The organism is Tardiphaga sp. 768_D3_N2_1 (assembly GCF_052076105.1).
Lineage (GTDB): Bacteria > Pseudomonadota > Alphaproteobacteria > Rhizobiales > Xanthobacteraceae > Tardiphaga.
In genome coordinates this window covers 6,000,374-6,057,277 of sequence record NZ_CP197245.1, presented here as the reverse complement: position 1 = coordinate 6,057,277, position 56,904 = coordinate 6,000,374, and the positions used below count along the sequence as shown (strand labels likewise).

General features: G+C 61.9%; 55 protein-coding genes and 1 other RNA gene (2 of these 56 only partly in view). 36 read left to right on the top strand and 20 right to left on the bottom strand.

Annotation, left to right across the window (positions count from 1 at the left end):
- The 10 genes from yidC to AB8A27_RS28415 all read left to right on the top strand — a co-directional run.
- Positions 1–220, top strand: the 3' portion of a protein-coding gene (gene yidC / locus AB8A27_RS28460) for a membrane protein insertase YidC (protein ID WP_441244767.1). 1,640 nt of this gene lie to the left of the window's left edge; the window shows 220 of its 1,860 coding nt (coding positions 1,641–1,860); the start codon falls outside the window, past its left edge; the stop codon is at positions 218–220.
- Positions 221–279: 59 nt separating this feature from the next.
- On the top strand, positions 280–930 hold the full coding sequence (yihA, locus tag AB8A27_RS28455; protein WP_441244766.1) for a ribosome biogenesis GTP-binding protein YihA/YsxC: 651 nt from the start codon (positions 280–282) through the stop codon (positions 928–930).
- Positions 930–1,307, top strand: a complete 378-nt coding sequence (locus AB8A27_RS28450) for a DUF423 domain-containing protein (protein WP_441244765.1) — start codon at positions 930–932, stop codon at positions 1,305–1,307. Before yihA ends, AB8A27_RS28450 begins: the two co-directional genes overlap by 1 nt.
- A gap of 92 nt (positions 1,308–1,399) precedes the next feature.
- Positions 1,400–2,296: an acetylglutamate kinase gene (gene argB, locus AB8A27_RS28445; RefSeq protein ID WP_441244764.1), complete on the top strand. Its 897-nt coding sequence runs from the start codon at positions 1,400–1,402 to the stop codon at positions 2,294–2,296.
- 29 nt (positions 2,297–2,325) lie between these two features.
- Positions 2,326–3,414, top strand: a complete 1,089-nt coding sequence (locus AB8A27_RS28440; protein WP_441244763.1) for a DUF1036 domain-containing protein — start codon at positions 2,326–2,328, stop codon at positions 3,412–3,414.
- A 23-nt stretch (positions 3,415–3,437) separates the two neighbouring features.
- Positions 3,438–4,145 carry a pyrimidine 5'-nucleotidase gene (locus tag AB8A27_RS28435; protein WP_441244762.1) on the top strand — a complete coding sequence of 236 codons (708 nt, stop codon included), beginning with the start codon at positions 3,438–3,440 and terminating at the stop codon, positions 4,143–4,145.
- Between the two features lie 220 nt (positions 4,146–4,365).
- Complete coding sequence (dapD, locus tag AB8A27_RS28430; protein ID WP_441244761.1) at positions 4,366–5,211, top strand: 2,3,4,5-tetrahydropyridine-2,6-dicarboxylate N-succinyltransferase; 846 nt, start codon at positions 4,366–4,368, stop codon at positions 5,209–5,211.
- 167 nt (positions 5,212–5,378) lie between these two features.
- The gene (locus tag AB8A27_RS28425; protein WP_441244760.1) at positions 5,379–5,855 is read left to right on the top strand and encodes a DUF805 domain-containing protein; all 477 of its coding nucleotides are present in this window, start codon (positions 5,379–5,381) and stop codon (positions 5,853–5,855) included.
- A complete protein-coding gene (gene dapE, locus AB8A27_RS28420) occupies positions 5,855–7,012 on the top strand; it encodes a succinyl-diaminopimelate desuccinylase (RefSeq protein ID WP_441244759.1) in 1,158 nt (385 codons plus the stop codon). Before AB8A27_RS28425 ends, dapE begins: the two co-directional genes overlap by 1 nt.
- Entirely contained in the window at positions 7,009–7,569 is a 561-nt protein-coding gene (locus tag AB8A27_RS28415; protein ID WP_441244758.1) for a phosphorylase family protein, read from the top strand. Before dapE ends, AB8A27_RS28415 begins: the two co-directional genes overlap by 4 nt.
- Here the strand turns inward: AB8A27_RS28415 and truA are convergent.
- Genes truA through def form a run of 3 tightly spaced genes read right to left on the bottom strand, consistent with a single transcriptional unit; the run spans position 7,566 to position 9,798 of the window.
- Positions 7,566–8,306 carry a tRNA pseudouridine(38-40) synthase TruA gene (gene truA, locus AB8A27_RS28410; protein ID WP_441244757.1) on the bottom strand — a complete coding sequence of 247 codons (741 nt, stop codon included), beginning with the start codon at positions 8,304–8,306 and terminating at the stop codon, positions 7,566–7,568. The genes AB8A27_RS28415 and truA overlap by 4 nt on opposite strands.
- On the bottom strand, positions 8,306–9,238 hold the full coding sequence (fmt, locus tag AB8A27_RS28405) for a methionyl-tRNA formyltransferase (RefSeq protein ID WP_441244756.1): 933 nt from the start codon (positions 9,236–9,238) through the stop codon (positions 8,306–8,308). Before fmt ends, truA begins: the two co-directional genes overlap by 1 nt.
- Before the next feature lie 38 nt (positions 9,239–9,276).
- The gene (gene def, locus AB8A27_RS28400) at positions 9,277–9,798 is read right to left on the bottom strand and encodes a peptide deformylase (RefSeq protein ID WP_092139968.1); all 522 of its coding nucleotides are present in this window, start codon (positions 9,796–9,798) and stop codon (positions 9,277–9,279) included.
- 232 nt (positions 9,799–10,030) lie between these two features.
- Between def and AB8A27_RS28395 the strand changes: the two genes are divergently transcribed.
- Both AB8A27_RS28395 and AB8A27_RS28390 read left to right on the top strand, forming a co-directional pair.
- Complete coding sequence (locus tag AB8A27_RS28395) at positions 10,031–11,242, top strand: DNA recombination protein RmuC (protein ID WP_441244755.1); 1,212 nt, start codon at positions 10,031–10,033, stop codon at positions 11,240–11,242.
- 130 nt (positions 11,243–11,372) lie between these two features.
- On the top strand, positions 11,373–12,734 hold the full coding sequence (locus AB8A27_RS28390) for an AmpG family muropeptide MFS transporter (protein WP_441244754.1): 1,362 nt from the start codon (positions 11,373–11,375) through the stop codon (positions 12,732–12,734).
- Between the two features lie 11 nt (positions 12,735–12,745).
- On the opposite strand, the gene AB8A27_RS28385 is transcribed toward AB8A27_RS28390, so the two are convergent.
- The 5 genes from AB8A27_RS28385 to ffs form a co-directional block, all read right to left on the bottom strand.
- A complete protein-coding gene (locus tag AB8A27_RS28385; protein ID WP_441244753.1) occupies positions 12,746–13,192 on the bottom strand; it encodes a hypothetical protein in 447 nt (148 codons plus the stop codon).
- Between the two features lie 16 nt (positions 13,193–13,208).
- Positions 13,209–13,811 (bottom strand): recombination mediator RecR, encoded by a 603-nt coding sequence (gene recR, locus AB8A27_RS28380; RefSeq protein ID WP_441244752.1) that lies wholly within the window; start codon positions 13,809–13,811, stop codon positions 13,209–13,211.
- A 1-nt stretch (position 13,812) separates the two neighbouring features.
- On the bottom strand, positions 13,813–14,133 hold the full coding sequence (locus AB8A27_RS28375; protein ID WP_092139976.1) for a YbaB/EbfC family nucleoid-associated protein: 321 nt from the start codon (positions 14,131–14,133) through the stop codon (positions 13,813–13,815).
- 21 nt (positions 14,134–14,154) lie between these two features.
- Positions 14,155–16,041: a DNA polymerase III subunit gamma/tau gene (locus AB8A27_RS28370; RefSeq protein ID WP_441244751.1), complete on the bottom strand. Its 1,887-nt coding sequence runs from the start codon at positions 16,039–16,041 to the stop codon at positions 14,155–14,157.
- A gap of 169 nt (positions 16,042–16,210) precedes the next feature.
- Positions 16,211–16,307, bottom strand: an RNA gene (gene ffs / locus AB8A27_RS28365) — signal recognition particle sRNA small type.
- Positions 16,308–16,476: 169 nt separating this feature from the next.
- On the opposite strand from ffs, the gene AB8A27_RS28360 reads away from it, so the two are divergent.
- From AB8A27_RS28360 to AB8A27_RS28335, 6 genes are all read left to right on the top strand, one after another.
- Entirely contained in the window at positions 16,477–16,899 is a 423-nt protein-coding gene (locus AB8A27_RS28360; RefSeq protein ID WP_441244750.1) for an HIT domain-containing protein, read from the top strand.
- A 5-nt stretch (positions 16,900–16,904) separates the two neighbouring features.
- Positions 16,905–17,843, top strand: a complete 939-nt coding sequence (nudC, locus tag AB8A27_RS28355) for an NAD(+) diphosphatase (protein WP_441245064.1) — start codon at positions 16,905–16,907, stop codon at positions 17,841–17,843.
- A gap of 18 nt (positions 17,844–17,861) precedes the next feature.
- The gene (locus AB8A27_RS28350; protein ID WP_441244749.1) at positions 17,862–18,794 is read left to right on the top strand and encodes a sugar kinase; all 933 of its coding nucleotides are present in this window, start codon (positions 17,862–17,864) and stop codon (positions 18,792–18,794) included.
- A 78-nt stretch (positions 18,795–18,872) separates the two neighbouring features.
- Positions 18,873–19,382 (top strand): Lrp/AsnC family transcriptional regulator, encoded by a 510-nt coding sequence (locus AB8A27_RS28345; protein WP_441244748.1) that lies wholly within the window; start codon positions 18,873–18,875, stop codon positions 19,380–19,382.
- 274 nt (positions 19,383–19,656) lie between these two features.
- On the top strand, positions 19,657–20,694 hold the full coding sequence (locus AB8A27_RS28340) for a YeiH family protein (protein ID WP_441244747.1): 1,038 nt from the start codon (positions 19,657–19,659) through the stop codon (positions 20,692–20,694).
- Positions 20,695–20,704: 10 nt separating this feature from the next.
- The gene (locus AB8A27_RS28335) at positions 20,705–21,586 is read left to right on the top strand and encodes a LysR substrate-binding domain-containing protein (RefSeq protein WP_441244746.1); all 882 of its coding nucleotides are present in this window, start codon (positions 20,705–20,707) and stop codon (positions 21,584–21,586) included.
- A gap of 200 nt (positions 21,587–21,786) precedes the next feature.
- Here the strand turns inward: AB8A27_RS28335 and AB8A27_RS28330 are convergent, their stop codons facing one another.
- The 3 genes from AB8A27_RS28330 to hrpB form a co-directional block, all read right to left on the bottom strand.
- Positions 21,787–23,286, bottom strand: coding sequence for a phosphomannomutase/phosphoglucomutase (locus AB8A27_RS28330; RefSeq protein WP_441244745.1), 1,500 nt, complete (start codon positions 23,284–23,286; stop codon positions 21,787–21,789).
- A 144-nt stretch (positions 23,287–23,430) separates the two neighbouring features.
- The gene (locus AB8A27_RS28325) at positions 23,431–23,949 is read right to left on the bottom strand and encodes a TIGR02281 family clan AA aspartic protease (protein ID WP_441244744.1); all 519 of its coding nucleotides are present in this window, start codon (positions 23,947–23,949) and stop codon (positions 23,431–23,433) included.
- Between the two features lie 141 nt (positions 23,950–24,090).
- Positions 24,091–26,565 (bottom strand): ATP-dependent helicase HrpB, encoded by a 2,475-nt coding sequence (gene hrpB, locus AB8A27_RS28320; RefSeq protein WP_441244743.1) that lies wholly within the window; start codon positions 26,563–26,565, stop codon positions 24,091–24,093.
- A 202-nt stretch (positions 26,566–26,767) separates the two neighbouring features.
- Between hrpB and AB8A27_RS28315 the strand changes: the two genes are divergently transcribed.
- Positions 26,768–27,832, top strand: a complete 1,065-nt coding sequence (locus tag AB8A27_RS28315) for an acyltransferase family protein (RefSeq protein WP_441244742.1) — start codon at positions 26,768–26,770, stop codon at positions 27,830–27,832.
- 3 nt (positions 27,833–27,835) lie between these two features.
- On the opposite strand, the gene AB8A27_RS28310 is transcribed toward AB8A27_RS28315, so the two are convergent.
- Positions 27,836–28,441, bottom strand: a complete 606-nt coding sequence (locus AB8A27_RS28310) for a hypothetical protein (protein ID WP_441244741.1) — start codon at positions 28,439–28,441, stop codon at positions 27,836–27,838.
- Between the two features lie 139 nt (positions 28,442–28,580).
- On the opposite strand from AB8A27_RS28310, the gene polA reads away from it, so the two are divergent.
- A complete protein-coding gene (polA, locus tag AB8A27_RS28305) occupies positions 28,581–31,601 on the top strand; it encodes a DNA polymerase I (protein ID WP_441244740.1) in 3,021 nt (1,006 codons plus the stop codon).
- 118 nt (positions 31,602–31,719) lie between these two features.
- On the top strand, positions 31,720–32,355 hold the full coding sequence (locus tag AB8A27_RS28300; protein WP_441244739.1) for a LysE family translocator: 636 nt from the start codon (positions 31,720–31,722) through the stop codon (positions 32,353–32,355).
- Positions 32,356–32,450: 95 nt separating this feature from the next.
- Here the strand turns inward: AB8A27_RS28300 and AB8A27_RS28295 are convergent, their stop codons facing one another.
- Complete coding sequence (locus AB8A27_RS28295; RefSeq protein WP_441244738.1) at positions 32,451–33,077, bottom strand: glutathione S-transferase family protein; 627 nt, start codon at positions 33,075–33,077, stop codon at positions 32,451–32,453.
- Between the two features lie 175 nt (positions 33,078–33,252).
- Between AB8A27_RS28295 and pyrE the strand changes: the two genes are divergently transcribed.
- The 3 genes from pyrE (at position 33,253) to AB8A27_RS28280 (ending at position 36,216) form a co-directional block, all read left to right on the top strand.
- On the top strand, positions 33,253–33,816 hold the full coding sequence (gene pyrE, locus AB8A27_RS28290) for an orotate phosphoribosyltransferase (RefSeq protein ID WP_439065775.1): 564 nt from the start codon (positions 33,253–33,255) through the stop codon (positions 33,814–33,816).
- A gap of 113 nt (positions 33,817–33,929) precedes the next feature.
- Positions 33,930–35,294 carry a sodium:proton antiporter gene (locus tag AB8A27_RS28285; protein WP_441245063.1) on the top strand — a complete coding sequence of 455 codons (1,365 nt, stop codon included), beginning with the start codon at positions 33,930–33,932 and terminating at the stop codon, positions 35,292–35,294.
- Between the two features lie 100 nt (positions 35,295–35,394).
- Complete coding sequence (locus AB8A27_RS28280; RefSeq protein WP_441244737.1) at positions 35,395–36,216, top strand: DUF2865 domain-containing protein; 822 nt, start codon at positions 35,395–35,397, stop codon at positions 36,214–36,216.
- Position 36,217: 1 nt separating this feature from the next.
- Here AB8A27_RS28280 and AB8A27_RS28275 read toward each other — a convergent pair whose 3' ends face one another.
- On the bottom strand, positions 36,218–36,649 hold the full coding sequence (locus tag AB8A27_RS28275; RefSeq protein ID WP_441244736.1) for a hypothetical protein: 432 nt from the start codon (positions 36,647–36,649) through the stop codon (positions 36,218–36,220).
- 229 nt (positions 36,650–36,878) lie between these two features.
- Between AB8A27_RS28275 and AB8A27_RS28270 the strand changes: the two genes are divergently transcribed.
- The gene (locus AB8A27_RS28270) at positions 36,879–39,410 is read left to right on the top strand and encodes a glycogen/starch/alpha-glucan phosphorylase (RefSeq protein ID WP_441245062.1); all 2,532 of its coding nucleotides are present in this window, start codon (positions 36,879–36,881) and stop codon (positions 39,408–39,410) included.
- A 12-nt stretch (positions 39,411–39,422) separates the two neighbouring features.
- On the opposite strand, the gene AB8A27_RS28265 is transcribed toward AB8A27_RS28270, so the two are convergent.
- From AB8A27_RS28265 to AB8A27_RS28255, 3 genes are all read right to left on the bottom strand, one after another.
- Positions 39,423–39,860, bottom strand: coding sequence for an EamA family transporter (locus AB8A27_RS28265; protein ID WP_441244735.1), 438 nt, complete (start codon positions 39,858–39,860; stop codon positions 39,423–39,425).
- 183 nt (positions 39,861–40,043) lie between these two features.
- Positions 40,044–41,657, bottom strand: a complete 1,614-nt coding sequence (locus AB8A27_RS28260; RefSeq protein WP_441244734.1) for a phosphoenolpyruvate carboxykinase — start codon at positions 41,655–41,657, stop codon at positions 40,044–40,046.
- 183 nt (positions 41,658–41,840) lie between these two features.
- The gene (locus tag AB8A27_RS28255; protein ID WP_441244733.1) at positions 41,841–42,578 is read right to left on the bottom strand and encodes a HugZ family protein; all 738 of its coding nucleotides are present in this window, start codon (positions 42,576–42,578) and stop codon (positions 41,841–41,843) included.
- Positions 42,579–42,792: 214 nt separating this feature from the next.
- Between AB8A27_RS28255 and AB8A27_RS28250 the strand changes: the two genes are divergently transcribed.
- From AB8A27_RS28250 to AB8A27_RS28230, 5 genes are all read left to right on the top strand, one after another.
- Positions 42,793–43,494: a response regulator transcription factor gene (locus tag AB8A27_RS28250; protein ID WP_441244732.1), complete on the top strand. Its 702-nt coding sequence runs from the start codon at positions 42,793–42,795 to the stop codon at positions 43,492–43,494.
- A gap of 124 nt (positions 43,495–43,618) precedes the next feature.
- Positions 43,619–45,421: a sensor histidine kinase gene (locus tag AB8A27_RS28245; protein WP_092141780.1), complete on the top strand. Its 1,803-nt coding sequence runs from the start codon at positions 43,619–43,621 to the stop codon at positions 45,419–45,421.
- A 17-nt stretch (positions 45,422–45,438) separates the two neighbouring features.
- A complete protein-coding gene (locus tag AB8A27_RS28240; protein WP_441245061.1) occupies positions 45,439–45,942 on the top strand; it encodes an HPr kinase/phosphorylase in 504 nt (167 codons plus the stop codon).
- 131 nt (positions 45,943–46,073) lie between these two features.
- On the top strand, positions 46,074–46,475 hold the full coding sequence (locus AB8A27_RS28235) for a PTS sugar transporter subunit IIA (RefSeq protein WP_068733893.1): 402 nt from the start codon (positions 46,074–46,076) through the stop codon (positions 46,473–46,475).
- A complete protein-coding gene (locus AB8A27_RS28230; protein ID WP_441244731.1) occupies positions 46,472–46,774 on the top strand; it encodes an HPr family phosphocarrier protein in 303 nt (100 codons plus the stop codon). Before AB8A27_RS28235 ends, AB8A27_RS28230 begins: the two co-directional genes overlap by 4 nt.
- Before the next feature lie 33 nt (positions 46,775–46,807).
- Here the strand turns inward: AB8A27_RS28230 and AB8A27_RS28225 are convergent, their stop codons facing one another.
- Positions 46,808–48,439: a glycosyltransferase family 39 protein gene (locus AB8A27_RS28225; RefSeq protein WP_441244730.1), complete on the bottom strand. Its 1,632-nt coding sequence runs from the start codon at positions 48,437–48,439 to the stop codon at positions 46,808–46,810.
- A 125-nt stretch (positions 48,440–48,564) separates the two neighbouring features.
- Here AB8A27_RS28225 and lepA point away from each other — a divergent pair, with 125 nt between their 5' ends.
- From lepA to AB8A27_RS28205, 4 genes are all read left to right on the top strand, one after another.
- A complete protein-coding gene (lepA, locus tag AB8A27_RS28220; RefSeq protein WP_441244729.1) occupies positions 48,565–50,370 on the top strand; it encodes a translation elongation factor 4 in 1,806 nt (601 codons plus the stop codon).
- Positions 50,371–50,521: 151 nt separating this feature from the next.
- Positions 50,522–50,869, top strand: coding sequence for a DUF1801 domain-containing protein (locus AB8A27_RS28215; RefSeq protein ID WP_441244728.1), 348 nt, complete (start codon positions 50,522–50,524; stop codon positions 50,867–50,869).
- Between the two features lie 44 nt (positions 50,870–50,913).
- Positions 50,914–51,444 (top strand): hypothetical protein, encoded by a 531-nt coding sequence (locus tag AB8A27_RS28210; RefSeq protein ID WP_441244727.1) that lies wholly within the window; start codon positions 50,914–50,916, stop codon positions 51,442–51,444.
- A gap of 145 nt (positions 51,445–51,589) precedes the next feature.
- Complete coding sequence (locus AB8A27_RS28205) at positions 51,590–52,810, top strand: ABC transporter substrate-binding protein (protein ID WP_441244726.1); 1,221 nt, start codon at positions 51,590–51,592, stop codon at positions 52,808–52,810.
- A 136-nt stretch (positions 52,811–52,946) separates the two neighbouring features.
- On the opposite strand, the gene AB8A27_RS28200 is transcribed toward AB8A27_RS28205, so the two are convergent.
- On the bottom strand, positions 52,947–54,008 hold the full coding sequence (locus AB8A27_RS28200; RefSeq protein ID WP_441244725.1) for a class I SAM-dependent methyltransferase: 1,062 nt from the start codon (positions 54,006–54,008) through the stop codon (positions 52,947–52,949).
- Between the two features lie 123 nt (positions 54,009–54,131).
- A complete protein-coding gene (locus AB8A27_RS28195; protein WP_441244724.1) occupies positions 54,132–55,106 on the bottom strand; it encodes a LysR substrate-binding domain-containing protein in 975 nt (324 codons plus the stop codon).
- Between the two features lie 204 nt (positions 55,107–55,310).
- Between AB8A27_RS28195 and AB8A27_RS28190 the strand changes: the two genes are divergently transcribed.
- On the top strand, positions 55,311–55,697 hold the full coding sequence (locus AB8A27_RS28190) for a cupin (protein WP_115031494.1): 387 nt from the start codon (positions 55,311–55,313) through the stop codon (positions 55,695–55,697).
- Positions 55,698–55,785: 88 nt separating this feature from the next.
- On the top strand, positions 55,786–56,904 hold the 5' portion of the coding sequence (locus tag AB8A27_RS28185; RefSeq protein WP_441244723.1) for an FAD-dependent oxidoreductase. 105 nt of this gene lie beyond the right edge of the window; the window shows 1,119 of its 1,224 coding nt (coding positions 1–1,119); the start codon lies at positions 55,786–55,788; its stop codon lies off the right edge, out of view.

The window sequence follows — 56,904 nt, the reverse complement described above, 5'->3', positions numbered from 1 at the left end:
CCCGACGCCGCCGGATCCGACGCAGAAGATGATCTTCGACTGGATGCCGTTGATCTTCACCTTCATGCTGGCCGGCTTCCCGGCGGGTCTTGTGATCTACTGGGCCTGGAACAACCTGCTCTCGGTCATGCAGCAGGCCTACATCATGAACCGCAATGGCGTGAAGGTTGAACTGTTTGACAATATCAAGTCGACTTTCGTGAAGAAGAAGACCACCTGATCAAACCAATGAGCTGACGTCCCCGGCGCAAGCCGGGGCGCAGGCCGGAAAGACTTCGCATGACCACTGACACCGATGCGAAGCTGATCGAACAGGGCCGCCTGCTTTTCGCAGGCGAATGGAAGTTCATCTGGGCCTCGCCCTCGATCGAGACCCTGCCACCGATGGCAGGAATGGAAGTGGCCTTTGCCGGCCGCTCCAATGTTGGCAAATCCAGCCTGATCAACGCGCTGACCGGCCGCAACGCGCTGGCGCGGACCTCGCATACGCCCGGGCGCACCCAGGAACTGATCTTCTTCGAAGGTCCCGATGGCGCCAATTTCCGGCTCGTCGACATGCCCGGCTATGGCTATGCCTCGGCACCGAAGGTCAAGATCGCGTCCTGGACCAAGCTGATCTATAATTTTTTGCAGGGCCGCGCGAGCCTCGCCCGCGTCTATGTTCTGATCGACTCCCGGCATGGGCTGAAAGACGTCGATCTCGACGTGCTCAGGTCGCTCGATCGGTCCGCTGTCAGCTACCAGATCGTGCTGACCAAGGCCGATCAGGTGAAGAAGAGCGAACTCGAAAAAAACCTCGAACAGGTGCGCACCGAGTTGCGGACTCATCCCGCAGCCTTTCCCGAGGTGCTGGTCACATCGTCGCGCACCGGCGACGGCATGGCTGAATTGCGGGCCGCCATGGTCCGCCTGTTGAACGAGCGCAATTGATGTCCCGCTTTGGCCTGTTTCGCATCCTTGTCATCCTGGCCGGCGTGATGGGCGCCGATGGCGTCATTCTCGCCGCGGCCTCCGCGCACCAGCCCGATGCGACCCGGCTGGCCTCGGCCTCCTCGATGCTGCTGTTTCACGCGGCCGCTATTCTCGGCGCCGTCGCCCTGATCGAGCGCGGCGTCGCCCATCTGCAGATCGGCCTGACAGCCGCCTTCGGCTTTGTCATCGCAGCCGCGATCTTCGCCGGCGACCTGACCCTGCGTCAGTACGTCGGTCACGGCTTGTTCACAATGGCCGCACCGACCGGCGGCACCCTGCTGATCCTGAGCTGGCTGGGGCTGGCGGTATCCGCAGCTTGGCCGCGTAGCACCTGACGCCGGGCTACTGGACAGAGCAGCGATGCTTTGCGCAGCGCCGATCAATCGGCTAGAACGCGCCGCAGATTGCTCACCGTGAGATCCGCTTCATGACCGACGCGCCCATCATCAGTGCTCTCGACCAGGCCCGCATCCTGTCGGAGGCGCTGCCCCACATGCAGCAATATGACGAAGAGACGATCGTCATCAAATATGGCGGGCACGCCATGGGCGCCGAGGATACGGCCCGCGCCTTTGCCCGCGACATCGTTCTGCTCGAGCAGACCGCCATCAATCCGGTGGTCGTGCATGGCGGCGGCCCGCAGATCGCGCAGATGCTGACGCGTCTCGGCATCAAGTCGGAATTCGCCGCCGGATTGCGCATCACCGATGCCGCGACCATCGAGATCGTCGAGATGGTGCTGGCCGGCTCCATCAACAAGCAGATCGTCAGTTACATCAACGAAGCCGGCGGCAAGGCCGTCGGCCTCTGCGGCAAGGACGGCAACATGGTCACCGCGTCGAAGGCGACGCGCACCATGGTCGATCCGGATTCGAACATCGAGAAAGTGGTCGATCTCGGTTTTGTCGGCGAACCGGAAAAGGTCGACCTGACGTTGCTGAACCAGCTGATCGGCTATGAGCTGATCCCGGTGCTGGCGCCGCTCGCAGCAAGCAGGGACGGCAAGACCTTCAACGTCAATGCCGATACCTTTGCCGGTGCCGTTGCAGGCGCGCTGAAGGCCAAGCGCCTGTTGCTGCTGACCGACGTGCCGGGCGTGCTCGACAAGTCGAAGAAGCTGATCCCCGAACTGTCGATCAAGGATGCCCGCAAGCTGATCGCCGACGGCACCATTTCCGGCGGCATGATCCCGAAGGTCGAGACCTGCATCTATTCGCTCGAACAGGGTGTCGAAGGCGTCGTCATCATCGACGGCAAGACCCCGCACGCCGTGCTGCTCGAACTCTTCACCAATCAGGGCACGGGCACGCTGATCCACAAGTGATGGACAAAACGCGCACTGGAAGCTCCGTCATGCCCGGCCCTGTGCCGGGCATCCACGTTTTCTGGCAACGCGTGACCCAAGGCGCGGATGGCCGGGACAAGCCCGGCCATGACGTGGTGAGGCGCTCGCGCCTATCACTCCTGCTTGGCGCAGTCCTCCTCACCGCCTTCACCACCTCCGCTTCAGCCGATCTCAAACTCTGCAACCGCATGAGCTATGTCGTTGAAGCCGCCATCGGCATCGACGACAAGAGCGCCACCGCGACGCGCGGCTGGTTTCGCATCGATCCTGCGCAGTGTCGCGTTGTCGTACAGGGCACGCTGACCGCTGATCGTATCCTGCTACATGCCCGCGCGCTGAGCATCTATGGTGCATCCCCCGTGGCGCAGAATGGCACCGACAATCTGTGCATCGCGCCGGATAATTTCGTCATTGCTGCTGCCCGACAATGCCGTGCCGGACAGTCGCAAGTGCCGTTCACGATGATCAAGCCGACGCAGAGCGAAGACGGCAATATGGTCGCCTATCTCGCGGAAGACAGCGAATATGACGACGAGCAGGCCAAGCTGGCTGCCATTCAGCGCCTGCTGGTGATTGCTGGCTATGACGCCGCGCCGATCGACGGCGTGGACGGGCCGAAGACCCAGAGCGCGCTCTCGTCATTCCTCAAGAGTCGCAGTCTTGCAGCCGACGTGGTTTCGGCGCCGAACTTTTTTGAAACCATGATCGCCGCGGTGCAGGCCCCTTCCGCAACGGGCCTCACCTGGTGCAACGACACGTCCTACAAGGTGATGGCGTCTGTCGCGACCGATGACGGCAAGGGCGTTGTCAGCCGCGGCTGGTATCGCATCGAGCCCGGTAAATGCCTGCGGCCCGACGTGGTCGGCCAGCCCCGCCAGATCCTCAGTTTCGCCGAGGCTGTCGACGACAACGGCCGCGCCATCAAGCTCAACGACAAGCCCTTGAACTGGGGCGGCGTTCGCATGCTGTGCACGCGCGAGAGCAAATTCGAGATCCGCGACCACAACGACTGTACGACCCGCGGCCTCACCAGCGCCGGCTTCGCCATCGTCGACATGTCAGGCGGCGGCAAGACGCTACGCTTTGCGACGCCGTGACGACCGGACAACAGAGACCACCAATGACCCTGCCGACCAAATCGCCGCGCGCCTTCAGCCATGTCGAGACATGGGTGTTCGATCTCGACAACACGCTGTACCCGCACCACGTGAACCTGTGGCAGCAGGTCGATGGCAGGATCCGCGACTTCGTGGCGAACTTCCTCAGGATTTCGCCTGACGAAGCCTTCAGGGTTCAGAAGGATTATTACAAACGCTACGGCACCACCATGCGCGGCATGATGACCGAGCACGGCGTCCGTGCTGACGACTTTCTCGCTTTCGTCCACGAGATCGATCACTCGCCGCTGGAGCCCAATCCGGTGATGGGCGCCGCCATCGCGCAATTGCCCGGCCGCAAGCTGATCCTGACCAACGGCTCGGTGGCACATGCCGGCGCGGTGCTGGAACGTCTCGGTTTCGCTGACCAGTTTGAGGCGATCTTCGACATCATCGCCGCCGATCTGGAGCCGAAGCCCGCGCAACAGACCTATGACAAGTTCCTGCGGCTGCACGGCGTCGATCCCTCCAGGGCCGCCATGTTCGAGGACCTATCGCGCAACCTCGTGGTGCCACACAAACTGGGCATGACCACCGTGCTAATCGTGCCCGACGGCGCCAAGGAGGTCGTGCGCGAAGACTGGGAGCTGGAAGGCCGCGACGACGACCATGTCGACCACGTTACCGACGATCTGACGGGGTTTCTGGCAGCACTGAACAAGGGGCGGTGAACTCCTTCCTGTCGTCACCCGGCTTGACCGGGTGACCCAGTAAACACCGTCAGCAGTGCCAGAGCCGCCCGGCCGCAGTATACTGGATCACCCGCTTTCGCGGGTGATGACAGTCCGAGTTAGAGGCTCTGTTCTTGACTCCTCTCCCCCAAATCCCGACAAAAGCCTCCGAAATCATCATTTGCCTGCTATCGGCCCAAGAAAATCCAAGGATCCCGCGATGTCGCTGACCGCCCTCGAATCCATCATCAATGCCGCCTTCGAAGCGCGCGACACCGTCAATGCATCGACCAAGGGCGAAGTCCGCGAATCCGTCGATTACGCGCTCGACCTGCTCGACAAGGGCGAGGTCCGCGTCGCCACCCGCGCCGATGACGGCAAGTGGACGGTGAACCAGTGGCTGAAGAAGGCTGTGCTGCTGTCGTTCCGCCTCAACGACATGGCGCAGATCTCCGGTGGTCCCGGCGGCGCGGCCTGGTGGGACAAGGTGCCCTCGAAGTTCGAGGGATGGGGCGACAACAGCTTCCGCGACGCGGGCTTCCGCTCTGTACCGGGCGCGATCGTCCGCAAGTCGGCCTTCATCGCCAGGAACGTCGTGCTGATGCCGTCCTTCGTCAATCTCGGCGCCTATGTCGACGAGAGCACCATGATCGACACCTGGTCGACGGTCGGCTCCTGCGCCCAGATCGGTAAGCGCGTGCACATTTCCGGCGGCGTCGGCATCGGCGGCGTGCTTGAGCCGCTGCAGGCTGGCCCGGTCATCATCGAGGACGACTGCTTCATCGGCGCTCGTTCGGAAGTCGCTGAGGGCGTGATCGTGCGCAAGGGCGCGGTGCTGGCCATGGGCGTGTTCCTGGGCGCATCGACCAAGATCGTCGACCGCGAGACCGGCGAAGTATTCGTCGGCGAAGTGCCGGAATATGCCGTGCTGGTCCCCGGCAACCTGCCGGGCAAGCCGATGAAGAACGGCCAGATCGGCCCCTCCACCGCCTGCGCCGTGATCGTGAAGCGCGTCGACGAGCGCACCCGCTCCAAGACCAGCATCAACGAACTGCTGCGCGACTAAAGCGTTTTCGAGCGAAGTGGGTACCGGTTCGCGTGAAGAAAACGCGTCAAAGTAAAAAGACAGGGCTTGGGTTCTGATTGGTCAGAACCCAAGCCCTGATTTGAGTTTCAGCCGGATTGCGCGCAATATTGCGCAATCCGGAATGAACTTGAGGGCTGGGGGCTGCCATGGACTGGACCACGCTGCTTTTCAGCTTCAACGGCCGCATCAATCGCGGCAAATACTGGCTCGCGATCCTGCTCTACACCGTGATCTGGATCGCCTTCATCGCCGCTGCCGTGATGTGGCTCGGCGGCTTCGACACGGATCGCCTGTTCAGCATGGTCGGCGCGGTCATCCTGCTGTGGCTGGCCGGCATTATCCTCGTCATCGCCGCCACTTGGTCAGGCATCGCCACCGGCATCAAGCGGCTGCATGACCGCGGCAAGAGCGGCTGGTGGATCCTGGTGTTCTGGCTCGGGCCGAGCGTCCTCAGCGGCATCGGCAGCACCAGCGCCGAAAGTACCAGCTTCGTCTTTCATATTGCCAGCTTTGTCGTGGCCATTTGGGCCATCGTCGAGCTCGGCTTCCTGCGCGGCACCGCCGGCCCGAACGAATACGGTCCCGATCCACTCTCCGAGCTTGCCACTGTACCAAGGGTCTGATGTCCACCGACGCTCTCTCCATCGCTCAAGATCTTCTCCGCTGCCCCTCGGTCACCCCTGCTGACGCTGGCGCGCTCGGTGTGCTCGACAAGCTGCTGACATCGGCCGGCTTCACAGTGCATCGCGTCACCTTCAGCGAAGAAGGCAGCGCCGACATCGAAAACCTCTATGCGCGGATCGGAACTTCCGCACCGCATATCTGTTTCGCAGGCCATACTGACGTCGTGCCGCCCGGCGAAGAAGCCGCGTGGAGTCACCCCCCCTTCTCCGGCGATGTGACGGATGGCCTGCTCTATGGCCGCGGCGCCGTGGACATGAAGGGCGGCATCGCCGCGTCAGTCGCCGCCGTGCTGGACTATCTCGCGGCGAATGGCGGACAACCGAAAGGCTCGATCTCGTTCCTGATTACCGGCGACGAGGAAGGCATCGCGGTGAACGGCACCGTGAAGCTACTGCAATGGGCCGCCGAGCGCGGCGAAAAATTCGATCATTGCATCGTCGGCGAACCCTCGAATGTCGAGGAGATGGGCGACACCATCAAGATCGGCCGCCGCGGCTCACAATCCGGCACGCTGGTGGTCGATGGCGTGCAGGGCCATGTCGCTTATCCGCATCGCGCATCGAATCCGGTGCCCGATATCGCCGCGCTGATCACGGCGCTGAGCAGCGATCCGCTGGATCAGGGCAATGCGCAGTTTCAGCCGTCCAATCTCGAATTCACCTCGGTGGATGTCGGCAATAAGGCGACCAACGTCATCCCCGCGCAGGCGCAGGCGAAGTTCAATATCCGCTTCAACGACCATCACACGCAGGCGTCATTGCGCGAACTGATCGATGCACGCGTCGCGGCCGCTGCCGGCAATCGCATTCGCGCGCATGTGATCTGGGAACCGAGCAATTCGGATAGCTTCGTCACAAAGCCTGGCGCATTTACCGATACGGTCGTCGCCGCGATCAAGGATGTTACCGGCCGCACACCTGATCTGAACACGGGAGGCGGCACCTCGGACGCGCGTTTCATCAAGAACTACTGCCCGGTGATCGAATTCGGCCTGGTCGGCCAGACCATGCATCAGATCGACGAACACACGAAAGTCGACGATCTGGAGAAACTCACAAAGATCTATCGCGGCGTCCTGGATCGGTATTTCGCATGAACGGCAAGATTCTCGTCCTCACCGCGCTCGAAAGCGAGCTCGACAAATCGCGCGCGCCTGCCGAGATCGAGGTGATTTTCACCGGCGTCGGCAAGATCAACACCACGATCGCCACGCTTCAGGCAGTGCAGGCCATGCAGCCAAAGCTCGTCGTGAACTACGGCACCGCCGGCAAGCTGAACACCAAACTCAACGGCCTCGTCGAGGTCAGCGATGTGATCCAGCGCGACATGAATGCTGAGCCGTTGGCGCCGCGCGGCCGCACGCCCTTTGCGCCCGACCTCGACCGTCTGGTCTCGGGTCAGCGCGGCGTCATCTGCGGCAGTGGTGACAGTTTCGTCACCTCCACCGATCCTTGGCTGGTCGACAACAAGGTCGACATCGTCGATATGGAACTGTTTGCCATCGCGCAGGTCTGCCTGCGCCACGGCATCCGCTGGCGCGCCTTCAAGTTCATCACCGACGACGCCAATGATTTTGCGCATGAACACTGGACGGCGAATGTCGCGAATGGACAGGATCTGTTCTGGGACGTGATGAAGGGCGTGAAGGTCTAGTAGTCGACCTTTACCAGATACAGCCCATCTGGCGGCGCCACGATGCCACAGGCGCTGCGATCCCTAGCGGCAAGCGCCGCAGCCAGGTCGTCCGGCGTCCAGCGGCCATTGCCGACCCACACAAGCGAACCGACCATCGAGCGGACCTGGCTGTGCAGGAAAGACCGCGCTGATGTTGTGATCGTGATCGCCTCGCCGTTCTGCACTACATCAAGCTGATCGAGCGTACGGATCGGCGACTTGGCCTGGCATTCGGTATCGCGAAAGGTCGTGAAGTCGTGGCGGCCGAGCAACCGCTTCGCCGCCTCGCTCATGGCAGCGACATCGAGCGGACGCGGCACGCGCCAGACTCGGCCGGCATCGACGGTGAGGTTCGCACGGCGATTGGTAATGCGATAGACGTAGTGGCGTTTGATGGCCGAGAACCGCGCCTCGAAATCATCCGGCACAATATCCGCCGACAGCACGCCGACCGGATGCGGCCGCAGATGGGCATTCATGCCATCGCGAAAGCGACCGGGCACCAGCACTTTCGGCACGTCGCAATGAGCGACCTGGCCGAGCGCATGGACGCCGGCATCGGTGCGGCCGGCGCCATGAACGCGGATCGGCTCGCCGCAAATCGCTTCCGCGGCACGTTCCAGCGCGCCTTGCACGGTCAGGGTCGCATTCTCCTGCACCTGCCATCCAGAGAATGGCGCGCCGTCATATTCGATGATCATCTTGTAGCGCGGCATCAGCCCACCCGCATAGGTGGCTTCAAGGCAATGCCCAGCAGAAATTCATCACTCTTCATTGGCAACTTGCCAGCGCGCTGCATCTCGATGACGCGGATAGCACCGTGGCCGCAGGCAATCGTTAGCCTGTCGTCGAGTAATTCACCCGGAGTACCTGATCCTTGCGCTAGTTCGCAGCGCAAGATTTTGAGGCGCACGACCTCTCCTTGGATATAAGCCTCGCACCATGCACCTGGAAACGGAGACAAGCCATGGATATGCCGCAGTACAGCGCGTGCGGGCCTGCTCCAGTCGATTTTTGCTTCGGCTTTGGCAATCTTGTCTGCGTAGGTGACGCCATCCTCGCTTTGTGGCCGAAGCCGCAACCCACCGCGTTCAAGACCTCCCATCGCGATACCTATCAAACGAGCACCTAGCGGCGCCAAGGCATCGTGCAAATCTTTAGCTGTCATCGTGTCTGTTATTGCGATGCGATCCGCCATGGCGACATCGCCGGTGTCGAGGCCGACATCCATCTTCATCACCATCACGCCGCTCTCGGCATCGCCCGACATGATGGCGCGCTGGATCGGCGCGGCGCCGCGCCAACGCGGCAGCAGCGAGCCATGCAGGTTGAAGCAGCCGAGCGGCACCGCATCGAGGATGTTCTGCGGCAGGATCATGCCATAGGCGACGACCACCGCGGCGTCGGCATCGAAAGCACGAAACTGCGTCTCGGCTTCTTCGGTACGCAGCGTCTTCGGCGTCAGCACAGGAATGCCCAGCCGTTCCGCCTCGCGCGCCACCGGCGTCGGCTGCAGCTTCATGCCACGGCCGGCGGGTTTCGCCTCGCGGGTATAGACCGCCACGACCTCATGGCCATGAGCCACGAGTTCGAGCAGCGTCGGCACCGCGAAATCCGGCGTGCCCATGAAAATCAAACGAAGCGACATAGGTCGAAGCCGATCTGTTGCAGCGTCGGCGGAGAAACCTACTCCGCGCGCTTGGCGAGCTTGGTGAACTTCTTCAGCACGCGGTCGCGCTTCAGCTTGGAGAGATAGTCGACAAACAGCACACCATTGAGATGGTCGATCTCATGCTGAATGCAGGTCGCGAACAGGCCAGAGGCCTCTTCCTCGATGGTCTTGCCGTCGAGGTCCATGTAACGGATCCGCACTGTCGCCGGCCGTTCCACTTCCTCGTAATATTCCGGAATCGACAGGCAGCCTTCCTCGTAAACCGAGAGTTCCTCCGAGGCCGAGATGATCTCCGGATTGATGAAGACGCGCGGCTTCTTGCCCTCCTCCTCATCGTCCTTCTTGGCGATATCCATGGTGATCAGCCGCAGCGGAACCGCGATCTGGATCGCCGCCAGCCCGATCCCGGGAGCGTCATACATCGTCTCGAACATGTCGTCGGCGAGCTTGCGCACCTCTGACGTCACCTTCTCGACAGGTTTGGAGATCAGCCGCAACTGCTTGTCGGGCATGATTATGATTTCACGAATGGCCATGGCGGGCGATTTAATCTGCGCGCCGGCCCGGGTCAATCCGCTGGAAAAGCTGGGCTTTGAAGGGCGTTAACTCCTCGCTAAGCATGAAGATTAAGACGAGGGTAACCATGCCGGTTAAGGTCTGCTTAACCACGTTTCTTAGGCATGCATTAACTAGGAAAATTCATCATCCATCAACCATAAATGTTCCCCCTTCGTTCGCATCACTACCCGAATCGGCTACAAGGATCGGATGAACGAGATTCTTTTCATGGTCGGCGACATGCCGGTCACCGCAGGTATGGCGTTGCTGGGCTTCGGGTTGCTGGCGCTGACCTTGTTGTTGGTCATCGCCATTGTCATTGCCCGCTCCGGCAGCCGCGGCGCCGCCATGGCCATGGCCCAGGCGATCCGCGCAGATGAATTGGAAGAGCGTCTCAGCGAGGTGCTGAAGGCGCAGAACGAGGCCACCGGCCGCGTCGATGCCATGGGCCAAGCGCTGGCCGGCCGTCAGGCCGACATGGCACGCGCGGTGTCCGAGCGGCTGGACTCCGTAACCCATCGCGTCGGCCAATCCATGGAACAGACCACGCGCAACACGATGGACTCATTGCGTGTGCTGCACGAGCGTCTCGGTATCATCGACAACGCGCACAAGAACCTCACCGACCTCACCTCGCAGGTGACGACGCTGCGTGACGTGCTCGCCAACAAGCAGTCCCGCGGCGCCTTCGGTCAGGCGCGGATGGAAAGCATCGTCAAGGACGGCATGCCGAACGGCGCCTTTGCGTTCCAGCACACGCTGTCATCGGGCAAGCGGCCGGATTGCGTGATCTTCCTGCCGGATCAACGACCACTCTGCATCGACGCGAAATTCCCGCTGGAAGCCGTCACCGCATTGCACGACGCGCGCAGCGACGAGGAAAAGAAATATGCGGCGCAGCGCTTGCGCACCGACGTGATGAAGCATGTCAGCGACATCGCCGAGAAATATCTGGTGGCCGGCGAGACGCAGGATACGGCGCTGATGTTCGTCCCGTCGGAATCCGTCTATGCGGAAATCCACGACGGTTTCGACGATATCATCCAGAAGGCCTACCGCGCCCGCGTCGTGCTGGTATCGCCATCGCTCCTGATGCTGGCGATCCAGGTGATGCAGCAGATCCTGAAGGACGCGCGCATGCGCGACGCTGCCGACCAGATCCGCACCGAGGTCCTGAATCTGGGCGACGACCTCACCCGTCTGCGCGATCGCGTGATGAAGCTACAGACGCATTTCGGTCAGGCCAATGAGGACGTCCGCCAGATCCTGATCTCCGCCGACAAGATCGAGAAACGCGCCGGCCGCATCGAGGAACTGGATTTCAGCAAGAGCGATGCGGCGGATGTCACGCCGGCCGCAAGCAAGCCGGCAGCCGTGGACATGTTCGCGCCGCTGCCGAAGAAGCTGCAGGCGGGAGAGTAGAACTCAGACTGTCGTCATGTGATCCTGCGCAGCCACACACGCAGGCCACCGGATACTGGATCGCCTGATCAAGCCGGCGTTGGCAACCGTGGTGTCTGCGGATGAGCTCCGAATCTGCTAACTCTCCCTCATGACGAGCGCACCCGAGACTACCGCCCCCGCTTTGCAGCCCCGTGCCTCCTGGCGTGAGAGCATGGCGGTATACACGCAGCCGCGGGTGCTGATCGTGCTGCTGCTTGGCCTGTCGTCGGGCCTGCCACTGGCACTGTCCGGCTCGACGCTGCTGGTGTGGATGCGCGAATCCGGCGTCGATCTCGGCACCATCGGACTGTTCGCCCTCGTCGGCACACCCTACACACTGAAGTTCCTTTGGGCACCTTTAGTCGATGCGCTGCACGTGCCGTTCTTTACACGGCAGTTCGGTCGCCGCCGCGGCTGGCTGGTATTTTCACAACTACTGCTGATCGGTGCGATCCTGCTGTTGGCGCTGACCGATCCGGCGCGCTCACCGCTGTTCGTCGCACTTGGCGCATTGCTGGTCGCCGCAATGTCGTCGACGCAGGACATTGTCGTCGACGCGTTTCGTGTGGAGAGCCTGCCGGAGAGCGAACAGGCTGCCGGCATGGCGTCTTATGTCGCGGCCTATCGCATCGGCATGCTGATCTCGACCGCCGGCGTGCTGTTTCTGGTCAGTGCCTTCGAGAGCACGGGCATCGCGCGCTCCACCGCATGGATGTGGGGCTATGTAGCGATGGCCGCGATGGTGCTGATCGGTACGGTCACAGCGCTTGCGGCCACCGAGCCCGAGCAATCAGCGCAGGCCGAAGCCGCCACGCGCGACGAAAGCGCCTTCGCGCGCGTGCTGCAGGCCGCAATCGGCGCGTTCTCTGAATTCCTCGCGCGAAAGGATGCCTGGGCTGCGCTGGCCTTCGTCGTGCTGTTCAAATTCACCGACGCGTTTTCCGGCACCATGACGGCGCCGTTCGTGATCGACCTCGGCTTCACCCGCAATGACTATGCCGCCATCGTCAAAGGCGTTGGCCTCGCCGCAACGCTGATCGGTGGCTTTGCCGGCGGCTTCGTGGCGCGGCGCTATTCGCTGGCGGCAAGCCTCTGGATCGGTGCGATCTTGCAGGCGCTGTCCAATCTCGCGTTCTCGTGGCTCGCCATCATCGGCGTCAATCAATGGGCGCTGGCACTGGCCATCTCAGTCGAGAATTTCACCAGCGCCATCGGCACGGTGATCTTCGTCGCCTATCTCTCTGCGCTCTGCAGGAACCCGCTGCACACTGCTACGCAATATGCGCTGCTCACGGCACTCGCCGCGGTTGGGCGGACTTATCTTTCTGCGGGTGCAGGTTACGTCGCACAGGCGACGGGATGGCCGATGTTCTTCGTCATCAGCGTGGTGGTCGCGGTGCCGAGCCTGATCCTGCTGATCTGGCTGCAGCGCCGCGCGCATTTCGAGATGCTGGGGCCGGTGCGGGTTTAATCGAAGCGAGTTCAGTTCGGCTTCGACACCACGCTCCATTTCGTCACCAGCGCTTCGCTCATCTGGCCTGCCTGTTCGGCGCAGGACACTTCCGACACCTTGAATGCCACTTCCTTGCCGACAAGTTTCTGCAACTGCGTGGCTTGCGCTTCGCTTGCCGCCACGATCTCGAAGGTCTCGGGGCCGGTCTCGAGATTGCACAGACCGGCCGGGGCCGGCAGACGGCGGGGCTCGCTGACCACCTGATAGACATTGGTGCGCTTGCCTTTCGCGTCGCGGCTGCGCATGGCATTGAGCTGCCCCGTCAGCACGTCGCCGATATGCATTGCCTTTGGCGCAACAGGTTTGGCCGGCGTTTCCTGCGCTTCGGAGGCTGCGTAAGCGACCGTCGTCATGAGGCCTGCAATGGAAAGCACCGCAACCCGACCGAGTTGCGCCGTGAATTTGTATCGTGTCATCGAAATCAGTCCCGTCTCAAAACAGTGTGCGCTGTCGCATGGCTGCCGACAGCGTGCCTTCATCGAGGTAGTCCAGTTCGCCGCCAACCGGCACGCCATGCGCCAGCCGCGTCACTTTCACATTCGCGTCCTGCAGGAGGTCGGTGATGTAATGTGCTGTGGTTTGCCCATCCACCGTCGCATTCAGCGCCAGGATGATTTCGCTCACCTCCGGCTCATGCGCACGGGACACCAGTGCGTCGATGGTCAGATCCTGCGGACCAACGCCATCGAGCGGCGACAGCGTGCCACCGAGCACATGATATTTGCCAGGCGCCGCGTTGGCGCGCTCTAACGCCCACAGATCGGCGACATCGGCGACCACCACGATGGTCGAGGGATCGCGGCGCGGATCCGTGCAGATCGTGCAGGGATTTTGCGTATCAATATTGCTGCAGATCTTGCAGACTTGAATCCGGTCGATCGCCACTTGCAAGGCACCGGCCAGCGGCGTCATCAGCGCCTCGCGCTTCTTGATCAGATGCAACGCAGCACGCCGGGCCGAGCGCGGGCCAAGCCCGGGCAGCCGCGCCAGCAATTGAATCAGGCGCTCGATTTCCGGTCCGGCCGTCGACGCCATCTCAGGTGAGGCCCATCCCCGGTGGCAGGCCGAGTCCACCGGTCAGAGCCTGCATCTTCTCCTGCATGGCAGCCTCGGCCTTGCGCTTCGCATCGCCCATCGCGGTGACCAGAAGGTCCTCGAGGATTTCCTGCTCGTCAGCCTTCATCAGCGACGGGTCGATCTTGATGGCTTTGACGTCCATCTTCGCCGTCATCCGTACCGAGACGAGGCCTCCGCCGGAGATGCCTTCGACCTCGACATGGTCGAGCTCGTCCTGCATCGCCTTCATCTTCGATTGCAGCTGCGCTGCCTGTTTCATCATGCCGAGAAAATCAGCCATGAGCTTTCCTTCGCAATTCGATTAATCGTCGTCGTTGAGACCGTCGGACGCATCGTCGCTGATCAGGTCACTGTCACTACCGCTAAATTCCGGCGGCTCGGGAGCGATGACACGCACCTCGACTTTCGCTCGAGGGAACCGCGCCAATACTTCCTTCACCCGCGGATCGGCTTCCGCCGCGCGTTGGCGCTCGTTCTTCTGTTCGAGCTGCTGCTCACGCAGTGTCGCCTGGCCTTGCTCGTTGGACACGATCACGGCCCAGCGCCTGCCCGTCCATTGTTCAAGCTTGCGCGACAGATCGTTGATCAGCGTGCGCGACGCCGTGCGCTCCATCGCCAGCTCAAGCCGCCCGTCCTCGATCCGGATCAGGCGCACATCGGATTCGAGGGCGCCACGCACCATCAGATCGCGTTTCTCGCCGGCCAGAGCCACGAGTTCAGGGAAGGTCGAAATCTTCAGCACCGGCGCGGGCTGCGCATCCGTCATGCCGACCTGCGGCCGCGGCGATGGTTCGGCACTGCCGCGCTGCATGGTCGGACCGCGCGATACGCCCGCTGACATCGTCGGCATCGCAGATGGCATCTGCGCTGACGGCAAGGATGCCGACATCGCAGCGGAAGGATTGGCGGAGGACGGCGCGGCACGCCCTCCACCATTTGTTGGGATCATCGGCGACGTCCCGCCATTCTGGTCGAGCATCCGGATCGCTTCGTCCGGGGTCGGCAGATCGGCGACGTAAGCTATCCGCACGAGCACCATCTCGGCAGCGGCAGCGGGACGCGTCGCGCCCTGCACTTCAGTGATGCCCTTGAGCAGCATCTGCCACATCCGCGACAGTACCCGCATCGACAGCTTCGAGGCGAAATCGCGTGCGCGCAAACGTTCGGTCTCGCCAAACGCAACATTGTCGGCAGTTGCCGGCACGATCTTCACGCGGGTGACGAAGTTGACGAATTCGGCGAGATCGCTGAGCACCACGATCGGGTCGGCACCAACGTCATATTGCTCGCGGAACTCGCGGAAGGCACTGGCGATATCGCCGCGCGCCAGCGAATCGAACAGGTCGATCACGCGGGTGCGGTCAGCAAGGCCGAGCATCTGCCGGACCGCATCGGCGCGGACCGTGCCTGCGGCATGCGCGATGGCCTGATCGAACAGCGACAGCGAATCGCGCACCGAGCCTTCGGCGGCGCGGGCGATGATGCCCAGCGCTTCCGGCTCGACCTCGACATTCTCTTTGCCTGCGATGTTCGACAGATGCGACATCAGCACGTCGGCATCGACGCGGCGCAGGTCGAAGCGCTGGCAGCGCGACAGCACCGTCACCGGCACCTTGCGGATTTCAGTGGTGGCGAACACGAATTTGGCGTGTTCCGGCGGCTCTTCCAGCGTCTTCAGGAACGCGTTGAAGGCGGCGGTCGACAACATGTGGACTTCGTCGATGATGTAGACCTTGTAGCGCGCGCTGGAAGGCGCATAGCGCACGCTGTCATTGATCTGGCGAACATCGTCGACGCCGGTATGCGACGCTGCGTCCATTTCGAGAATATCGATATGCCGGCTTTCCATGATCGCCTGGCAGTGGATGCCCGGCACCGGCATATGGATGGTCGGGCCTTTGACCGACCCATCGGCCATTTCATAATTCAATGCGCGTGCGAGAATGCGCGCCGTGGTGGTCTTGCCGACCCCGCGAACACCGGTGAGAATCCAGGCCTGCGGAATGCGGCCGGTCTCGAACGCGTTGGAGACGGTGCGGACCAGCGCTTCCTGGCCGATCAGATCGTCGAAACTGCCGGGGCGGTATTTGCGCGCGAGCACGCGATAGGGCGTCGCCACTGCGGGGGCTGCGCCCATATCGAAACCGGCCTGGTGATCATCGGGAAGGGACGTGCCAGCGTCGGTCATCGAGGAATCCGCAATGTGTTGTCTCGTAAAGCCGGCTTGCGGAACATCTGGCGCATCACAGGCGGAACGGGACACAGGTTCCGGCCTTCGATACTGCCTCACTCATCGAACAAGGCGCCCACCGAGCCAACGACCATGAGCAGGACGCTGAATTTGCTCGATAAAACAAGTAGGAGACTGACGAGCGACCCGATCCGGATCTCGTTAGGGCTGCTTCCTTCCGGACCTGACCCGATTGGCGAGTGGCTCGTCCACCGCCAATCTCCCGGTGCTTATTTGGGGCCAAAATGGTCGGAAAGCAAGCGCGGCGGCCGCCGCAAGATTTGCGCAGGAAAGTCGCAAGAAAACGTGGTCCAGACGCGCAAAACCGGCCATGACGGGAGTTGTCTGCGTAGCCGCTTCCTGCGACGCTGTGCGCCTTAATCGAGAGTCAGAATGGCCGCTCCCTCCTCCTGGTCGCTGCACGAGCAGTTGCAGCAAGACACCATCGACATCGGCGACCTCCCCCTCAGCCGCGTGCTGGTGGTGAAGGACGCGCATTACCCCTGGCTCATGCTGGTGCCGCGCCGTGCCGACATTACCGAGATCATCGATCTCGATGAGGTTGCGCAGGGCCAGTTGATGACCGAGATCAACCGCGTCGGCCGCGCGCTCAAAGAGACCACCAAATGCGACAAGCTCAATGTCGCGGCGCTCGGCAATATGGTGCCGCAGTTGCACGTCCACATCATCGCACGCCGCAAGACCGATGCCGCCTGGCCGCGGCCGATCTGGGGCGTGATGCCGCCACTCGCCCATGACGCCGCCGAAGTGCAGCGCTTCATCTCAGAACTCCGCCGCAAGATCTGGCTCGGTTGACCATCATGACAAGCAAGCTGTTTCCGCTCGGCCACCCGGCCTTCGTCTCCAACACGCTCGATCGTGCCGCGCATCTGCGCTTCAGCGACGAGAAACTGTTCGCGCTGGAGGGCAAAAGCTCCTCGCGCGCTTACGTGATCTATCGCGACTCGCTGGTCATGAAGAAGGATGGCGATGCCCAGCGCGCGCTGCTGACCATCGACGAGGCGCTGACATTCGGCGCCAATCCCGGCACCGTCTTTCTCGGCCTGCGTGATGGCGATGCCGTGTTCGGCATGGGCATCGGCGCACCCGCCGTCGAGAAGCTGCTGACCCGCGACGATGCCGTTGTCAGCGAACTCCGCGGCATGGCGATGCAGGGCGTGGTGCCCCCGGAGCAGCTTTCGGCGATCGCGCAGGCGAAGTCGCTAGTGTCCTGGCATCAGCGCCACGGGTTTTGCGCCAATTGCGGCGCCAAGTCGTCGATGGCCGAAGGCGGCTGGAAGCGCGTTTGCCCAAGCTGCAAGACCGAGCATTTCCCGCGCACCGATCCCGTCGTCATCATGCTGGTGGAGAAAGGCGACAAGTGTCTGCTCGGCCGCCAGAAGCAGTTCCCACCGGGCATGTATTCGTGCCTCGCCGGCTTCGTCGAAGCCGCCGAAACCATCGAGGACGCGGTGAAGCGCGAGATCTTCGAGGAAGCCGGCATCCGCTGCACCGACGTCACCTATTACATGACGCAGCCCTGGCCCTATCCGTCATCCCTGATGATCGGCTGCTCGGCCCGCGCCATCAGCGACGAGATTACCGTCGACAAAATGGAACTTGAGGACGCCCGGTGGTTTGACCGTGACGAGGCGATGCTGATGTGGAAACGCGAACACCCGGAGGGGCTCGCGGGGCCGCATGCATTCGCCATCGCGCATCATCTGCTCGGCCGCTGGCTGCATCCCGACCGGGCCTGACCAAACGGGGAATCCTTCATGAGCGCCAAGCCTGTCCGCGTATTGTGCATCGGCCTGCCGGTTCGCGACCTGACCTTTGCCGTTGAATCCGTACCCGGGCGTGGCCAGAAATTCCCTTCCCAACGCTTCGCCCAGATCATCGGCGGCAACGCGCTCAATGCCGCCATCGGCGTCAGCCGGCTCGGCGGCCGGGCGTCGATGACCGGACCAATGGGCGACAAGAGCGAAACCGCTGACCAGTTCCTGTTCGACGATCTCGCCAAGGAAGGCATCGACTCCGCGCATCTGGTGCACATGCCAGGTCTCGTAACGCCGATCTCGGCCGTCATGATCGACCCGTCGGGCGAGCGCACCATTGTCACCTTCCGCGATCCCGAACTCTGGAAAGTGAAACTGCCCGATCACGACCTGCTGCTGAAGGACTGCAACGCCATCCTGGTCGAGAGCCGCTGCGCGGGCTTCGCCACCGAACTCTGCATCGAGGCGCGCCATCGCGGCATTCCCGTGGTGGTCGATATCGATAGCACGCTGTCTCAGCGCGAGGGCCTGCTGACCGCCTCCTCACACCTGATTTTCTCGGACGACGCGCTGCAATCGACCGCCGGCATCACCGACAATCTCAAGGCGCTGCAGAAGATGGCAACGCTGACCTCGTCCTTCCTCGCCGTCACCCGCGGCCCCCGCGGTACCCTGTGGCTCGACGAGCAGGGGCATCCGAAGGAGACCCCTGCCTTCCCCGTTCACACCGTGGACACCCTCGGCGCCGGCGATATTTTTCATGGCGCCTTCGCGCTGGAATTCGCCAGCGGCAAGTCGGTACCGGAGGCCCTGCGCTTCGCCTCCGCTGCTGCGGCACTGAAATGCACCCGCTATGGCGGCGCTTTCGCCTGCCCGCAACGTGCTGAAGTCGAACAGCTTTTGAGGGAATCCAGGGTCGGCGCCCTTACCTGAGGCCGCACAGGGCTTGCCTTGGAAGAATGTTCTATATATGAGGTTATTCGACCCTGTAATTAGAACAAAGTTCTTCCCATGACCGATGTCGCCGATCAGCCCCTTGAATCCACCCGTCGCCTCGATGCGATCGATCGCAAGATCCTGACGGTGCTGCAGGAAGACGCCTCGCTGTCGGTGGCCGAGATCGGCGACCGCGTGGGGCTTTCGTCGACACCATGCTGGAAGCGCATCCAGCGCCTTGAGGCCGATGGTGTGATCCTCCGCCGGGTTGCCCTGGTCGATCAAAACAAGATCGGCCTCGGTATCTCGGTGTTTGTCTCGGTGGAGAGCGGCGACCATTCCGACTCCTGGCTGAAGAAATTCGCCGATGCCGTCAGCGCCATGCCCGAAGTCATGGAGTTCTACCGCATGGCCGGCGACGTCGATTACATGCTGCGCGTGGTCGTGGCCGACATGCAGAGCTACGACATCTTCTACAAAAAGCTGATCAGTGCGGTGGCGTTGAAGAACGTCACCTCCCGCTTCGCCATGGAGAAGATCAAGTCGGTGACGGCGCTGCCAGTGCCGCCAATGCCGGCCGCATGAGTAAGCTCCCAAGAGCCCTCGACGTCATTCCGGGGCGGGAGAGACGCCGCAGGCGTCGGACCCGAGCCCGGAATCCCGATGTGTTTTCACTATGCTGAGATTCCCCGCCACTCCAAGGGAGTGGCTGGGGTTCGCGCCCGGCAAGAGCCGGCCATGCCCCGGAATGACAGCCTCTTAAGCGATCAATCATCTATATCGATTGAAATGACAATAATGATCAATTAGATTTATTGATCAAACGACATGAGGATGTGGCCAAACCGGAGTTTGGCCCATGACCGTTCTTGCCCAAGATGCGAACCGCACCAGCCCGCTTGCTGCGCGCAGCCTTCCGTTTCTCCCCGGCCTGGCGCTTACCGCCGCAATCGCCGGCGCCGCATTCGCCTTGCGTGAGATCCCCTATGTCGGCTTCGCCAGTCCGATGATCCTGGCAATCGGCATCGGCATCGCGATCCAGAACACATCCGGCACGCCAGCCGCAGCCAAAGCCGGCATCGGCTTCTCCATGCGCAGCATCCTGCGCTTCGCCATCATCCTGCTCGGCCTGCAGCTGACCGCAGCGCAATTGCTGGAGGTTGGCGGCATCGGCTTTGCGGTGATCGCGGCGACGCTCATTGCAACCTTCGTCTTCACCACATGGCTTGGCCGCGCGATGGGTATCGACCGCAGACTGGTCGAACTGATCGCCGCTGGCACATCGATCTGCGGTGCCTCTGCTGTTGTTGCGACCAACACCGTGACCCGCGCGCCCGACGAAGATGTCGCTTACGCGGTTGCCTGCGTCACCATCTTTGGCTCGATCGCCATGTTCGTCTATCCGCTACTCAGTAATGTGCTGCGGCTCGATCCGCATCATTTCGGGCTGTGGGCCGGCGCATCGATCCACGAGATCGCACAGGTCGTCGCCGCCACGTTCCAACGGGGCCCTGAAGCCGGCGAGTTCGGCACCATCACCAAGCTTGCGCGCGTGATGATGCTGGCACCTGTAGTCATCACACTTGGCCTGCTGGCGACCCGACGCGCACGTGGCATCGGCACGGAATCCGGCAGCACCAAGGTGCCGATGCCGTGGTTCGCCTTCGGCTTCGTGGCGATGGTGATCCTGAACAGCCTCGTTGACGTGCCGCATGCAGCCATGAGCGTGATCATTCCGATCACGACCTTCCTGCTGACCATGGCGCTTGCCGCGATGGGGCTGGAAACCAATGTCCGGAAGCTCCGCGCCAAGGGTCCCCGCCCGCTGCTGCTCGGCGCCGCGGCCTTTCTGTTCATTGCCAGCTTCAGCCTTGCGCTGGTCACACTGATGACCTGACGGAGATCACATGACGCTCGAACAGCTCCGGATCTTCGTCGCCGTCGCCGAACACGAGCACATGACGCGGGCTGCCGAGAGCCTGCATCTCACCCAATCCGCCACCAGCGCCGCCATTGCGGCGCTGGAAACACGCTATGCTACACAGCTGTTTCACCGCGTCGGCCGCCGCATCGAATTGACCGAGATTGGCCGCGCCTTTCTGATCGAAGCCCGGGCCGTACTGGCACGCGCCGCCGCCGCGACGACCGTCCTCACCGATATGGCCGGCATGACGCGCGGCTCCCTTGCGCTGGCCGCGAGCCAGACCGTCGGCAACTACTTTCTACCGCCTGTCATGGCAGGCTATCGACAGCGCTTCCCCGGCATCGACCTCAGCCTCCGTATCGGAAATACCGAACAGGTGGCCGACTGGGTGCGCGACGGCGAAGTCGATCTCGGCATCGTTGAAGGCGCGGTTGACGATCCGGCGCTCGCGACCCAGCCCGTGGGCGACGACGAACTGGTACTGGTGGTCGGCCGATCCCACCCATGGGCGAAGCAAGGCGCTGTCGTTCCGGGTCAGTTCGCCGAGACAGGCTGGGTACTGCGTGAAGCCGGCTCCGGCACGCGCGCCATCGCGCAATCGGTGCTGGATCAATCAGGCATCGCGCCCGACGACATCCACATCGCCATGGAGCTGCCGTCGAACGAAGCCGTCTGCGCGGCCGTCGTGGCCGGCGCTGGTGCGAGCATCATCTCACGCCTGGTTGCCGCCGCCTTGATTGGCAGCGGCGATCTTACAGCTATCAAAGCCTCGCTGCCGACACGGCGCTTCATCCAGCTGCGCCACAAGGAGCGCTATGTGACACAAGCGGCAAGGGAGATGTCGGAGATGATGGGGGAAAGATAACGCCGATCGTCTCGCCGGTATGCCGGACTCCGAGAGACACTCAGATATTCCCTCGCCCCGCCCTTGCGGGGAGAGGGTTAGGGTGAGGGGCCCTGCGATCCGCAGACACCAGCGATGAGGTGAGCACCGTGCCATGCCCCTCACCCGCCGCTAAGGCGCGGCGACCTCTCCCCGCGCAGAGCGGGGAGAGGTAAGAAGAATCAGATCGTCTGGTTATACGCACCGACTTCCGGATGCGTCCGCAGCACCACGTTCATGGCTTCGAACATGTCGTGCATCCGCGCTTCGGAGACCGGGCTTTCGACCACGACCACCAGTTCCGGCTTGTTGGACGATGCGCGCACAAGGCCCCAGCTGCCGTCCTCGCAGGTGACGCGTACGCCGTTGACGGTGACGAGATCGCGGATCGATTGGCCCGCAACCTTGTCGCCTTTCTTCTGCGCATCCTCGAAATGCTTCACCACCGCAGCGACGACGCCATACTTGGTCTCGTCGGCACAATGCGGCGACATGGTCGGCGACGACCAGGTTTTCGGCAGTGCCTCTTTCAGATCGGCCATGGTCTTGCCCGGGGCGCGGTCCATCATCTCGCAGATCGCAATCGCCGACACGAGGCCGTCGTCATAGCCACGGCCCACCGGCGCATTGAAGAAGAAGTGGCCGGACTTCTCGAAGCCGGCGAGCGCCTTCAGCTCATTGGTGCGGCGTTTCATGTAGGAATGGCCAGTCTTCCAATAGGAAGTCTTCGCATTCTGCTTCTGCAGCACCGGATCCGTCACGAACAGGCCGGTCGACTTCACATCGACCACAAATGTCGCATCCTTGTGAACCGCCGACATATCGCGCGCGAGCATCACGCCGACCTTGTCGGCGAAGATTTCCTCGCCGGTGTTGTCGACAACGCCGCAGCGATCGCCATCACCATCGAAACCGAGACCGACATCGGCCTTGTGTTCGAGCACCGCATCGCGGATCGCGTGCAGCATCTCCATGTCTTCCGGATTCGGATTGTATTTCGGGAAGGTGTGATCGAGATCGGTATCGAGCGGGATCACCTCGCAGCCGATCGCCTCCATGACCTGCGGCGCGAAAGCGCCGGCGGTGCCGTTGCCGCAGGCCACGACGACCTTCAGCTTGCGCTTCAGCTTCGGACGGTTGGTGAGATCGGCGATATAGCGCGCTGGGTAGTTTTCGTGGAATTGATAGGAGCCGCCAGCCTTGTTCTTGAACTCGGCATTGAGCACGATTTCCTTGAGCCGGGTCATCTCGTCCGGGCCGAAGGTCAGCGGCTTGCTGGCGCCCATCTTCACGCCGGTCCAGCCATTGTCGTTATGCGAGGCCGTCACCATGGCGACACAGGGCACATCGAGATCGAACTGGGCGAAATAGGCCATTGGCGTTACCGCAAGGCCGATATCATGCACCTTGCAGCCGGCGGCCATCAGGCCCGTCATCAGCGCATATTTGATCGAGGCAGAGTAGCCGCGGAAATCGTGTCCGGTGACGATTTCCTGCTTCTGGCCGAGTTCGGCAATCAGCGCACCGAGCCCCATGCCCAGCGCCTGAATGCCCATCAGGTTGATTTCCTTGCCAAACAGCCAGCGCGCGTCATATTCGCGAAAACCCGTGGCCTTTACCATCGGCTCGGATTCGTAAGCGTAGGTATTCGGCACGAGCAAGGGCTTCGGCTTCGGAAACATCGCGGGACCTCGCATCTATTGGGATCAATCTCGAATGCGCAGGCTTAGCCTTTGCGCACGCCTGTGGGAAGACGTGCGGGCATTCAAGGGGGCGAGTTTGTTTAGAATTGGGCTGCGGCGTTAATCCCGTGGGGATATGCGGTACTACTGTTCGAGTACCATCCGGCCATTTGCATATTCGAAGCGTTTCAACTTCGAGAGAAATGACAGGCCGAGCAGATTCTCCGACAGTGCCTCATCGGGCAGCACCATCGCGTCAACATCGCGCACAGTGATTTCGCCGACCTGCACCATGGCGATTCGCGTGCGCGCCGCCTTCAGCGTTCCATTCGCCGTTGTCACCGTGGCGTTATAATCGGCACGCGAGGGACGTAGACCAAATCGCGCCGCCGACTTTTCATTCAATGCGATGACGGACGCGCCAGTATCGACCATGAAGCCGATGCGCTGGCCATCGATATTAGCTTCAGTCTGGAAGTGGCCGCGCGCATCGCGCGCAATCGACAGGCTACGGATACCCGCCTTCGCACTGCCCTGTGTCGTGGGTGCGGGGGATGAGGCCCTCGCCATGGCCGGCGTCGTCGCCGTCATCTTGTCGGCCATCTGCGCCATCACGGTGCCCAGACCGATCAGGATCGCCGCGAAGAACATGATACTACGCATACGCAACCTCACTGAACGCAATCAGGGGAACCCGACTTCATCACACGGGCTCACCGCCGTCCGTTCAGGACGGTCTCACTGGTTGCTATTTTCGCGAAAAGGATGAGCGAAGCGTTAATGAGCCGGCACTTTGCCTGATGATCAGGTCCCGCGCGGCTTTACGCGGCGCGTCGGCAGCGCATTGGCGGGATCTTCCGGCCAGGGATGGCGGGGATAGCGGCCGCGCAGGTCGGAGCGCACATCCTGGTAACTGCCGCGCCAGAAGCCCGGCAGATCGCGTGTTACCTGCACCGGCCGCTGCGCCGGCGACAGCAATTCCAGCACCAGCGGCACCTTGCCCTTGGCGACCGACGGATGGGTGTTCAACCCGAACAATTCCTGCAGACGCACGGCGATGGTCGGCCCCTGCTCTGCTTCGTAGTCGATCGCCAGCACGGTCCCGGTCGGCGCCTCGAAATGTGTTGGCGCCTCGCGATCGAGCCGCGCACGCAGATCCCAGGGCAGCAGGCCCATCACGGCATCGGACAGATCGCCGGCCGAAAAATCCTTCAGCGAGGTCTTGTCGAACAACGCGGGCATCAGCCAGCTCTCGCGCGCCGAGGCCAGCGCATCATCGGAGAGATCGGGCCAGGCATCGCCTTCCGACGCACGGAGGAACATCACGCGGCCGCGCCACTGCTGCAGCGCCTTCGACCAAGGCAGGCGATCGATGCCCACGGCAACGAGACCATCGGCGAACACACGCGCGGTGTCTTCGGACGGCTTCAGCGTAAACGGCGCTTCCGACAGCGTAATCGCATGCAGCACACGCTTGCGACGGCCCCGCAGCGATAGCGATGCGCGATCGAAACTGACATCGTCGGTGTTCTCGATCTGATCGGCGAAGCGCGTTTCGATATCAGCCTGCGCGATCGGCGCCGCCAGCAGTATGCGCCCATTGGCGGCGGTGCCGGTGAGTTCGGCCACCGCGATATAGGGCGCCCGCGCGAGTGCCGCGCTTTGCTCGATCGACGCGCCCCGGCCATTGGCGAGCACGAAACTGCCATTGCCGCGATTCTTGGCCACGCGATCCGGGAATGCGAAAGCGAGCATGGTGCCGGTCGTGAGTTCCGCCCCTTCTTGCGTGGACGTAGATCGCTCAACCTGCCCCGCCCAGCGCTCCGCAAGTTGCCGGGCGCTACCGGCGCGCTGCGAGCGGTCGCGGCGGAATTGATCGAGACGATGGTCGAGATCGACGCTGTCGCCGCCGAGGCCGCGTTCGGTGAGAATGGCGGCGATCTCGGCAGCGTCCTCGCCATAGCCGAACCGCGCCGAATCCACGATCATCCGCGCCAGTCGCGGCGGCAGCGCCAGCGCACGCAGCGCGTGACCTTCCTCGGTGATGCGGCCATCGCCATCCAGCGCGCCGAGTTCGCCGAGCAGGCCGTGCGCTTCCTTCAGCGCTGGCGGCGGCGGCGGATCGAGGAAAGTCAGTTGTGCGGGATCGCTGACACCCCATTGCGCGAGATCGAGCACCAGCGTCGACAGATCGGCGCTGAGAATTTCGGGCTGCGTATAGGCCGGCAATGAGGCGGTCTGCGGCTCATCCCATAGCCGATAGCAGATGCCGGGCTCCGTACGCCCGGCGCGCCCGCGGCGCTGGTCGACAGCCGCGCGCGAGGCTCGCACAGTCTCCAGCCGCGTCAGCCCGATATCCGGCTCGTAGCGCGGCACACGCGCAACGCCCGAATCCACGACGATGCGCACGCCTTCGATGGTCAATGAGGTCTCGGCGATCGACGTCGCCAGCACCACCTTGCGCTGCCCCTTGGGCGCGGGCTGGATGGCGCGGTCCTGCACCCCGGCATCGAGCGCGCCGAACAGCGGCACGATCTCGACGGATGCGTCCTGCACGCGTTCGACAAGAAAATTCTGGGTGCGGCGGATTTCGGCAGCCCCCGGCAGGAAGGCCAGCACCGAGCCGGCATCGGCACGCAATGCTGTGGCGATGGCGTCAGCCATCTGCCGCTCGAGCTGGATGTCAGGCTTGCGACCGAGATAGCGCGTCTCCACGGGGAAAGCGCGGCCCTCGCTGGCGATGACCGGTGCATCGCCAAGCAGTTTCGCAATCCGCGCGCCATCGATGGTCGCCGACATCACCAGGATGCGCAGATCCTCGCGCAGTCCGGTCTGCGCGTCGCGCGCCAGCGCGAGGCCCATATCGGCATCGAGCGAGCGCTCGTGAAATTCGTCGAACAGCACCGCACCGATATTCTTCAGCTCGGGATCGTCGAGGATCTGCCGCGAGAAGATGCCTTCAGTGACCACCTCGATCCGGGTATTGCGCGAGATCTTCGAGCCGAAACGGACGCGATAGCCCACGGTCTCGCCAACGCGCTCGCCCAGCGTTTTCGCCATCCGCTCGGCGCTGGCGCGGGCCGCGATCCGCCGCGGCTCCAGCATGATGATCTTCCTGCCCTGCAGCCACGGCTCATCGAGCAGCGCGAGCGGCACGCGCGTGGTCTTGCCCGCGCCCGGCGGCGCGACGAGCACCGCGGCATTGCCGGCTTTCAGCGCGCCCGACAGGTCGTCAAGCACAGCATCGATGGGCAGGGATGTATCGAAGGTTCGGGTCAAATCAGGCTCTGTAATGGTCCCGGCTGTCATACGCGGCAGCGGAGCGGCGGACCATCCCACATTCCTTAACCTGCGTTAACCACCCCGCCAAACTCGCACTGCCGCGACCATTTGCGGGGCATATTTGAGGTTCAGGGAAAGGCAATTGAAACCGATCCCAATCCATGATCCCGCGAAAAGAAGCGCCGAACAGGGGATACCGATGACCACCAGTGGCACCTTCGCTGTCGCCGATCGCGCGGCGCTGTCAGGGACAGAGCGAATCGACTGGGTCGATTACGCCAAGGGCATCTGCATCATCATGGTGGTCATGATGCATTCGGTGCTGGGTGTCGAACTGGCCGCCGGCCAGATCGGCTACATGCATCTGCTGGTGGCCTTCGCCAAACCGTTCCGGATGCCGGATTTCTTCCTGATCTCCGGGCTTTTTCTGGCTGTCGTCATCGACCGCGACTGGCGGACCTATCTCGATCGCAAGGTCGTCCACTTCCTGTATTTCTATGTGCTGTGGGTGACCATCCAGTTCGGCTTCAAGGCGCCCGGCTTCGCCGCCGAACATGGCTGGGCCTATGTCGTCAACCTCTATCTCATTTCCTACATCGAGCCGTTCGGCACGCTGTGGTTCATCTATATGCTGCCGGTGTTCTTCGTGGTCACCAAGCTGACGCGGCGCGTGCCGCCGCTGCTGATCTGGGGCGTCGCCGCGGCGCTGGAGATGGCGCATGTCGCCACCGGCTGGACGATGATCGACGAATTCTGCGCGCGCTTCGTCTATTTCTATTCGGGCTATCTGTTCGCAACGCAGGTCTTCGCGCTGTCCGATCGGGCGCGGGCCAAACCGGTGATGGCACTGGTCGGCCTCGCCGCCTGGGCGCTGGTCAATGCTGCGCTGGTCTATGACGGCTGCAGCGAATGGCCCGTGATTTCACTGATGCTCGGCTTTGCCGGCGCGGTCGCCATCATCATTATGGGCACGCTGCTGGCCAAGATGAACTGGCTCGGCTTCATCCGTTTCTTCGGCGAGCATTCCATCGTGATCTATCTCGCCTTCTTCCTGCCGATGGCGACATCGCGCGCGCTGCTGCTGAAGTTCAGCCCGTTCGACATCGGCACGATCTCGCTGCTGGTCACGCTCTGCGGCGTCATCGGCGCGCTGGTGGTCTGGAGGCTCGCGCTGCTGGTGCACGCGAACTTCCTGTTCGAGCGTCCGGCAGCGTTCTGGATCGCACCGAAGAAGAAAAGCGCGACGCTGCAAGCGGCGGAGTAAAACTCACCCCGCCTTGGGCGACGTGCCCTCATTGAATTTCACGCCGTCCTTCATGTTCTCGATCCGGCTGCGAAAACCTTCCGCATCGCCGAAATCGGCAAATCCGACATAATGCGGATGCGGGCCGAGCACGCGGCGCGCATGCTTGATCGGACACCAATAGACTTCGGTGCGGGCGGCGACTTCGCGCACAAAGGCAGCGACACCGTTGCAATACGAACAATAAGCGCAGTTCACCTTCTCGATGATGTTGAGATAGGCAAGGTGATGCCGATCGAACACCAGATAGTCGCGCCGCCGCACCTTGGGAATACCGTAGATCGGGAAGCAGATCGCCTGATAGGCCATCACCCAGAGATCGATCAGCACGAAGGGGATGATCAGCGAGTAGATCACCGGGGCGGATAACACGATCAGCGGGTGAGCATTGAAGAGGTACTTTGACGCCTTGATCTTGATGGCGCGCTGCAGATCCTCGATGTCCTGCTCGAACACGATCTTGCGCCGCTCGAAACGAAAGCGCAGCTCCTCCCGCCGCCGGGTCAGTTCGGCCTCGATCTCGGCCTCCACGCTCTTCATTTTGTCCATCAGTTCGGCGAGGTCGGGCATGAATGGTCCTTCGGTTGGCCATGACCGGCGCAAGGGCACACGGAACTGGGCGCGACGCAAGCCGGACCACATGACAAAAACCGGCGGGATGACCGGCTGACAGACTGTCATTTCCGGTGAAAATCCTTAAGTTGCGGCCATGCCGAAAACGTCAGAAAAAGCCGCCGCCAAGCCCGCCACCGTCAAGGCCCTCGCGAAGGGCGACCATGTCTTTCTGGTCGACGGCTCGTCCTATATTTTCCGCGCCTATCACGCGCTGCCGCCGCTGAACCGCAAATCCGACGGGCTGCAGGTCAATGCGGTGCTCGGCTTCTGCAACATGCTGTGGAAGCTGATGCGCGACATGCCGCCGGACAACCGGCCGACGCATCTGGCGATCATCTTCGACAAATCCGAAGTGACCTTCCGCAACAAGCTGTATCCGGAATACAAGGCGCACCGGCCACCGGCGCCGGACGACCTGATCCCGCAATTCGCCTTGATCCGCGATGCCGTACGCGCCTTCGACCTGCCCTGCATCGAACAGGGCGGTTTCGAGGCCGACGACCTGATCGCGACCTATGTGCGCGAAGCCGGTGAGCGCGGCGCGACGGCGACCATCGTCTCCTCCGACAAGGATCTGATGCAGCTCGTGACCGAACAGGTCATGATGTATGACACCATGAAGGACCGCCGCCTTGGCATTGCCGAGGTGATCGAGAAATTCGGCGTGCCACCGAACAAGGTCGTCGAAGTACAGGCGCTGGCCGGCGACAGCGTCGACAACGTGCCTGGCGTGCCCGGCATCGGCATCAAGACGGCGGCGCAGCTCATCACCGAATATGGCGATCTCGAAACGCTGCTGAGCCGCGCCGGCGAGATCAAGCAGCCGAAGCGCCGGGAATCGCTGATCGAGCACGCCGAAAAGGCGCGCATTTCGCGGCAGCTCGTCTTGCTCGACGACAAGGTCGCCCTCGACGTGCCGCTGGATGACCTCGCCGTGCACGAGCCCGACGCGCGCAAGCTGATCGCGTTTCTCAAGGCGATGGAATTCTCGACACTGACGCGGCGCGTTGCCGAATATTCCGAGATCGATCCAGCGGATGTGGAGGCCGACAGCGCGACGAAGAACGCTGCGGCGCCGTCCCCGGGCCATGCGAGCGGCGATCTGTTCGGGAACATCGAATCTGCACCCAACGCGAAAGGCAAGACAGCCGCAACCAGCCCGGTGAGCGGCAGTGCTCATGCGACCGGTCCAGGAAGCAAGGACGCGCTCACCCCGATCTCGCTCGCCAAGGCCCGCGCCGAAGCCGCGCGCAAGATGCCAGTGAAGCGTGAAGCCTATCAGCCTGTACGCTCCCTGAAAGAGCTCGAGCTATGGATTGCACGGATTCTCGATACCGGTCACGTCGCGTTCGAATGCAAGGCGTCGTCGATCGATCCGATGCAGGCCGATCTCGTCGGCATCGCGCTGTCGCTCGGGCCGAATGATGCCTGCTACATCCCGCTGGCCCATCGCCAGTCCGGCGACGGCGCCGGCCTCTTTGCCGCCGATCTCGAACCCGACCAGATCAAGGCCTCCGACGCACTCGCAGCGCTGAAGCCGGTGCTGGAATCTGCAGGGCTGCTGAAGATCGGCTTCAACATCAAGTTTACCGCAGTACTACTCGCACAGCACGGCATCACGCTGCGCAATGCTGACGATGTGCAATTGATGTCCTATGCACTCGATGCCGGGCGCAATGCCCATGGCCTCGATGCGCTCGCCGAGATCTGGCTCGGCCACGCCATGCTGACCTTTGGCGAACTCATCGGTTCCGGCAAAGGCAAGCTGACCTTCGAACAGGTCAAGATCGACCGCGCGACGGCCTATGCCGCTGAGGATGCCGACGTGTTGCTGCGGCTGTGGAACGTGCTGAAGCCACGTCTTGCCGCCGAACACATGACCACGGTCTACGAGACGCTGGAGCGGCCGCTGATCTCTGTGCTCGCCCGCATGGAGCGTCGCGGCATTTCCATCGACCGCCAGGTCCTCTCGAAGCTTTCGGCCGATTTCGCGCAGACCGCAGCGCGGATCGAAGCCGAAATCCGCGAGATCGCCGGCGAAGAGGTGAATATCGGCAGTCCCAAGCAATTGGGCGATATCCTGTTCGGCAAAATGGGTCTGCCGGGCGGCAGCAAGACAAAGACCGGCGCATGGTCCACCTCGGCACAGGTGCTCGATGACCTCGCCGAACAGGGCCATGAATTCCCGCGCAAGATTCTCGACTGGCGTCAGGTGTCAAAATTGCGCTCGACCTATACGGATGCGCTGCCGAACTACGTGCATCCGCAGACGCATCGCGTCCACACGACCTATGCGCTGGCAGCGACTACCACCGGCCGCCTCTCGTCCAACGAGCCGAACCTGCAGAACATCCCGGTACGGACCGAAGATGGCCGCAAAATTCGCCGCGCGTTCATCGCCACGCCCGGCCACAAGCTGGTGTCGGCTGACTATTCGCAGATCGAGCTGCGGTTGCTTGCGGAGATCGCCGATATCCCCGTGCTCAAACAGGCCTTCCAGGACGGTCTCGACATTCACGCTATGACGGCGTCGGAAATGTTCGGCGTGCCGGTGAAGGACATGCCGGCGGAAATCCGCCGCCGCGCCAAGGCGATCAATTTCGGCATCATCTACGGCATTTCGGCCTTCGGCCTCGCCAACCAGCTCAGCATCCCCCGCGAGGAAGCCGGCGCCTATATCAAGAAGTATTTCGAGCGCTTCCCGGGCATCCGCGCTTACATGGATCAGACGCGCGATTTCTGCCGGGAGCACGGCTATGTGCAGACCCTGTTCGGCCGCAAATGCCACTACCCGGACATCAAGGCGAGCAATGCCTCGATCCGCGCCTTCAACGAACGTGCCGCCATCAATGCCCGCCTGCAGGGCACTGCCGCCGACATCATCCGCCGCGCCATGACGCGGATGGAAGACGCGCTGGCGGAGAAGAAGCTCTCAGCCAAGATGCTGCTGCAGGTGCATGACGAATTGATCTTCGAGGTGCCCGACGACGAAGTGGCCGCGACGCTGCCGATCGTGCAGCACACGATGCAGGATGCGCCGTTCCCGGCTGTGCTGCTATCAGTACCCTTGCAAGTTGACGCGCGCGCAGCGGATAACTGGGAGGAGGCGCACTAGTTTTACCGCTGGAACAGGCATCGCCGATAGATTCGCCTATCTGCGATGCTGAATCCGGAATGGTTGAGCGTCATCCCGTGGGCTACAAAACGACCATTCCCAGCCTGCGATCGGTCCCATGCCCCATCTCACATCCCTGCTCGGTTTCGCCCTCGTCTCGCTCGGCATGGTGCTGACGCCGGGGCCGAACATGATCTATCTGATCTCGCGCTCGATCACGCAGGGGCCGGCGGCCGGCATGGTGTCGCTCGGCGGCGTGGCACTGGGCTTCATCTTCTACATGCTTTGTGCGGCCTTCGGCATCACCGCGCTGCTGTTCGCGGTGCCCTATGCCTATGATGCGTTGCGCCTCGCCGGCGCGGCCTATCTGCTGTGGCTGGCCTGGCAGGCGTTGAAGCCGAACGGACGCTCGCCGTTCCAGGTCAGGAAGCTGGCCATCGACAGCCCGCGCAAGCTGTTCGTCATGGGCTTCGTCACCAATCTGCTCAATCCGAAGATCGCGATGCTTTATCTGGCGCTGCTGCCGCAGTTCATCGATCCTACGGCGGGCAGCGTGCTGACGCAGTCGCTGGTGCTCGGATCGACCCAGACCATCATCAGCGTCGGCGTCAACGGACTGATCGCACTCGGCGCCGGGTCGATCGCCCTGTTTCTCGGCGAGCGACCGACCTGGCTCAAGCTGCAGCGCTGGCTGACGGGGACGGTGCTCGCCGGCCTCGCCGTGCGGATGGCGCTGGAGACGAAGCGGGCCTAGAGCCTCGCTTCTGCTAGAAGCAGAACCGAGGCCTGGCTTTTTGTTTTGACGCGTTTTCTTGATGCGAACCGGTACCCACTTCGCTCGAAAACGCTTTAATCCAGCTTCGCTTCCATGCCGCGCTTCACGCCCGGACGGGCCATCAGCGTATCGTACCAGCGGCCGACATTCGGGAAATCCGCGAATGACACCTTGTGGCGCTCGTGGCGCCAGGCCCAGCCGAGAATGGCGAAATCGGCCACCGACAGCGCGCCGGCAACGAATTCATGGTCGGCTAGGCGACGATCCAGCACGCCGTAGAGCCGGCGGGTCTCATCGGAATAGCGCTTCAGCCCGTAGGCGCGCTGGGACTGGTCCTCCAGCGCGATGAAATGATGCACCTGGCCGGGCATCGGGCCGAAGCCCCCCATCTGCCACATCAGCCATTCCAGCACCGGAATCCGCTCGCCGAGGGATTTTGGCAGGAACTTGCCGGTCTTCTCGCCGAGATAGAGCAGGATGGCGCCCGATTCGAACACGCTGACCGGCTTGCCGTCCGGCCCGTCGGGATCGACGATGGCCGGAATCTTGTTGTTCGGGCTGATTTTCAGGAATTCGGGCTTCATCTGCTCGCCCTTGCCGATATGCACCGGGAATACCTTGTAGGGCAGGCCCATTTCCTCCAGCGCGACGGAGATTTTGCGGCCGTTCGGCGTATTCCAGGTGTGCAGCTCGATAGTCATGCGATTCCTCTTCCAGTCTTGTCCGATTTTGTTGCCCGGTCTGTAGCATCGTCCTGATGAGCGGTAAAACGGCCGGAGAGTGTTGACGACGCCCGCGCCAGTCTGGAATGTGCCGGAAAGCGCCGATAGATTGCGCCCGGTTCAGCACAGAGACCGTTTCAGCAGAGACATGCCATTGACCAAATCAGCCGCCCGCGCCCGCCTGTTCGAGATCATCCGCGACCGTTCGTTCGGTTATGGCGAGATCACGCTGGCTTCGGGCCGCAAGAGTAATTTCTATTTCAACCTGAAGCCCACCATGTGCGACCCGGAAGGCGCAGCGCTGCTGGCCGAGCTGACCTATGACGCGCTGCGCGACGACAATCTCGATTATGTCGGCGGGCTTGAGATGGGCGCTGTGCCGCTGGCCGGTGCGCTGGCGCAGCTCTCCTGGCTGAAGAACCATCCGATCGCCGCCTTCTTCGTCCGCAAGAAGCCGAAGGAACATGGCGCACGCCTCGCTGTCGAAGGTCTCGCCAAGGGCGAAACGCTGGAAGGCAAGCGCATCGTCATCGTCGAGGACGTCACCACCACTGGTGGCTCGGCTGTGAAGGCACTCGAAGCCGTGCGCGAGGCCGGCGGCGAAGTTGTGCTGGTCTTCACCATGGTCGACCGCGACGAGGGCGCCGCCGAGACCTTCGCCAAGGCAGGCGTGGCGTTTCGCTCGCTTTACAAGGCCGGCGAATTTCTGAAGGGTTGACCCTTCATCGGCTCCGTTCGCGCTTTACGCGCAAGGACGCAGTGAAAGGTCACATTTTGCTTCGCTTCATCGCCCTCGCTGCTTTCGCCCTCAGTATCACGCTTACGCCCGACATGGCGCATGCAGCCGAAGGGGGCCTCGATGGCACCAAGCTGTCGCTGCTGTGGGCACTGCCGTTCGCCGGGATCCTGCTGTGTATCGCCACGGGGCCGGTGCTCTATCATCACCTGTGGGAGTACCATTACGGCAAGTTCGCAGCCTTCTGGGCCGCGCTGGTGATTGTACCGCTGCTGCTCGTCACCGACACAACGACCGTGGTGCACACGCTCTCCCACACCGTGCTGCTCGAATACATGCCCTTCATCCTGCTGCTGCTGGCGCTGTTCACCGTGGCCGGCGGCATCTATCTCGAAGGCAATCTGCATAACAGCGTTTTCACCAATACAGCGCTGCTCGGTTTCGGCACGCTGATGGCCAGCGTAGTCGGCACCACCGGCGCCTCGATGATTCTGATCAGGCCGCTGATCCGCGCCAATGACGATCGCCGCACCAACGTCCATGTTGTGGTGTTCTTCATTTTCCTCGTCTCCAATATCGGCGGCTCGCTGTCGCCGCTCGGCGATCCCCCGCTGTTTCTCGGCTTCCTGCGGGGCGTCGATTTCTTCTGGACCACTGTGCACATTTTTCCGGACACGCTGTTCGCGGCAGGCATCGTGCTGGCCATCTTCATGGTGCTCGATGTCTGGCTACATCACCGCGAAAGAAACCAGCCGGCGAAGAAAGATCCGACGCCGGACTCGCCCTTGCACCTGCATGGCAAGATCAACCTGCTGCTGCTGGTCGTGATCATCGGCGCGATCCTGATGAGCGCGAGCTGGAAGCCCGGCATCTCGTTCACCGTGCTCGGCACGCCACTCGCATTGCAGGATCTACTGCGCGACGCGATTTTCGTGGCGGTCACCCTTGCCTCGCTGTGGCTGACCAGGTCCGAATATCGCAAGGCCAATGATTTCACCTGGAGTCCAATCCAGGAAGTGGCACTGCTGTTCGCCGGCATTTTCATCTGCATCGTGCCTGTGATGGCGATGCTGCAAGCCGGGGCACAGGGGCCGTTCGCGCCGCTGGTTGCTCTCGTCAGCCACGCCGACGGCACACCGAACAACGCGGCCTATTTCTGGCTGACCGGCATCCTCTCGTCGTTCCTCGACAACGCCCCGACCTATCTGGTGTTCTTCGAACTGGCCGGCGGTGACGCCAAGACATTGATGGCATCGGGCGCGGCGACGCTGGCGGCGATTTCAGCCGGCGCGGTGTTCATGGGCGCCAACACCTATATCGGGAACGCGCCGAACTTCATGGTCTACGCCATTGCCCGCGACGCCGGCATCAGGATGCCGAGCTTCTTCGGCTATCTGCTGTGGTCCGGCGCCGTGCTGATCCCGGTCTTCCTGCTCATGACATGGGTGTTTTTCATCTAGGCAACCTGCGTGGTTACCACTCGTTTACCATGACGCCCTAACGTGACACCGCACCGGAGCGTGTTCGCTCCGACACTGACATGCGGTCGCGGAGCTGGCGTTGCGTCACAATCGAAAATCGTCGCGTGTCGTGCGTCCCCTGGTGCTGCTGACGGCCATGAGCCTCATCGCGCTGCCTCCCCAGATGGCATCTGCGCAGAATTTCTTCGACTTCCTGTTCGGCGGCAGCCAGTCTCAGAAACAGCAACAGCGTCGTGGCGCCCCGCCGGCCGAAAGCAATTTCTTCTCGGATCCGTTCGGCCTCAACACGCCAACCGAAACGCCGCCACCCCAACGCAGCGCATCCATTGGCGGCTCCGGGCCTGCCTTCTGCGTACGCACCTGCGACGGCAAGTATTTTCCGCTCGGCCGCGGCATGAGCCCGGCCCAGATGTGCCAGGCGTTCTGCCCGGCCGCGACCACCAAGGTCCTGTTCGGCAGCAGCATCGAAAGCGCCTCGTCGAGCACCGGCGAGCGCTACAACGATCTCGAAAACGCCTTCGCCTATCGCAAAGCACTGAAGGCCGACTGCACCTGCAACGGCCGCGATCCCTCGGGTCTCGCGCCGGTCGATCTCACGCTCGACACATCGCTGCGTCCCGGCGATGTGATCGCCACCACCAATGGCCTTGTCGCTTTCTCGGGCGTCCGTACCGGCAACACCCAGACCGCGGAATTCACGCCAGTTGCGAATTATCCCGGCCTGACCTCGGATGTTCGTGCCCGGCTCGGCGAAATGAAAGTCGCGCCGGTGTCCGCCGAAATGATCAACGACGAAGCGCCGATGTCGGAGGCCGCGCGTGATGTAGCGCCGGCTGCTGCCACGACCGTCGTCCCGAAGAACCTGCCGGCTGCCCGCGCCAAGCGCGCCGAGCTTCAGTAACTCATCGCCCGACGATGACGCCGATCACGTTCGGCGCCGAGAGATACTTCTCCTCGATCTCGGCACGCGCCGCCGCGCGGTTCTCCGGCGTGAGCAATCCGCGCTTCTCGGCGAGGATCATCCAGCAATAGCCCCACCAGTCCGTCAGCATGCCATGGTCGTCGACGAGGTCGTAGCCCTGCTCGGCCGCAAAGATCCGCGCATGTGCCTCGTCGAGCTGATCGAGCCAGGCATGGTCCTTCAGTGAGAACAGCTCATCGCTGATGTCATCCGTCGTATAACCCCACACGGACAGGCAAACGCCGTTGAACTCGCGATCGATCTGATCGTCATCGATTGGATGCCGCCGCGCCATCAAATGCAGTCGCGACAGCGACCGCGCGAAGTCGGCGATCCGGGTGAGAGCAAACTGATCGAAGGCAATGGTGGACATCTAGTCCTCGCGAGCTTGAACAGACCATAGATATTGTAGGCGAAGGCAACGAATCACCTCGGAATATCAATAGCTTACTAATTTGTTCTTAATTTGTTCCATTATTTATCCGTCCGTTCTCGCGCGCGTGCTCAAATCCCGGGCAGTTCCATGGCAAAAGCTCGCCACCCCCACGGGTTCCGGGAGCAGTCAAATGCGCGTATGATTTTGGTCAGTGACACAGCTCAGGATGGCCGGTTTGTCAGATCAATCAGTCCCAGCGAAATTCCAGCCCGAGAATACGCCTGTCGACGAGCTGGCGCTTGCCGACATTAAGAGCGCCATTCTCGTCAAGCTGAGGCTGGCAATCGGCAAGGAAGCCGCTTTCGCCACCAGACACGACTGGTACAAGGCTGCCGCCCTGACGCTGCGCGACCGCATGGTGCATCGCTGGCTGACCTCGGACAAGGAGAGCTACGATGCTGGCCGCAAGCGGGTCTATTACCTCTCGCTGGAATTCCTGATCGGCCGCCTGTTCACCGACGCGCTGAACAATATGGGCCTGCTACCGCTGTTCGAAGCGGCGCTCGGCGATCTCGGTGTCGGCCTCGACGAACTCCGCAAATGCGAGCCGGATGCGGCGCTTGGCAATGGCGGTCTCGGCCGCCTCGCCGCCTGCTTCATGGAGAGCATGGCGACACTCGGCATTCCCGCTTACGGCTACGGCATCCGCTACGACTTCGGCCTGTTCAAGCAGGTCATCTCGCACGGCGTGCAGCAGGAATATCCCGACGAATGGCTGGGCTTCGGCAATCCGTGGGAACTGCCGCGCCGCGAGGTGACGTATAACGTCTATTTCGGTGGCAGCACCGAAACCATCAATGACGGCAAGGGTCGCGTGCAGGTGATCTGGCATCCCGGCGAGACCGTCGAGGCTGTTGCCTATGACACCCCCATCGTCGGCTGGCGCGGCCAGCATGTAAACGCGCTGCGGCTGTGGTCGGCGCGCGCGCCAGATCCGCTGCGGCTCGACGTCTTCAACACTGGCGACTATGTCAGCGCCAGCGCCGAGCAGGCGCGCGCCGAGGCCATCTGCAAGTTCCTCTATCCGAATGACGAGAGCGCCGCCGGCCGCGAATTGCGGCTGCGCCAGGAATACTTCTTCGTCTCCGCCTCACTGCAGGATCTCGTCAAGCGACACCTGCATTCCGACGGCAATCTGCGCGGCCTCGCCAACAAGGCCGCGGTGCAGATGAACGACACGCATCCGAGCCTCGCCATTGCGGAGCTGATGCGCATCCTGGTCGATCAGCACAACATGCGCTGGGATGCCGCCTGGCAGATCACCAACGCGACCTTGTCCTACACCAACCACACGCTGCTGCCCGAAGCGCTGGAGACCTGGCCGGTCGAACTGTTCCAGCGTCTGCTGCCGCGGCATCTCGAAATCATCTACCGCATCAACGAGGCGCATCTCGATCGCGCCGATGCGACGCGCCCCGGCGACACCACCTACCGCGCTTCGGTCTCGATCATCGACGAGACGTCAGGTCGTCGCGTGCGCATGGGCAATCTCGCTTTCATCGGCTCGCACCGCATCAATGGCGTGTCGGCGATGCATTCGGAGCTGATGAAGGAGACCGTGTTCCACGATCTCAACCAGCTCTATCCCGGACGCATCACCAACAAGACCAACGGCATCACCTTCCGCCGCTGGCTGATGCTGGCCAATCCGAAACTCACTGATCTGTTGCGCGCCACCTGCGGCGAGGCCGTACTCGACGATCCCACTCGGCTGATCAAGCTCGAAGCCTTCGCCGGCGACGCCGCGTTCCAGCAGGAATTCCGCAAGGTCAAGCATCACAACAAACTCGCGCTGGCGCGTGTGATCGGCGAGAAACTCGGCGTGCAAGCCGATCCGTCTGCGCTGTTCGATGTGCAGATCAAGCGCATTCACGAATACAAGCGACAACTGCTCAACCTCATTGAAACAGTCGCGCTGTATCAGGCGATCAAAGACGAACCCAACAAGGACTGGGTGCCGCGCGTCAAGATTTTCGCCGGCAAGGCGGCGGCAAGCTATCGCTATGCCAAGCTGATCATCCGCCTCATCAACGATGTCGCCACTGTCGTGAACAACGATACGACGATCGGCGGCAAGCTGAAGGTCGCGTTCCTGCCGGACTACAATGTCAGCCTGGCGGAAGTCATCATTCCTGCGGCCGATCTGTCCGAACAGATCTCGACCGCAGGCATGGAAGCCTCCGGCACCGGCAATATGAAGCTCTCGCTGAACGGCGCGCTGACCATCGGCACGCTGGACGGCGCCAATATCGAAATCCGCGACAATGTCGGCCCGGAGAACATCGCGATCTTCGGTATGACCGCTGCCGAGGTGGTTGAGCGCCGCGCCAAGGGTCTCGACGCCTCCGACGTGATCAACAAGTCGCCCAATCTCGGCCGCGCGATCCAGGCCATCGAGACCGGCGCGTTCTCGCCGGATGATCCTGGCCGTTATGCTTCCGTCGGACACGCGTTGCGCCATCTCGATCACTATGTGGTTTCGGCCGACTTCGACTCCTATTACGAAGCCCAGCGCGGCATCGACACGCGGTGGAAGGCCGGCTCAGCCTGGAGCCGCGCCGCTATTCTCAACACCGCCCGGATGGGCTGGTTCTCGTCGGACCGCACCATCCGCGAATATGCCGATGATATCTGGGGTGTGCCGATTGCCGGCGATCTGCCGGGCACACCGAGCCTGCAGGCACGAAAGGCGACGTGAGCGCGGCGGTGCTCACGCGCGATACGCGACGAGCACCGCGCCGCAGGCGATCAGGATGACGCCGAGCCAGTTCGGCAGCGACAGTTTCTCGCCGAGAAACAACACGGCAAACACTGCCACGAACACCACACTGAGCTTGTCGATCGGCGCCACCTGCGCGGCATTGCCAAGCTTGAGTGCGCGGAAATAGCAGATCCACGACGCGCCGGTCGCCAATCCCGACAGCACGAGGAAAAACCACGTCTTCGGCGAAACCGCCGACGGCGATTGCCAGTTGCCCGTCACATAAACCATCATGCCGGCGGCAAAGAGAATGACGATGGTGCGGATGAACGTCGCGAAGTCCGAATTGACGTTCTCGATGCCGACCTTGGCGAAAATCGCCGTGAGCGCCGCAAAGGCCGCGGACAGCAGCGCCCAGAACGGCCAGGAGAGCATGACGTTTTTCATGCCGCAAACCGTATTCTCTCGGTCGTCATTGCGAGGAGCCTTTGCGACGAAGCAATCCAAGCTTGGCTTGTAGCACTGGATTGCTTCGCTACGCTCGCAATGACGATCTTAAATTTTGTCCATCAAATGAAAAGGGCGACCTTGCGGTCGCCCTCTCGAATTTATCGCTGATACAACGACGTCTTACTCAGCCGCAATCTTCACATCCGGCGCGGCGGCGCGGACTTCCGCATCGACCTGCGCTTCGAACTTGGCGAAGTTCTTCTGGAACATGCCGACCAGCTTGCGTGCGGTGGCATCGAACTCGGCCTTGTCCTTCCAGGTGTTGACGGGATCGAGGATTTCCGCCGGCACGCCGTCCAGCGCAGTCGGGACCGCGAAGCCGAAATACTTGTCGGTGCGGAACTCAACGTTGCGGAGCGAACCGTTCAGCGCGGCCGTCAGCAGCGCGCGGGTCACCTTGATCGGCATGCGCGAACCGACGCCATACTTGCCGCCGGTCCAGCCGGTATTCACCAGCCAGCAGTCGACATTGTGCTTGGCGATCAGGTCGCGCAGCATGTTGCCATAGACCGACGGATCGAGCGGAAGGAACGGCGAGCCGAAACAGGTCGAGAATTCCGGCTCGGGATCGTTGCCGAGACCGCGCTCGGTGCCCGCCACCTTGGCCGTGTAGCCGGACAGGAAGTGATACATCGCCTGCGCCGGGGTCAGCTTGGCGATCGGCGGCAGCACGCCGAATGCGTCGGCGGCGAGCATCACCACGTTCTTCGGCTGCGGCGCGCGGCCGGTGCGCGAGGCGTTCGGAATGAAGTCGAGCGGATAGGCCGAACGGGTGTTCTCGGTCTTCGAGCCGTCGTCGAAATCCGGCAGGCGCGTATTGGCGTCGAGCACGACGTTTTCCAGCACCGCGCCGAAGCGCTTGCTCGCCGCATAGATCGCCGGCTCGGCTTCCTCGGAGAGCTTGATGGTCTTGGCGTAGCAGCCGCCTTCGAAATTGAAGATACCGTCCTTGCCCCAGCCATGCTCGTCATCGCCGATCAGTGTGCGCTTTGGATCGGCCGAGAGCGTGGTCTTGCCGGTGCCGGACAGGCCGAAGAAGATCGCGCTGTCGCCGTCGGGGCCGACATTGGCCGAGCAATGCATCGGCAGCACGCCCTTGGCGGGCAGATAGTAGTTCAGCGTGGTGAAGACCGACTTCTTCATCTCGCCGGCATAATAAGACCCGCCGATCAGGACGATCTTGCGGGCGAAATCGATGGCCACGACGTTCTCCGAGCGCACGCCATGACGTTTGGGATCGGCCTTGAAGCTCGGCAGATCGATGATGGTCAGTTCAGGCACGAAGTCCTTCAACGCAGCAGCTTCCGGGCGGATCAGCAGCGTGCGGATGAACAGGGAGTGCCATGCGAGTTCGGTGAACACGCGGGTCTTGATCTGGAAACTCGGATCGGCGCCGCCGTAAAGGTCCTGCGCGAACAGGGTCATGCCTTCGGCGTGCTTCTTGAAATCGATATAGAGCGCTTCGAACTGCTCCGGCGTGATCGCCTGATTGCCAGCCCACCACATCTGTTCGGTGGAAGCGTCCTTGACGGTAAACTTGTCCTTCGGGCTGCGGCCGGTGAATTCACCCGTGTCAGCGCAAAGCGCGCCATCGGACGACAATTCGGCTTCGCCATTGCGCAGCGAATATTCGTAAAGCTGCGGCGCGCCGAGATTCCAGTTCACCGCTTTGAGATTTTTCAGTCCGAATTTGTCGGCGCCATAGGCACCGTTACGTACGCCCGTCTCTTGCACGGAATATTCCTCCTTGAGTCCGCATATCCGACCTGTGCGACTGTCTTCAATCGCACGTCAGCAGCGGTAGCCTTCATTATAACCACCCAGGCCGTAACCCGGCGATCTAATAGTGACGAAGATGTGAAATGCCAAGCTGCTGTCCGCATATTTGGTTTATTGCGGCACGGCACTTGATACCGATCAATTATTTAAAGCGCGGGCCTGCTCTGCGAGTTCCTTAAGGACCTGCCGCAGCGCACCCGGAGTGACAATCCGCCGCGGAAAATCCAGCCGGATCACCGTCGCGCCGTTCTGCAGATCCATGCCGTCCGGATCGCATCCGGTGCAGCGCCAATCGCCCGCGTCAGCGTGCAGAAGCTTCGTTGCATAGAGATTGAGCGCATCAAGATGATCGGCGTTCATATGGGCAACGGCGCCCTCCTCGGCCTCCAGCATGCCGTCGGCATCGGAGAGATCGGTCAGAAACTGCTCCGGCTTCAGGTCGTTGATGCGGCCAAAGCCAGCCACCAGATGGGCGCCCTTCGGCTTGATCCGGAAGAACGAAAAATCCTTAAAATCCACAAAGACTTGTGCGGATGGATGGACGCTGAGATAGCGCCGGCGCAGCAGCGGTTTTTCACTGTCGCTGGCCTCCTGCGCAATACCTCCGAGCATGATGCGTGCACCCTCCAGCGGGTCACCCGGCGCCCGCTCATCCAGCATCAGCGAGACGCGGGCATCCGCCAGGATATTGCGGGTATGCAGCGCCATCCGCGAAATCAGCAGAATCGGCGAGCCATCCGGGTGGCTGGCGACATTGGCCAGCGCACAATACGGATCGCCGCTGCCGACGCTCAGGGTGGCCAGGGCGCCCTGTCGGCTGCGCCGCAACAGCGACCGGGTGACGCGCGAAGGGTCGAAATCAGGGGTCGGCTGCATGGTTAAATCCCGTATTTCATTGCAAAAAGTGGCTTTTTCTTCTTACGCGGGAGGTCTATACATCTATGGAACCTACGCGTCATTCAAGCGTTCAGGGAACTTGGCCACACTTCAGCCCAGCTTGCATTGCTCGTTGACTGTGTTCTTAAGGCCACCTCATCGGCGGATGATCGAATTCTGCCGGATAGCCCATCCCGCTTCGGAAAGCAGGCTCATGCCAACTATTGCTCTGGTCGACGACGACCGTAACATTCTCACATCCGTATCGATCGCGCTGGAAGCCGAAGGCTACCGCATCATGACCTATACGGATGGTGCTTCCGCACTCGATGGCTTCCGCACCAGCCAGCCGGACCTCGCGATCCTCGATATCAAGATGCCCCGCATGGATGGCATGGAGACATTGCGCCGTCTGCGCCAGAAGTCGGATCTGCCGGTGATCTTCCTGACGTCGAAGGACGAAGAGATCGACGAGCTGTTCGGCCTGAAAATGGGCGCCGACGATTTCATCCGCAAGCCGTTCTCGCAGCGCCTGCTGGTGGAGCGCGTCAAAGCCGTACTGCGCCGTGCTGCACCGAAGGATCCGACTGCGGTTCCGAAAGAGACCGACGCCAAGGCATTGGATCGCGGGTTGTTGCGCATGGACCCTGAGCGCCACACCTGCACCTGGAAGAACGAACCGGTGACGCTCACCGTCACTGAATTCCTGATCCTGCAGGCGCTGGCCACGCGCCCCGGCGTGGTAAAGAGCCGCAATGCGCTGATGGACGCGGCTTATGACGATCAGGTCTATGTCGACGATCGCACCATCGACAGCCACATCAAGCGCCTGCGCAAGAAGTTCAAGGTCGTCGACGACGACTTCGAAATGATCGAGACGCTTTACGGCGTTGGTTATCGTTTCAAGGAAACCTGATCCAGAGACCAGCAGCACGGTTGGAGCCTGACGGCTCAGCCGTGCTGCGCTAGAATGTGCATGCGCAGCAATGAGTGCCGCGCAGCGCTTCGCAGATATCGACAACAACCGGGCAGTTTTGGCATTGCTGGATCGTACGCAGCCTGATGAAAGCCTGGACGTGGACGGCACCTTGCCGAATACGGCAGGCAGCGATGATCGCGAACGTCGCGGCTGGCAACGCCCGCTCGACTGGCTGCGCCGCGCCCGGCAGTTCTTCGTTGCGCTGACCTTTTCAAGTCTGACGCGCCGCATCGTCTCGCTCAACCTCGCCGGCCTCTGCGCGCTGGTCGCCAGCATCCTCTATCTTTCGCAGTTTCGCGCCGGCCTGATCGACGCGCGTGCGCAGAGCTTGCTGGTCCAGGCAGAAATCATCGCCAGCGCCATTGCCGCTTCGGCGACCGTCGAAACCAATACGATCACGATCGATCCCGACCGCTTGCTCGACCTCAAGCCCGGCGAGACCTATGGCGTGCCGGACGAACTCTCAGGCCTCGATTTCCCGATCAATCCCGAGCGCGTTGCGCCGGTGCTGCGGCGGTTGATCTCCCCGACCAAGACGCGCGCGCGCATCTACGACCGCGACGGCGTGCTGATCCTCGACAGCCGCAGCCTTTATGGCCGCGGCGATGTGCTTCGTTTCGAACTGCCCCCGCCGACCACCGAAAAGCCCGGCTTCGCCGAACGCACAATGATTGCGATCCGAACCTGGCTCAATCGCGGCGACCTGCCGCTGTATCGCGAACTCGGCCCGGAAAACGGCAACGGCTATCAGGAAGTGCAGCAGTCGCTCGACGGCCTGAAGAGCAGCATGGTGCGCATCAACGAACGGGGCGAAGTCATCGTTTCGGTCGCCGTCCCGGTGCAACGTTTCCGCGCCGTACACGGTTCGCTGATGCTGTCGACTCAGGGCGACGACATCGACCAGATGGTGACCGCCGAACGTCTCGCCATTCTGAAGGTCTTCGCGGTGGCCGCCGTGGTGATGATCGTACTGTCGCTGCTGCTGGCTTCGACCATCGCGGGTCCCGTGCGACGGCTGGCCGACAGCGCCGAGCGCGTTCGCCGTCGCATCCGCACGCGCGTCGAAATTCCGGACTTCACGCGCCGCCGCGACGAGATCGGGCATCTCTCCGGCGCGCTGCGCGACATGACCGACGCGCTCTATAACCGCATCGAGGCGATCGAGATGTTCGCAGCCGACGTCTCGCACGAACTCAAGAATCCTTTGACCTCGCTGCGCTCCGCCGTGGAAACGCTGCCACTGGCCAAGAACGACAACAGCCGTGGCCGCCTGCTCGCCGTCATTGAGCACGACGTGCGGCGGCTCGACCGGTTGATCTCGGATATTTCCGACGCCAGCCGTCTCGACGCCGAACTGCAGCGCAACGACACTGCGCCCGTGGATGTCCGACGGTTGCTGACCACACTGACCTCTGTCGCCAACGAAACCAAGCTCGGTCATGACGTCGGCGTTGAAGTCCGCTTCGAAGGCGCTGCCACCGACACCTTTTCGGTACCCGGCCACGACTCCCGCCTCGGTCAGGTCATCACCAATCTTGTTACCAATGCACAGTCGTTCTCGACACCGGGCGGCAAGGTGCGGATCGTCTGCCGTCGCCTGAAAGGCAAGATCGAGATCGTCGTCGATGACGACGGCCCCGGCATCGGACTGGATGCGCTCGAACGGATCTTCGAACGCTTTTACACCGACCGCCCGCATCAGGGTTTTGGCCAGAATTCCGGCCTGGGCCTGTCGATCTCCAAGCAGATCGTCGAAGCCCATAGCGGTACGATCTGGGCGGAGAACCGCATCGGCCCGGCCAACGCCGAGGGCGAGATCCCGGTGCTGGGTGCGCGCTTCGTCGTACGGTTGCCGGCCACATGAGCGCGGAGGGCAAAAGCATCCATGCCTCCGCCGTACTGGTCGATGACCGCGCCGTCCTGATCCGGGGGCCGTCCGGCTCCGGAAAATCGCGGCTGGTCTTTGATCTGATCCTCGCCAGCCAGAGTGGACAGCTTCCCGAAGCCATGCTGGTCGGAGACGATCGGGTGCATCTGGATGTCAGGGACGGAAAACTGTGGGTACGGCCGGCGCCCGAACTGGTCGGGCTGCTGGAGATCAGGGGGCTCGGAATCCGGCGTCTGGACTGCGCTACCGGCGCCATCGTCGGGCTGGTGGTCGATCTGGACGCCCCTGACGCCGCGCGCCTGCCAGAGCCGGAAGCGCTCAGAATCACCCTGGAGGGCGTCGAATTGCCCCGAATCCCGGTCGGGACGGGCTTCTCGCCACTACCATTGGTCGTAGCTACACTTACAACAATCGATGGTTTAGCCGCAGTGCGACCTTTGGACGATTGCTCGAAGGGAATTGGTAACCATATTAGTCCCACTATCGCCACCGAATAGACCCGCGTCACCTCCCGCCGCATCCGCGCAATTTAAGGGAGATTCGTGAAGTGCCCTCTTGCATAGGGGCTCTGGATGGTCAAAGTGGCCCTTTCGTGCGGTGCACCAAAAGCACCCACGAGGAGTTTCCGATGATTGGTCTAGTACTTGTGACCCACGGGCGCCTTGCTGACGAGTTTAAGGCGGCGCTTGAACACGTAATGGGTCCGCAAAAACAAATTGAAGCCGTCACGATCGGCGCCGAAGACGATTCCGATTTGTGTCGAAGCGACATTATCGAAGCGGTGAATCGCGTCGACAGCGGCGATGGCGTTGCTATTCTGACCGACATGTTCGGCGGCACACCATCGAATCTGGCGATCTCCTGCATGAGCCGGCCGAAGGTCGAGGTTCTCGCCGGTATCAATCTGCCCATGCTGGTGAAGCTCGCAAAGGTGCGCGAAGAGCGCACACTGCCCGATGCGATCGCCATGGCACAGGAAGCCGGCCGCAAATACGTCACCATCGCCAGCCGCGTTCTCGCCGGCAAATGAGCGACAGCCCGGACGATACGACGGTGTCCGGCGGCGTCTCCCGCGAGATTCCGATTACCAACAAACGCGGCCTTCACGCGCGCGCCTCCGCCAAATTCGTGCAGATGGTCGAGCGCTTCAATGCCGAGGTCACGGTGACGCGCAACGGCGAGACCGTTGGCGGCACATCCATCATGGGCCTGATGATGCTGTCCGCCGGCCCCGGCACCAGCATCTTTGTCGCGGCCAAAGGCGCCGAGGCTCAAGCGGCACTGGATGCGATCACCGAGCTTGTGACCAACAAGTTTGGCGAAGAGTAGCGGCTCACCAAAAGCTGCTTCATCAGCGAAGGGCTATTTCATCGCACCAGGCGCCACCACATAGACATTCCACCGCGTGGTCGTGCCGACATTGCCCTTGAAGAAGCGCCGCGTCGACATCACGATGCGTTCTGCATTCGGCAGGTTATCCTTCATCCACGCTTCGCAGCGATCGAATTTCCAGTCACCCACCAGACAGATTCCGATGAAGCCATTGCGCCTGGCTTCATCCATCGACGTCACGCCTGACGGCCATGGCTCATAGGGTGTCAGCGGCAGCGGATGGTCCGGACTGTAGAACGTCATTTGCTCGGCAACATCCACGAAGCCTACCACGTTACTCCAGCGCGTGTGGAAGCGCTTGTGCCAGACTTCCGTGAGTTCACGCGCAAGCTGTGAATAGGAGATATGGGCGAAATTGCCATTGGCATCGCGCGGCAGTGACGCGATGGCGATCTGCGGCGCAGCGGCGAGCGTGACCAGCGACAGGACCAGCCAGATCGCGGCGAGCCGCACCAGCGCGACCCGCGGCACCTTCAGCGATGGAATCGCGATCACGGCCAGCGGCACCAGGAAGAACAGCGAGATACCCCAATCTGTCTTGATGTAGATGTCGAACAACAGCGCGCCGATGGGCGGGCCGATGGCGACGATGGCCTGGATCAGCCAGATATTCAGCGCCTGATCCTTTCGCACACCGGGATTGGCCGTCAGTGACCACGGCCGCTTTACGAATGCGCGGGGATCGCGCAGCACCAGCACCCACCAGCGCGGGCTCCAGGCCAGCACGGCAGCCGCCAGAACCAGCGGCAACAGCAGCAGCGCGACATTGTGGCCGACATAGCCCCATGCCAGTTGCAGACTCTCCCAGCGCGACGAGATCTTGTAGGTATCGCCGGCGTAGCGAAATGGCGCGTATTCCACGCTCCGCACCCAGTCGACATGCGGAATCATCGCCGCCGCCATCATCGCGATGGCGATCCATGGCGCTGGCGAGCGCAGAAACAACATCCTCTGCGGATGGATCAGCGCGGCCAGCCCGATGGCGCCGATCATCGTCACCACCCAGTATTTGGTCATCAGCGCCAGCGCACCGGCAAGGCCGAGCAACACACCCGAGCGAATCGAGCGTTTCTCGAACGCGTGCAAATAGGCCAGCACCACCAGCGGCAAAGTTACCAGCTGCAGCAGATCCGGATTGTATTTGAAGCCCTTGAAATTGAAGATCGGATAGATCGCGACCATCAGCAGCACGAAAAAAGCGCGGCGACGATCGACCACACGCAGCGCGATCGCCCAGCAAAGGATCATGCCGACACCGACCGTGACCATGGCGAGCAGATAGGTCGCCCAGTCCACCGGCGGGAAAAATCTGAACCAGACACCGGAGATCCAGCCCGACAGCGGCGGATGCTTGCCGTAGCCCATCAGGAACTTGTGCCCCCAGGCATAGCCTTCGGAGACGTCGAAATGGATGTCCTGCGCCGCCTTCACCTGGGTCAGGATCGCGGTCCACAGCACCACATGCGCGATCGTGAAACCGAGCACCAGCAGGACGCTCAATTGCGGATCGGCTGCCCAGGCCACGAGCCGCGCAGCGCCGCGGCGGCCGATCGACAGCAAGCCCCGGCGTTTGGCGGGGGCGGAGGAAGCGATTGTACTCATGGGGCCCTGCCTAGCGCGTTTCGGGCCGGAGTAAAATCAGGATGCCGTGACGGAAACAGGGCTGGGAATCAGGCAAAAGCCCCATTTCGGTTGCCGCATCAGGGCCTGAATGCTATCCCGCGCGCATGACAACTTCCCCGATTTCGAACGTCCGCAACTTCTCCATCGTCGCCCATATCGACCATGGCAAATCGACGCTGGCCGACCGCCTGATCCAGATCACCGGCGGGTTGCAGGCGCGTGAGATGAAGGAGCAGGTGCTCGATTCGATGGATATCGAGCGCGAACGCGGCATCACCATCAAGGCGCAGACCGTCCGGCTGCATTACAAGGCCAAGGACGGCAAGGATTACATCTTCAACCTGATGGACACGCCCGGCCACGTCGACTTCGCCTATGAGGTCTCGCGCTCGCTGGCGGCCTGCGAAGGCGCGCTGCTGGTGGTCGACGCCTCGCAGGGCGTGGAAGCCCAGACGCTTGCCAACGTCTATCACGCACTCGACGCCAATCTCGAAATCGTGCCGATCCTCAACAAGGTGGATCTGCCCGCCGCCGAGCCGGACCAGGTCAAGAAGCAGATCGAGGACGTCATCGGCATCGACGCCTCCGACGCAGTGATGATCTCCGCCAAGACAGGTCTTGGCGTCCCCGACGTGCTGGAAGCCATCGTCACCCGCCTTCCGCCACCGAAGGGCGACCGCGACGCCACGCTGAAGGCCCTGCTGGTTGACAGCTGGTACGACGTCTATCTCGGCGTCGTCGTTCTCGTGCGCGTCGTTGACGGCGTGATGAAGAAGGGCCAGCGCGTCCGCATGATGGGCACCAATGCGGCCTATGACATCGAGCGCGTCGGTTACTTCACGCCGAAGATGGTCAATGTCGACGAGCTCGGCCCCGGCGAGATCGGCTTCATCACCGCCGCGATCAAGGAAGTGGCGGATACCCGCGTCGGCGACACCATCACCGACGATCGCAAGCCGATTACCGAGATGCTGCCGGGCTTCAAGCCCGCCGTCCCCGTGGTGTTCTGCGGCCTGTTCCCTGTCGATGCCGACGATTTCGAGACGCTGCGCGGCGCGATGGGCAAGCTGCGGCTGAATGACGCGTCGTTCTCGTTCGAAATGGAAACCTCGGCTGCGCTGGGCTTCGGCTTCCGCTGCGGCTTCCTTGGATTGCTGCATCTGGAAATCATCCAGGAGCGCCTGAGCCGCGAATTCGATCTCAACCTGATCGCGACTGCGCCAAGCGTGATCTACAAGATGCATCTCACCGACGGCGAGGAGATCGAGATTCACAATCCGATCGACATGCCGGATGTAGTGAAGATCGCCGAGATCGAAGAACCGTGGATCGAAGCCACGATCCTGACGCCCGACGAGTATCTCGGCAGCGTGCTGAAGCTGTGCCAGGAACGCCGTGGCAATCAGAAAGAACTGACTTACGTCGGCACACGCGCGATGGTGAAATACGACCTGCCGCTCAATGAAGTGGTGTTCGATTTCTACGATCGACTGAAGTCGATCTCCAAGGGCTATGCCTCGTTCGACTATCACCTGACCGACTACCGCGCCGCCGATCTCGTCAAGATGCAGATCCTCGTCAATGCCGAGCCGGTGGACGCGCTCTCCATGCTGGTCCACCGCACCCGTGCCGAAGGCCGCGGCCGCGCCATGGTCGAGAAGATGAAGGAACTGATCCCGCCGCACATGTTCGTCATTCCGATTCAAGCGGCGATCGGCGGCAAGGTGATTGCCCGCGAAACCGTCCGCGCCCTGCGCAAGGACGTGACCGCGAAGTGCTATGGCGGCGATATCAGCCGCAAGCGCAAACTTCTGGAGAAGCAGAAGGAAGGCAAGAAGAAGATGCGGCAGTTCGGCAAGGTCGACATCCCGCAGGAAGCGTTCATTGCCGCGCTGAAGGTCGATAGCTGAGGATCGACGGCCGCTGTTCCGATCAGAGGTAGCGCATATGACTGCGATACGGGATGCGAACAGAACGGCGAAGCGACCTCTCCAAGGCTTTTCAGATCCAGCTGTCAAAGCAGCATTCGACCAGCATCCACCGGCGATCAAGGCGCGGCTCATGGCGCTTCGCCAGCTGATCTTCGAGACTGCCGCGGGAATCGACGGTGTCGGTCCGCTCGATGAGACGCTGAAGTGGAAGCAGCCGAGTTATCTCACGACGACAACCGGAAGCGGCAGCACCATCCGGATCGACCGGATCAAGGACACCAACTGGTACGCGCTCTACTTCAACTGCAATACCAATCTGGTTGAAAAATTCCGCGCGCTATATCCGCAGGACCTGGATTACGGCGGCAATCGAAGCATCATCCTCAGCCTCGACGACGAGTTTCCCGAACCCGCCCTGCGCCATTGCATCGGACTGGCGCTCACCTATCACCGAAGCAAACGCAAGCCTCGCTCATAGGCGCAGGCACAGACGCCAGGCCTGAATGACATGGCAGGCGGGGAATGAACGGATCAGCCGGTTGCGGCGACCTATTCTCCATGAGTGGAGATTGCATTCCAGACCCCTACCCCAACAATCTCGCGCACCGCTATGACACAGCGCGCGGATGGTTCGTCGATGCACTGTCTCTGGCTGCGGCCGCCGTCGCCGTATTCCACTACAATCCGACGGGTGTGATCGCCACGGTCATGGTCTTGATTGGCGCTTACGCGGTCGGGAATTTTCTGGGGCAAGTGCTCTGGAGAACCAGCCTGACCTGGCTGTTACTGGTCACCATGCTGATCTATGTCAGCACCTTCTTCTATGCGTCCAGTCACCTCCCGCTGCTCCCGGCCTTGCTCCTTACCCTGTTCCTTCCGGGATTTGCCCAGGCCTATGTGATCTGGGACCTGTGGCCCGCCACGGGCAGCCTGCTGCATCCGATCACCCTGTTCTGTGTAGCCTGGCTCGTCCTGCTGGCGATCTGCATTTTTGAACCGACCACGTTTGGCCGACTGACGTCCTTCATCAAAGCAAGGCGCGGTTGCAGCTAGCGAAGGTTCAATTCCGCCCGGCGCAACGCAGCAGATTTCTGCGACCAAACATCCCTCACGACCGCTCTTGCCTCCTCGCCCCGCGCCCCTCATGCTGCTCCCTACGACGCCGAAAACGGCGCGTATAAAATTTGGGGAGGATTGAATGATCGCGCACCGCACGGTTGCGGCTACGACGTTTGCTGTTTCGCTGCTTTTCGGCGCTTCCGCACTGGCCCAGCAGGCCAATACGCTTCCACTCAAGATCGGCGTGCTCGCCGACTTCGCCTCGGTCTATGCCGACATCGGCGGCCAAGGCAATGTCGAGGCGGCGAAGATCGCCATCGAGGAATTCGGCGGCAAGATGTTCGACAAGCCGATCGAACTGGTCACAGCCGATGCGCTGAACAAAGCCGACGTCGCCGCCACCATCTCACGCAAATGGTATGAGGCCGAGAATGTCGACATGATCATCGACATGCCGACTTCGGCGACCGCGCTGGCCGGCATGGAAATGTCGAAGCAGTTCGAGAAGATCATGATCGTCACGGACGCCGCGTCGTCCGACATCACCGGCAAGTCCTGCTCGCCCTATACCGCGCACTGGACCTACGACACCTATGGCAACGCTCACACAGTCGGCAGCGCCATCGTCAAGCAGGGCGGCGATTCCTGGTACTTCATCACGGCGGACTACCTGTTCGGCCATTCCATCGAACGTGACACCGGCGACGTGGTGCGCGCCGCAGGCGGCAAGGTGGTCGGCAGCGCCAAGCATCCGCTCAACACCGCGGACTTCTCGTCCTTCCTGCTGCAGGCGCAATCGTCCAAGGCCAAGATCATCGGCATGGCCAATGGCGGCGGCGACACCATCAACACCATCAAGCAGGCGTCCGAATTCGGCATCGTCGCCGGCGGCCAGAAGCTCGCGGGCATCGTGATGTTCATCTCCGACATCCACTCGCTCGGCCTGAAGATGGCGCAGGGCCTGATCATCACCGAGGCCTATTACTGGGATCTCAACGATCGCACCCGCGCCTTCGGCAAGAAGTTCTTCGACAGGATGAAGCGCATGCCGACCATGAACCAGGCGGCGACCTACAGCGCCACGCTGCATTATCTCAAATCGGTGCAGGCGGCCGGCACCCGCGCCACCAAGCCGGTGCTGGCGAAGATGCGCGAGATGCCGGTGCGCGACGCCTTCACGGATAACGGCGTCCTGCGCGAAGACGGCCGCATGGTGCACAGCATGTTCCTGCTCGAGGTCAAGAAGCCGGAAGAATCCAAGGCGCCATGGGATTACTACAAGGTGCTTGCGGAAGTCCCTGGCGATCAGGTGTTCCGGCCGATGAAGGATGGCAACTGCCCGTATGTGAAGAAGGACTGAGTTCTAACGCCCGGTCTTGCCTCACACGAACTGGATCGCCCGCTTTCGCGGGCGGTCACAGTTCTTGGTGCACATCGGACATTCGGTAAACGGACGATGGCAGCATTCGGCTGATCCGCACCGTTGATCCGACCGATCAGGAACGCACTTCGAAGATCATATTGAACGGCGTCTCGGTCGCGCGGCGGAAGCGCTTGAAACCTGCTTCAGTCGCGACCTGACGCAATTTGCTTTCACCTGCCTGGGCACCGAGCCCCAAGCCCACCTCCTGAGAGAGCGACGCAGGCGTACAAATGAATGTCGAGGCATGATAGAAAACGGACCCAACCGGGTTGAGATTGTCCTTGAGATTGTCATGAGCAAATGGCTCGACGATCATCCACGCCCCGTCTTTGGCCAGTGTTTCCTTGACATGCTTGCCCGCACCAACGGGGTCGCCCATGTCATGCAGGCAATCGAAGAAAGCGACCAGATCGTAGTCTTTTGCCGGAAAATCCTTGGCACTGGCCTGCGCGAATTCAATGCGGTCTCCGACCCCCGCTTCCTGCGCCAGGACCTTCGCGCGATCGATCGAAGGTTTGTGGTAGTCAAACCCGAAGAACTTGGATTTGGGGTAGGCCTGCGCCATCACGATGGTAGAGGCCCCGTGGCCGCACCCGACATCGGCCACCTTGGCGCCAGCTTTCAGTTTAGCTTCGACGCCTTCGAGCGTCGGAATCCAGTTTGAAACCAGGTTGGCGTTATAGCCCGGCCTGAAGAAGCGTTCAGTACCCGAGAAGAGGCACTTCGAATGCTCATGCCAACCAACGCCTTTTCCTGTTCGAAATGCTTCAGCGACCTTGGGTTCGTCGAGATAGGTGGACTGTACGACATCGAATGCACCGGCGAAAAAAGCTGGCGATCCCTCCTCGGCGAACGCCATCGCTTGTTCGGCCGAGAGCGAGAACGCGTTTTTCTCAGGGTGATAATCGATGTAACCAGAGGCGGCTTGGCCGGAGAGCCACTCGCGGACATAACGCTCATGCAGGCCGGTCTTCTTGGCAAGCTCCGAAGGCGTGAAGATATCTCCATCCGCCATTGCCTTGTAGAGGCCGAGACGATCGCCGAGCAGTATACTGGCACCGCCCAGTGAAATACCGAGGTCATTGACCAGCTTTCCTACGAGTGCGTTCAACTTTTCAGGGTTTGGTTCGCGCATAGCAGCATCCTCCATTTTTTGAAGAACGGCCCCTCGTTTAATTAAGTACGACCGGCGGATTACAAGTGGGAAGGGGACGCGTTTCGCGCCTATAGCCGCGCGCCGCTCGATGTCAGATCGGCGTCAAAGTTGGTTTCGCGTTGCACCGCGTCGGTCCGTGGAGCGATGCATCTCTCTTGACGAGACTTCCGGCGCGGAGCCGGGATGCGCCGACGTCTGGGCTTGCGACAGCAACCATGCACGAAAAGCCTGCAGCAGAGGATTCCCGGCTTTCTCTTCCGGGCACGCGAAATAATACGAACCGACGCTTTTCAGGGTCAGGCTCGACAGCACCTTCAATTTGCCCGACCTGAGTTGATCGGAGATCAGGAATTCGGGAAGCAGGGCGACGCCAAGACCGGAGCTCGCCGCACTGATCAGCGTGGACTGGATATCGAAGCGCGGGCCGCGGATCACATTCGTGCCGCCAAGCTCCGCGGCATCGAACCAGCGACGCCATGCATCGGCGCGTGTGACCAGATGCAGAAGCCGCAGCTCGGCAACCTCGCTCGGCGGCAATTCGCCGCGCCTGCCGATCAGCGTCGGCGATCCGACCGGCAGAAGAATTTCGTCGAACAGATAGTCGGCCTGTGTGCCGGGCCAATCCGGCTCGCCGAAATACAGCGCGCCATCGAGTGCGGTCTCGCTGAAGAAGAAACGCGTGTTGCGCGCACTCACATTGACGGCGACGCCGGGATGGCGCGCATAGAAATCCGGCAGGCGCGGAATGAGCCACTGGCTGCCGACAGTCGGCAGCGCCGCGACGTCCAGAACCATGCCGTCGGCCTCGTAGCCCATGATTTCCAGCGCATCGCGCTCGATCCGCTCGATCGTCTGCGCCACGCGGGTGCTGTAGGCCGCCCCAGCCCGCGTCAACGTGATCCGCTTCTTGATGCGATGAAACAGCTTCACACCGAGCTGCGTCTCCAGCTGCGCAATCTGGCGCGACACCGCACTCTCGGTCAGCGCGAGTTCGCTGGCGGCGCGGGTGACGCTGAGGTGCTTGGCAGCCGCGCTGAACGCCATCAGCGCGCCGAGGCTCGGTATTCTGCGGCGCATAGTTCATTCCAAAAACGCAAGATGTCCGCAGATTAAATTGTTTGCACGCCTAGACACAAGGCAACAATCTCTTCGCGGATGACAAAAGTCATGGCGGACAGCGACCTCTGCCGAGGTCGCGCCCCGGCAACGGTCTCAAGACATGCGGCTTGCGGCGCGGCGCACGTGCGCGCGCCTCATTAATCAACTTCAAGGAGCACATCAGTGGCCGTCAACAAATTGCACGACGAGTTCCACACGCTCGACATGGAGAGCGGCTGGCAACTCCCCGAGGGCTACGATCCCGCGTCGGGAGCGCTGGAGAAGATCCTGTCGGGATCGCTCGATACCGCGAACAAACGCGGCAGCCGGACGCGATTGCTGAAATTCCCTCCGGGTCTCTTCACCAAACAGCAGATCGTTCACGACCACTGGGAAGAAGTCTTTCTCGTCTCCGGCGACCTGATTGTTGGCAATGACGAGAACGGGCAAGGCGGCACGCCGTTCGCCGGTTACACCTACGCCGTCAGACCGCCGGGTGCCTGGCATGGTCCGTTCAAATCCGAGGGCGGCTGCCTGCTTCTCGAAATGCACTACTACGATCCCGCCTGAGAGCGAGGGACGATGACGGTAGCCCCTTTCGAGGGGCAGCCGATCAGCGCCGGTGCTCCCTGAAATCCCCGCAAGAGGTCTTGATAGAATGAATAATGCGAAGCTTCCCGTCATCATCGCTGGTGCAGGGCCGGTCGGCATGGTGGCTGCCGCAGATCTGGTGCGACAGAACATTCCGGTTCTGGTGCTCGAGAAGAACGACGCGCTGAGCAGCGAGTCGCGCGCATCGACATTCCATCCGCCCACACTGGACATGCTCGACGATCTCGGTTTCGCCAGCACGCTGATTGCACAGGGACTGAAGGCACCGACGGTCCAGTACAGCTCGTCCGAGGACGGTGTGCTCGGCACGTTCGATTTCGCGGCGATCTCCGATCTGGTGCGGCATCCGTTCCGCTTGCAGGCCGAACAGTTCAAACTCACGCGTATTATTCTGGACGCCCTGTCCGGCAATCCATTGTTCTCGATCGCGTTCGGCAGCGAGGTCAAATCGGTCGAGCAGACCAGCGATACCGTCAAGGTGGTGGTCACGGCCAACGGTCACGACACGACGCATGAATGCGCCTGGCTGATCGGTGCCGATGGCGCGAACAGCATCGTACGCCGCAGCCAGGACATGGAATTCGAAGGCTTCACCTGGCCCGAGCGCTTCCTGGTGATGACGACACCGGTTGATTTCACCGCGCTTCGCCCGGGCGTCTCGTCGGTCAGCTATGTTGCCGATCCCGAACGCTGGTACTTCCTTCTGCGTATCCTCGGCGCATGGCGCGTGATGATGCCGGTGGCTGCGGAAACATCCGATGAGGAAGCACTGTCCGAAGCCTATGTGACGGCGTCGATCCGGCGGATCGTTCCCACCGAGCTGGACGCTCCAATCATGCACACGACGCTCTATCGCGTGCACCAGCGCGTCGCCGCGAATTTCCAGAAAGGCCGCACGTTTCTGGCCGGAGACGCCGCCCATATCAACAATCCGCTCGGCGGCATGGGCATGAATGGCGGCATTCATGATGCGCTGAACCTCACGGCGAAACTGGGTCCGGTCATCAACGGCACGGCCGATGAGAGCGTTCTCGCCGACTACGATCTGCAGCGCCGCACGGTCACGATGCAGGCCATTCAGGGCGACACCATCCGCAACAAGAAGAACCTCGAAGCGAAAGACGAAGCCGATCGCGCGCGTTTCCGCGACGACATTCGCGCAGCA

Bases quoted from the DNA above. Each gene is read 5' to 3' on its own strand.
- AB8A27_RS28425 (WP_441244760.1), top strand. From the start codon at position 5,379: ATGGACTGGACCACGCTGCTTTTCAGCTTCAACGGCCGCATCAATCGC.
- AB8A27_RS28385 (WP_441244753.1), bottom strand. From the start codon at position 13,192: ATGACACGATACAAATTCACGGCGCAACTCGGTCGGGTTGCGGTGCTT.
- lepA (WP_441244729.1), top strand. From the start codon at position 48,565: ATGACAACTTCCCCGATTTCGAACGTCCGCAACTTCTCCATCGTCGCC.
- AB8A27_RS28205 (WP_441244726.1), top strand. From the start codon at position 51,590: ATGATCGCGCACCGCACGGTTGCGGCTACGACGTTTGCTGTTTCGCTG.
- AB8A27_RS28340 (WP_441244747.1), top strand. From the start codon at position 19,657: ATGACCGTTCTTGCCCAAGATGCGAACCGCACCAGCCCGCTTGCTGCG.
- AB8A27_RS28250 (WP_441244732.1), top strand. From the start codon at position 42,793: ATGCCAACTATTGCTCTGGTCGACGACGACCGTAACATTCTCACATCC.
- def (WP_092139968.1), bottom strand. From the start codon at position 9,798: ATGGCCATTCGTGAAATCATAATCATGCCCGACAAGCAGTTGCGGCTG.
- AB8A27_RS28225 (WP_441244730.1), bottom strand. From the start codon at position 48,439: ATGAGTACAATCGCTTCCTCCGCCCCCGCCAAACGCCGGGGCTTGCTG.
- AB8A27_RS28295 (WP_441244738.1), bottom strand. From the start codon at position 33,077: ATGACTATCGAGCTGCACACCTGGAATACGCCGAACGGCCGCAAAATC.
- AB8A27_RS28310 (WP_441244741.1), bottom strand. From the start codon at position 28,441: ATGCCCGACCTCGCCGAACTGATGGACAAAATGAAGAGCGTGGAGGCC.
- AB8A27_RS28345 (WP_441244748.1), top strand. From the start codon at position 18,873: ATGACCGATGTCGCCGATCAGCCCCTTGAATCCACCCGTCGCCTCGAT.
- AB8A27_RS28230 (WP_441244731.1), top strand. From the start codon at position 46,472: ATGAGCGACAGCCCGGACGATACGACGGTGTCCGGCGGCGTCTCCCGC.
- AB8A27_RS28210 (WP_441244727.1), top strand. From the start codon at position 50,914: ATGAACGGATCAGCCGGTTGCGGCGACCTATTCTCCATGAGTGGAGAT.
- AB8A27_RS28300 (WP_441244739.1), top strand. From the start codon at position 31,720: ATGCCCCATCTCACATCCCTGCTCGGTTTCGCCCTCGTCTCGCTCGGC.
- AB8A27_RS28325 (WP_441244744.1), bottom strand. From the start codon at position 23,949: ATGCGTAGTATCATGTTCTTCGCGGCGATCCTGATCGGTCTGGGCACC.
- AB8A27_RS28435 (WP_441244762.1), top strand. From the start codon at position 3,438: ATGACCCTGCCGACCAAATCGCCGCGCGCCTTCAGCCATGTCGAGACA.
- AB8A27_RS28350 (WP_441244749.1), top strand. From the start codon at position 17,862: ATGAGCGCCAAGCCTGTCCGCGTATTGTGCATCGGCCTGCCGGTTCGC.
- AB8A27_RS28195 (WP_441244724.1), bottom strand. From the start codon at position 55,106: ATGCGCCGCAGAATACCGAGCCTCGGCGCGCTGATGGCGTTCAGCGCG.
- polA (WP_441244740.1), top strand. From the start codon at position 28,581: ATGCCGAAAACGTCAGAAAAAGCCGCCGCCAAGCCCGCCACCGTCAAG.
- AB8A27_RS28415 (WP_441244758.1), top strand. From the start codon at position 7,009: ATGAACGGCAAGATTCTCGTCCTCACCGCGCTCGAAAGCGAGCTCGAC.
- recR (WP_441244752.1), bottom strand. From the start codon at position 13,811: ATGGCGTCGACGGCCGGACCGGAAATCGAGCGCCTGATTCAATTGCTG.
- AB8A27_RS28370 (WP_441244751.1), bottom strand. From the start codon at position 16,041: ATGACCGACGCTGGCACGTCCCTTCCCGATGATCACCAGGCCGGTTTC.
- AB8A27_RS28360 (WP_441244750.1), top strand. From the start codon at position 16,477: ATGGCCGCTCCCTCCTCCTGGTCGCTGCACGAGCAGTTGCAGCAAGAC.
- fmt (WP_441244756.1), bottom strand. From the start codon at position 9,238: ATGTCGCTTCGTTTGATTTTCATGGGCACGCCGGATTTCGCGGTGCCG.
- AB8A27_RS28450 (WP_441244765.1), top strand. From the start codon at position 930: ATGTCCCGCTTTGGCCTGTTTCGCATCCTTGTCATCCTGGCCGGCGTG.
- AB8A27_RS28200 (WP_441244725.1), bottom strand. From the start codon at position 54,008: ATGCGCGAACCAAACCCTGAAAAGTTGAACGCACTCGTAGGAAAGCTG.
- AB8A27_RS28440 (WP_441244763.1), top strand. From the start codon at position 2,326: ATGCCCGGCCCTGTGCCGGGCATCCACGTTTTCTGGCAACGCGTGACC.
- AB8A27_RS28330 (WP_441244745.1), bottom strand. From the start codon at position 23,286: ATGTTTCCGAAGCCGAAGCCCTTGCTCGTGCCGAATACCTACGCTTAC.
- dapD (WP_441244761.1), top strand. From the start codon at position 4,366: ATGTCGCTGACCGCCCTCGAATCCATCATCAATGCCGCCTTCGAAGCG.
- dapE (WP_441244759.1), top strand. From the start codon at position 5,855: ATGTCCACCGACGCTCTCTCCATCGCTCAAGATCTTCTCCGCTGCCCC.
- AB8A27_RS28255 (WP_441244733.1), bottom strand. From the start codon at position 42,578: ATGCAGCCGACCCCTGATTTCGACCCTTCGCGCGTCACCCGGTCGCTG.
- AB8A27_RS28265 (WP_441244735.1), bottom strand. From the start codon at position 39,860: ATGAAAAACGTCATGCTCTCCTGGCCGTTCTGGGCGCTGCTGTCCGCG.
- AB8A27_RS28285 (WP_441245063.1), top strand. From the start codon at position 33,930: ATGGCGCATGCAGCCGAAGGGGGCCTCGATGGCACCAAGCTGTCGCTG.
- AB8A27_RS28395 (WP_441244755.1), top strand. From the start codon at position 10,031: ATGAACGAGATTCTTTTCATGGTCGGCGACATGCCGGTCACCGCAGGT.
- yihA (WP_441244766.1), top strand. From the start codon at position 280: ATGACCACTGACACCGATGCGAAGCTGATCGAACAGGGCCGCCTGCTT.
- AB8A27_RS28275 (WP_441244736.1), bottom strand. From the start codon at position 36,649: ATGTCCACCATTGCCTTCGATCAGTTTGCTCTCACCCGGATCGCCGAC.
- AB8A27_RS28215 (WP_441244728.1), top strand. From the start codon at position 50,522: ATGGCGCTTCGCCAGCTGATCTTCGAGACTGCCGCGGGAATCGACGGT.
- AB8A27_RS28375 (WP_092139976.1), bottom strand. From the start codon at position 14,133: ATGGCTGATTTTCTCGGCATGATGAAACAGGCAGCGCAGCTGCAATCG.
- argB (WP_441244764.1), top strand. From the start codon at position 1,400: ATGACCGACGCGCCCATCATCAGTGCTCTCGACCAGGCCCGCATCCTG.
- AB8A27_RS28335 (WP_441244746.1), top strand. From the start codon at position 20,705: ATGACGCTCGAACAGCTCCGGATCTTCGTCGCCGTCGCCGAACACGAG.
- AB8A27_RS28315 (WP_441244742.1), top strand. From the start codon at position 26,768: ATGACCACCAGTGGCACCTTCGCTGTCGCCGATCGCGCGGCGCTGTCA.
- AB8A27_RS28235 (WP_068733893.1), top strand. From the start codon at position 46,074: ATGATTGGTCTAGTACTTGTGACCCACGGGCGCCTTGCTGACGAGTTT.
- AB8A27_RS28270 (WP_441245062.1), top strand. From the start codon at position 36,879: ATGGCCGGTTTGTCAGATCAATCAGTCCCAGCGAAATTCCAGCCCGAG.
- AB8A27_RS28390 (WP_441244754.1), top strand. From the start codon at position 11,373: ATGACGAGCGCACCCGAGACTACCGCCCCCGCTTTGCAGCCCCGTGCC.
- nudC (WP_441245064.1), top strand. From the start codon at position 16,905: ATGACAAGCAAGCTGTTTCCGCTCGGCCACCCGGCCTTCGTCTCCAAC.
- truA (WP_441244757.1), bottom strand. From the start codon at position 8,306: ATGCCGCGCTACAAGATGATCATCGAATATGACGGCGCGCCATTCTCT.